The organism is Isoptericola sp. NPDC019693 (genome assembly GCF_044389085.1).
Taxonomy (GTDB): Bacteria; Actinomycetota; Actinomycetes; order Actinomycetales; family Cellulomonadaceae; genus Isoptericola.
This window is the reverse complement of sequence record NZ_JBIRXP010000005.1, coordinates 56,554-113,191: the sequence shown is the minus strand read 5'-3', so window position 1 is coordinate 113,191 and position 56,638 is coordinate 56,554. Positions and strand designations below refer to the sequence as shown.

Genomic DNA, 56,638 nt, shown 5'->3' with positions numbered 1-56,638 from the left:
GCCGTGCGCGAGAACGCCGCGACGAGGCTCTACGGCAACCTCGGTCAGCTCGCCGGGATCAAGGCGGAGCGACCCGGGATGCAGATCGCGGTCGGGGGCTGCCTGGCGCAGAAGGACCGCGGCGAGATCGTCTCCAAGGCGCCGTGGGTCGACGTCGTCTTCGGCACGCACAACCTCGACGCGCTGCCGGTCCTCCTGGAGCGGGCCCGGCACAACGCCGAGGCGCAGGTGGAGATCGCGGAGTCGCTGCAGGTCTTCCCCTCCACGCTGCCCACGCGACGCGAGTCGGTCTACGCCGGCTGGGTGTCGATCTCGGTCGGCTGCAACAACACCTGCACCTTCTGCATCGTGCCGCACCTGCGCGGCAAGGAGCGCGACCGCCGGCCCGGGGAGGTCCTGGCCGAGGTCGAGGCGCTCGTGGCGGCCGGGGCGGTCGAGGTGACCCTGCTGGGCCAGAACGTCAACAGCTACGGCGTCGAGTTCGGCGACCGCGGGGCCTTCGCGAAGCTGCTGCGCGCCTGCGGCACCATCGAGGGGCTCGAGCGGGTGCGCTTCACCTCGCCGCACCCCGCGGCCTTCACCGACGACGTCATCGCGGCGATGGCCGAGACGCCCAACGTCATGCCGAGCCTGCACATGCCCCTGCAGTCCGGCTCGGACCGGGTGCTGCGCGCGATGCGGCGCTCGTACCGGTCGGCGAAGTTCCTCGGCATCCTCGACCGCGTGCGCGCCGCCATGCCGGACGCCGCGATCACGACCGACATCATCGTCGGCTTCCCGGGCGAGACCGAGGAGGACTTCCGCGAGACGCTGCGCGTGGTGGAGGCCTCGCGGTTCAGTTCCGCGTTCATGTTCCAGTACTCGCCGCGCCCCGGCACCCCGGCCGCCACCATGGACGAGCAGCTGCCCAAGGAGGTCGTCCAGGAGCGGTTCGAGCGGCTGATGGCCCTGCAGGAGCGCATCGCCGGCGAGGAGGCCGCCCGCCAGGTCGGCCGGACGCTCGACGTGCTCGTCTCCGAGGGGGCCGGCAAGAAGGACGGCGCCACCCACCGGCTCTCGGGCCGTGCCCCCGACAACCGCCTCGTGCACCTCGCGCTGCCCACCGACCTGCTCGACGACGTCGCCGCCGGTGCCGCGGGACTCGGGGGCGCCCCGGCGTCCCTCGACGACCCGCGCCTCGCCGACATCGCCGCCCTCGACCCGCGCCTGCCGCGCCCGGGCGACGTCGTGACGGTCGGGGTCACGCGCTCGGCACCGCACTTCCTCGTCGCGGACGCCGTGCTCGACGGCGGCGCGTACGCGGTGCGCCGGACCCGCTCGGGCGACGCGTGGGCGCAGCGGGAGACCGCCCGCCTGGGCGGGGGCGAGGACGAGCACGCCCACGGCGGCGCCCCGTCGGCCGGCCCGGTCGTGCTCGGCATGCCGTCGCTGCGGGGCTGACCGCCGGCCCGTCCGCGACGGCTCAGGACGGGTCGTCGAGCCCGGGCCCACCCGGGGTCATCGCGCCCACGGTGCTGAAGAACTGCGACGACGTGACGAGACCGCACGACACGGTGGCGGCGAGCTGCTCGTCCGTCGCGCCGTGCTCGAAGTCCACGGACACCTCGGCGTAGAGCGCGAGCCCGTCGCCCTCCGGCCGGGTGTACACCTTGGGCCACACCCGCTCGCGGTTCCAGTCGTTCACGGCCTGCAGCACCGCCAGCCGGGCCCCCTCGGGCACGGTGCCGGCCCAGCGGCCGCGCACCTGCAGGATCTCGTCGTGGTCGCCGAGCAGCAGGAACCAGAACCGGTTGCCGTCCCAGGTGCCCGTGACGTCGCCGTCGCCGTCGGTGCGGAACCGGTAGCCCCGGCGGGTCAGGTCGTCCGCGACGCGGGCGCGCGACAGCGCCCGCGGCGTGGCGCCCCGTGCGCGCGCGGGCGCCCTTTCCGCGCGGGCGGCGACGCGCGCGCCCGCGTCCTGCACGGCCTCCTGGACGGCGCGGCCGACCGCGTCCGCGGCCCGGCGGACGCCGCCGAGCAGCCGGCGGCCGACGCCGGCGGGCCGGTCCGGAGCGCTCACGACGCGTCCCGCAGGGGGTCGCGGAAGGTGGTGTCGAGGTGCTCGAAGAACATGGACCCCGTGCTGAGGCCGCACTGCAGCAGCTGGTCGAGCTGCGCCTCGCCCACCGCGCCCCCGACGTCCACCGTGACCTCCGCGCAGACGACGACGGAGCCGTCGTCCCGCACGCGCACGTACGTCTTGGGCCAGATCCGCTCGGCGTTCCACTCGTTGCAGACCTCGAGGATCTCGCCGAGGCGGTCGATGCTCAGGTCACGGTGCCACTGGCCGCGGACCTGGAGCACCTCGGACCGTTCACCCAGCACGAGGAAGTAGAACAACCAGCCGTGCCACAGCCCGCCGACGTCGTCGTCCGAGTCGACGAAGTAGGAGAAGCCGGACCTCTCCAGCCAGTCCGTGACCCGGTCGCGCGACAGCGGGGCCAGCGCGTCGTCGGCGCCGACGTGGTCGGCGAGCAGACCCTCGATCCGGTCGTGGAGCTCGTCGTCCCGCAGGTGGTCGCCCACGAGCCCGTCCTCCCGGCCGACGGAGGTCGGCCGGATCTTGCTTGCCCGGCGTGAACCGAAGAACCTCACCCGTCCACGCTACACGCCGGGTCCCCCGCTGGGCTCGGGCGCCCACGACCGGCGGACGGCTCCGCAGGCCACGCCGCGTGTCGGACCGCCGCGCGGGTAGGTTGGTCGCGTGCCAGCCCGTGCCGTCGTCCTGCCCGGATCCGCCCTGCTCGTGCCCGGTGCGGGCGGCGGTGCCGACCGCCTCGGCGACGTACGGCGTGCGGTGGACGCGGCCCTCGACCGCCTGGTGCTCGCGGCCGTCGCCCCGGCCGCGACGGGCCGCGACGGTGACGCACCTCTCGTCGTGCTGGCGCCCGCCCCGCGAGGTTCGGCCGGCGGGTTCGGTCGGCGCCGGCCGTCGCTCGCGGGGGCGGGCGTCGCCGACCGTTGGGTGCCGGCGGTGGCCGCCTGGGCCGGGTCGGGTCCTGACCCGGCGCCGCCCGCGCACGTCCCGGCGTCGGTGGCGCTCGTCGCGCTGGGCGCCGCGCTGCGCCGGGCCGGTGCGGACGGGCGGGCCGACGTCGTCGTGCTCGAGGTGCCCGCAGGCGCCGCCCCGGCGACCGCCGGCGTCACCGCGCTGCGCCGCGCCGCCGGGGTCGTCGTCGCAGGGGGCGCGGCCCCCGGGACCCCCGGCGCGCCGCCCGGCGACCCGGCACCGGGCGACGGGTCGTCCGGCGACGCGGCCCCCGCGGCGGTGCTGCTCGCCCCGGGGGTCGCGGCGGCGCTGGACGCCGCGGTGGCACCCGGCCGGTGGTCCTGGCACGTGACGGCCGTCCCGGGCGGGCACGAGCACCTGCCGGCGTCCTACGAGGTCGCGGAGGGGCGCGCCGGCTGACCTCGACCGGCCCGGGCCGGCACCGTCAGGGCACGAGCGACGCCGCGACGGCGTCCGCCTCCTCGGCCCGGCCCAGGCCCCGCAGGGTGTCGACGAGCTCGTCCGCGACGTTCGTCAGGTCCGCTCGCGCGCCGACCGACGCCAGACCCTCGAGGGCGGCCCGCAGCGGGTCCACCGCCCCGGCGGCGTCCCCGGCGGCCCGCAGCGCGCTGCCCGCGAGCCAGAACGCGTGGGCGGCGTCGAAGGGCAGGCCGGCGCGGCCGAACTCCTCGGCCACCGTCTCGGCCTGACGCGCCGCCTCCACGTGTTGACCGGCGGTCGCCACGAGGCGCGCCCGCACGTCGCGCAGCTGCCGCTCCTCGGCGGCGACGAACGCGGCGCGACGCGCGGCGAGCTCCTCCGCCGGCGCGGGGCCGGGCGCACCGGACCCGCCGTCCGTGGGGCGCGCGAGGTCGTCGAGCACCCGCTCGACGGCGACGAGCGCGGCCTCGGGCTCGCCGGTGCGGGCCCGGACCGCGGCCGCGGCGCGCACGACGGGGCCGACGTACGCGGGGTCGCTCCCCGCGGCCCGGAGCAGGTCGACGGCCCGCGTGAACGCCGGGACGGCGCCTTCGTCGTCACCCAGGCCGGCGGCCACCTGCGCGGCCTCCGCCAGGGCGAAGCCCGCGTCTTCCAGCCGGCCGACCTCCTCGGCCAGGCGGGCGGCCGAGAGGTACGCCGCGGACGCCTGGACGGGGTCCGGCTCGACCTCCGCCCGGGCGAGGGCGGCGGCGACGGGGTCGGCGTCGGGGCGCCCGCCCGTGACGCCGGCGAGGTCGACGCCCGCGGGGGAGCCGGCGTCGGACCCCGCGAGGGTCGTGGGCACGGCGTCGGGCGCGGCGTCCGGCGCGCCCGACGCCGCGGCGGCGGCCGAGGCAGCACGCTCGGCGGCGGCGAGCACGCCGAGCTCGACGGGCAGGCGCCGCGACTGCCGCTCCCACGCGGCGTCGAGCAGGCGGGCGTGCCGGTCCGTGCCGTGCCGGGCATCGAAGGCACGGGCGATCGGCGCGACCTGGTCCCGCGCCCACCGGTCGAGCTCGGCGACCGTGCGCGCCGGGACACCGGCGAGCTCGACGGTCGTGGCGGCGTGCGTCTCGCGCAGCACCCCGGTGGCGACGGCGACGTGGGTGAGCACCGCGAGCTTCTCGCCCGGGGAGTCGGACACCGTGAGGTGGTCCGGGAAGGCGTGGAGGAGACGCAGGGCGCGCTCGGCGTGCCCGGTCCGGGCCAGGAACTCCACGTGCCGCGCCACGGCCACCTCCTTCGAGACCGCGGCCTCGAGGTGGCTCGTCGCGCTGCGGTGCGCGGCCGCGGCGCCCGCGGCGTCCCCCAGGTCCAGCAGGAGCAGCTCCAGCAGGGACTCCATCCCCGCCGGCTCGTCGCCGCACGTCGCACCGGAGGCGACGGCGGAGCGCAGGACGTCGACCGCCTCCTGGACGCGTCCGGTCTCCGCGAGGTACTCGGCCTGGCCGGCGGGCATGCAGGCGGCGCAGTCGGAGAAGGAGTCCCGGGGCGTGGTGATCCAGGTGCGGTACGCCTCCTCGGTGCCGGGGGCGCCCTGGGCCCGCAGCCAGGCGAACCGCTCGCCGGCCACCGCGCTGGTCCCGTTCCCGGCGAGCGCGTACCGGCGCTCCATGTCGTCGAGCGTCGCGTCGAGCTGGGCGGTGGGGACGGAGGGGAAGCGTGCGAGCAGCCCGACCATCCACTTGAACGACCAGAACAGGGAGTGGGTGTCGCTGCCGTCGAACAGCTCGGGGCGCTCGTCCCACCAGCGCACCAGCTGCGTGAAGGGCAGGAAGGCCTTCTCCGCCTCGGGCGTCGACGTGTAGGAGTCCACCAGCGCGAAGAGGGCGTAGGCGCGCGCCTCGTCGGGACCCTCCGCCGTGATGCGGGCGGCCTCCTGCTCCGCGGCGGCGCTGCGGGCGACGCCGTAGGGCATGCTCATGATCGTGGAGACGGCGCGGTTCGCCTCGTCCAGGGTGCGGGTCATCGGGCGTCGTCCTCGGTCTCGGTGTCGGGCGTGGTGTCGGGCGCGGCGTGGGGCGCACCGTCGGGCGCGGGCAGGGCCCGCTCGAGCAGGGTGCGCAGGGCGTCGTCGAGCAGGCCCGCCTCGGCTCCGGCCAGCGGCCGGCCCGAGGCCAGCAGCGCGGTGACGTAGAGCGAGCGGGCACCCGCGGCGCGGACCGGGGCGTCGGCGGCGGCGAGCAGCGCACGGACCGTCGGGTTGGCGTCGTTGAGCACCAGCCGGCGCGCCCGGGCGGGTCCGGCGAGGCCGGCGAGCACCGCGCCCCACACGTCGGTGGCGTCCCCGACCGGCGCCGCGGTCTCGCGGACCTGGCGGGCGTGCTCCCCGTCGCGGTCGGTCAGCAGCATGGCCGGCACCTCGGGCGGCGAGAAGACCCGCAGCTGCACGTCGCAGTCCTGGTCGGCGAGGTCGTGGCCGAGCGCGACCAGGGCGTCGGTCACCTCGAGCTCGCGGAGCGGCTCCACCTCGCCCAGCACGGCCTCCAGGTCGCCCGGGGCCACGGGGGCGAGGCGCCATCGCGGCCGCCGGCGCGCGACGCGGGCCAGCAGGTCGGCGTCGTAGACGTAGCCCGCGTTGAGCACCGGCAGGCCCTGGGCCGCGGCCACGGCGGCGACCCGCCGGTACTCCTCGACGCTCGTCGTCCACAGCACCCCCGCGGGCGGCTCGCCGTCGGCGGGCTCGGCCAGGTCGGCGAGGGTGCGCGTGCCGACCGTCGTCTCGAACGGCAGCACCCGGGCGGCCAGGTCGAGCATCGCGTCGTCCTGCACGGCGAGGGCGCGGACGGCCAGGTGGTGGGTCGACAGGAACGACCGTGCCAGGGGCGACGGCTCGGCCAGCGTGTCGAGGGTCCAGGCGCGGACCTGCTCGCCCAGCGCCTCCCGGGTGGCGAACAGGACGTCGTCCTCGAACAGGCCCTCGCGCGACGCCGTCGGCCGCAGCGCGGACGCGTCGACGACGCAGCGGACGAAGAACGCCCACTCGGGCAGGAGGCTCTCCACGCCCGTCCCGAGGAGCATGCGCTTGAGCGAGACCCGGTGGTGCGCCGCGGTCGTCGGGGCCACGGCGGCCGGCAGCACGAACGCGACGCCGGTGAGGCCAGCGACCGGCAGGTCGAGGTCGACGTGCGCGAGCGGCGTGAAGCCGAGCGTGCGCTCGCAGTAGGCGGCGAGGGCCCGCGCGCGCTCGGCCTCGTCCGCGTAGGCCGTCCGCCACGGCAGCTCGCCGCCGCTGAGGCGGCGGCGTGCCGTGCTGCCGTCCTCCAGCCGCACCTCGACCGACACGTCGACGGGCAGCAGCCCGCCGAAGTCGGCCGCGAGGGCCGCCACCGTGTCCGCCTCGAGCCAGTGCTCGGCGTCGCGCAGCGGGCGCAGCCGCACGACGCTCCCGGGCTCGGCGGGGGCTGCCGGGTCGGCGGGGTCGAGCTCCGTGAGCTCGTACCGGCCGTCGGCGTAGCCGCGCCAGCGCACGGGCGGGGCCTGCGGGTCGCGCGCGGAGCGCGACACGAGGTCGATCTCGTCGGCGACCATGAACGCCGACAGCAGGCCGATCCCGAACTGGCCGAGGAAGTCCCCGCGCCCGCTGCCGAGCACGCCCGCGAGCGGGTCGGCGGTGCCGGGCTCCCGGCCGTCGTCCCGCTTCGAGCTGCGTCCGATGGTGGCGAGCAGGTCGCGGGCCTCGTCGGCGGTGAGGCCCACCCCCGTGTCGTGCACCTCGAGCCCGCCGTCGTCGAGCGGCCGCAGCAGCACCCGCGCGGGCGCGTCGGCCTCCAGCGCGCGGCGCGCCGTGATCGCGTCGACGCCGTTCTGCAGCAGCTCGCGCAGGTAGACGCGGGGGCTGGAGTACAGGTGCCGGCTCAGCAGCTCGACCAGGCCCCGCAGGTCGACCTGGAAGGCGTCGGTGCCGCTGGTCACCGCGCGTCGCCCGACGCCGCCGCGGCCGCGTCCTCGGCCCCCTCGGCGGCGGGGTAGCGCTCGTCCAGCAGCTCGAAGAACGACAGACCGGTGGCGAGCCCGCAGTCGACGATGCGCTCGAGCTGCTCGTCGTTCGCGCCGCTGCGCAGGTCGGTGGCCACCTCGGCGTACACCACGACGGCCGACCCGTCGTCCTCCGGGCGGGCGAAGACCTTGGGCCAGATGCGTCCCACGTTCCACTCGTTGAGGAGCGCGGTGAGCGTCCCCAGCTCGGAGACCGGGAGCGTGCGGCTCCACCGGCCCCGGATCTGCAGGATGCCGCTCGGCTCACCGACGAGCAGGAAGTAGAACGTGTTGTCGTCCCAGACCCCGCCGAGGTCGCCGTCGTCGTCGATCCCGAAGTACCACTCGCGGCGCGTCATCAGCGCCTCGAGCCGGTCCCGGGTGAGCGGGGCGGGGGCGGCGGGCGCCGCGTCGGTGGGCTTGGTGAAGAAGGCCATGGGTCCTCGTCCTGTGCGGGGCCGGGCGCACGCGTACCGGTGCGCCGGGCGTCGTCGGGTGGCGCAGGACACCCTAACCAGGCGGTCCGACAGCCGTGGGCGGCGCGAGGCCGGCGGTCCGGGACGGCGGGCTAGGGTCGTGGGCGTGAGCGCAGCGCACCCGACCTCGGCCGCCCCCGGGAGCACCTCCGGCACCTCGTTCGGCACCCCGTCCGGCACGGCCGTGGTGGTCGCCGTCGTCGGCCCGACGGCGACGGGCAAGTCGGACCTCGCGCTCGAGCTGGCGCAGGCGCTGTCGCCGGACGGCGCCTCCGACGGCAGTGCCCGGCGCGATGCCCGTCAGGAGGGCCGGCGCGGGGCGGCCGCCGCCGAAATCGTCAACGCGGACGCGTTCCAGCTCTACCGGGGCATGGACGTCGGGACGGCGAAGGTGCCGCTCGCCGAGCGGCGTGGGATCGTCCACCACCAGCTCGACGTGCTGGACCCGCGCGAGGACGCCTCGGTGGCGCGCTACCAGCAGGCCGCGCGCGCGGACCTGGACGCGATCGCGGCCCGCGGCGCGCGAGCCGTCGTCGTCGGAGGCTCGGGCCTGTACGTGCGCGCGCTGCTCGACCACATGGACTTCCCCGGCACCGACCCGGACCTCCGGGCCCGCCTGGAGGGGCGCGCCGAGCGGGAGGGGCGGCGGGCGCTGCACGACGAGCTCGCCCGCCTCGACCCCGACGCCGCGGCGTCGATCGGCCCCCACAACACCCGCCGGATCGTGCGCGCGCTGGAGGTCATCGAGCTGACGGGCCGCCCGTACACCGCCAACCTGCCCCGCCAGGAGCACGTCCGCCCGGCCGTGCAGATCGGTCTCGACTGCGACCGCGAGGTGCTCGACGCGCGCGTGGCCGGGCGGGTGGACCGCATGTGGGACGAGGGCCTGGTCGAGGAGGTGCGGTCGCTCGCGTCGCCGGAGCAGGGCGGCACGGGCGCGGGCCTGGGCACGACGGCGGCGCGCGCCGTCGGTTACGCCGAGCTGCTCGCGTGCTGGCGCGGGGACCTCACGATGGACGCCGCGCGCGAGGCGATCGTCGCCAACACCCGACGGCTGGCGCGCAAGCAGATGGGCTGGTTCGGGCGGGACCCCCGCGTGCACTGGCTCGACGCCGGGTCGCCCGACCTGCTCGAGCAGGCGCTCGCGGTGGTCCGCGCCGCCGACGACGGGGGGCTGCCGGAGCCGGGGACGGCGCCCGTGCGCCGTAGTCTGGGCTCATGACGCTGCGCTTCACCAAGGGTCACGGCACCCAGAACGACTTCGTGCTGCTGGCCGACACGCGGGGAGACCTCGAGCTCACCCCGGACCAGGTGCGGCGCCTGGCCGACCGCCGCGCCGGGATCGGCGGCGACGGGGTCATCCGGCTCGCGCCGACGGCGGCCGTCGCGCGCGCCGGCGAGGCGGTCGCCGACCGCGTGCTGGCCGAGGAGCCCGCCGCCATCTGGTTCATGGACTACCGCAACGCCGACGGTTCCGTCGCGCAGATGTGCGGCAACGGCGTGCGCGTCTTCACGGCCTTCGCCGAGCAGCTCGGCCTCGCGGACCTCGACGACGGGCAGGAGCTCGCGCTCGGCACCCGCGCCGGGGTGCGCCGGGTCCGCAAGGAGCCCGGCGGCTGGTACGCGGTCGACATGGGGCCGTGGGCGCTGCCCGGCGGGCAGGAGGCGGCGGCGCGCGGCGCCGACGCCGCCGTGCTGGTGCGCGGCTGGGACGCCCCGCGCCCGGCGCTCGGCGTCGACCTGGGCAACCCCCACACCGTCGTCGCCCTCGCACGGGCGTCCGAGCTCGCCGAGGCCGACCTGACGCGTGCCCCCGAGGTCGACCCGCTTCCCCCCGAGGGGACCAACGTCGAGCTCGTGGTGCCGCTCGCCGAGACGGTGGACCCGGACGGGCGGGCGGTCGGGCACGTGCGGATGCGCGTGCACGAGCGCGGCGTGGGGGAGACCCAGTCCTGCGGCACAGGCGCGTGCGCCGCGGCGCTCGCGGTGCGGACGTGGGCCGCGGCGGGGTCCGACGGCCCGGTGCCGGACGTCTGGGAGGTCGAGGTCCCCGGCGGGCTGGTGCGCGTCCGGCTGCTCGACGGCGGCCACGTGGAGCTCGCCGGTCCGGCCGAGCTGGTGTTCAGCGGCGAGACGGAGCTCGCGGACCTCTGACGGGGTTCGGGGCGACCGTGAGGGGGCGGCGTCAGCCGACCCGCAGCACCCGGAAGCCCTTGGACGAGGACGCGCGCTCGACGTCGCGGCCGAGCTCGGCCTCGATCCAGCGGGCGAGCGAGTCCGAGCCCAGGTTCTTCTGCACCACGAGCCACGCCCGTGCGCCCGGCGCGAGCCGGGGGAGCCAGGTGCCCAGCAGGTCGTGCAGCACGGCCTTGCCGACCCGGATCGGCGGGTTCGACCAGATCGCCGCGAACCGGACGTCGTCCGGCACGTCCTCGGCGCGCACCGCTCGCACGTTCTCCAGGCCGAGGCGTGCCGCCGTGGTGCGCAGGAGATCGAGCGCACGCTCGTTGACGTCCACGGCCCACACGGTGGCTCCCGGGGAGGCGATCGCCATCGAGAGCGCGATCGGGCCCCAGCCGCAGCCCAGGTCGAGCAGGTCGCCGGTGGCGGGCGGAGCGGGCACCTCGCCCAGGAGCACCCGGGTGCCCTTGTCGACGCCGCCGGGCGAGAAGACGCCGGAGGCGACGTCCACCTCGACCTCTCGTCCGGCGAGCTCGACGACGGCGCGACGGCGCTCGGCGGCCGAGGCCGGCTGCGCGGTGAAGTAGTGGTCGGGCTGCTCGCTCACCCGGCGATCCTAGGTCGCGCCCGTCGCACCGTCGTCCGCCGTCGTGCGCGGGCCGTCCGCCCAGGGAAAAACTCTCCGCCGGGACGTTCTCGCGTGGGACCCTTGTTGTACCGATGCGGCGGCCGGACCGCCGACCCCGACCCGAGAGGCACACCTTGACCCACACCCCGACCAACCCCGACACCCCGCAGGCCGACGAGACCGCCGGGGCTCCCGGCGCCGACGCCTCGGTGGACGCGCGCCGCGAGGCCGAGCGCGACGCCCAGGCGATCGCGCAGGACGTCGTCGCACGGGTGCTCGCGCGGGCCGGGACGGCGCGGTCCGAGGGCGCCACGGTGCACACCACCCACGACGGCGACCAGCTCGACCTCGAGGAGCGCATCTCGCTGCGCCGCGTCGCCGGGTTGTCCACCGAGCTCGAGGACGTCACCGAGGTCGAGTACCGCCAGCTCCGCCTGGAGCGGGTGGTGCTCGTCGGCCTGTACTCCGGCGGCGAGGCCGCGGCCCGCGAGGCGGAGGTCTCGCTGCGCGAGCTCGCCGCGCTCGCCGAGACCGCCGGCTCGCAGGTCCTCGACGGGCTGCTGCAGCGTCGCCAGAAGCCCGACCCCGGCACCTACCTCGGGTCCGGCAAGGCGGCCGAGCTGGCGGAGGTCGTCGCGTCCGTCGGCGCGGACACCGTCGTCGCGGACACCGAGCTGGCGCCCTCCCAGCGCCGTGCGCTGGAGGACATCGTCAAGGTCAAGGTGGTCGACCGCACCGCGCTGATCCTCGACATCTTCGCCCAGCACGCCAAGTCGCGGGAGGGCAAGGCCCAGGTCGAGCTGGCGCAGCTCGAGTACCTGCTGCCGCGCCTGCGCGGCTGGGGCGACTCGATGTCCCGCCAGGCCGGCGGCCAGGTGGGCGGCCAGGGCGCGGGCATGGGTTCGCGCGGCCCCGGTGAGACGAAGATCGAGCTGGACCGCCGCCGGATCCGCAACCGGATGGCCAAGCTCCGTCGCGAGATCGCCGCGATGGCGCCGGGCCGCGAGACCAAGCGCCTCGACCGCAAGCGGCACGGCGTGCCCAACGTGGCGATCGCCGGCTACACCAACGCCGGGAAGTCGTCGCTCCTCAACGCGCTCACCGACGCCGGCGTCCTCGTCGAGAACGCGCTGTTCGCGACCCTGGACCCGACCGTCCGCAAGGCCCGCACCGAAGACGGCCGCCCCTACACGTTCACGGACACCGTCGGGTTCGTCCGGCACCTGCCGCACCAGCTCGTCGAGGCGTTCCGGTCCACGCTCGAGGAGGTGGGGGACGCCGCGCTGCTGCTGCACGTGGTCGACGCCTCCCACCCGGACCCCGAGGGTCAGATCGCCGCGGTGCGCGAGGTGCTCGCCGAGATCCCCGGGATCGCCGACGTGCCCGAGGTCGTCGTCCTCAACAAGGCCGACGTCGCGGACCCGGCGGTCGTCGGCCGGGTGCAGCGCCGCGAGCGGCGCAGCGTCGTGGTGTCCGCGCACTCGGGCGAGGGCATGGCCGAGCTGCGGGAGCTGATCGCGGCCGAGCTGCCCCAGCCGCACGTGGAGATCGACCTGGTCGTCCCGTACTCCCGCGGTGACCTGGTGCACCGCGTGCACGAGGCGGGAGGCGCGGTCGCCGAGGAGCACCTCGCCGAGGGCACTCGCCTGCGGGGTCGCGTCGACGAGGCGCTCGCGGCCGAGCTCCGGCTCGCCGCCGTCGCGGGCTGACCGCCGCTCCGTCCCTGCCGAGGTCGCGCGCCACCGGCTCGCCGTGATCCCTCGGAGCTGCGTGCGGCTTCATGTGGCTTCATGTGGCTCCGCGTGGCTCGACCTCGCGGAGCTGTGGGCGAGGCCCGGGGCGGTCGGCGGGTCGCCCTAGGATCGTCGGGTGACCTCCGCCGACGCTCCCGACGCCCCGCAGCTTCTCGACCTGGCGGTGGGGGCCCTCGGCGGCGGACGCCGGGAGGGTCAGCGCCGCATGGCGGAGGCGGTGGCGGAGGCCGTCGACGACGGCCGGCACCTCCTGGTCCAGGCCGGCACGGGCACCGGCAAGTCGCTCGCCTACCTCGTCCCGGCCGTGCGGCACGCGGTCGTCGACGGCAAGCGGGTCATCGTCTCCACGGCCACGCTCGCCCTGCAGCGCCAGGTGGTGACGCGCGACCTGCCGCTGGTCGCCGAGACCGTGGGGCCGAAGCTGCCCCGCGCGCCCAAGGTGGCCCTCCTCAAGGGGTGGCACAACTACCTGTGCAAGCACAAGGTGACCGGCGGCTACCCGGTCGAGGGCGCGACGCTCTTCGACCTGCCCGCCGACCCCGGCCCCGGCGAGGGAGCCGGGGCCGAGCAGCACCCGGCGCCTCCTGGCCCGCGCGGGCGGGGCGGGCGGCCCGACGACGCCGCCACGCTCGCCGACCACGTGCGCCGGCTGCACTCCTGGGCCGACGAGACCGACACCGGTGACCGGGACGACCTGGTGCCCGGCGTGCCCGACAAGGCCTGGCGCCAGGTCTCCGTCACCGCGCTGGAGTGCCTCGGCCAGCGGTGCCCGCTCCTCGCGGAGTGCTTCCCCGAGCGGGCCCGCGCCGCGGCGCGCGAGGCCGACGTCGTCGTCACCAACCACGCGATGCTCGGCATCGCCGTGTCCGGGAACCCCGGCGTGCTCCCGGAGCACGACGCCGTCGTCGTCGACGAGGCGCACGAGCTTGCCGAGCGTGTGACGGCCGCCGCCACCGTGGACCTGTCGCTGACCGTGGTGGACCACGCCGCGCGGCTCGCGCGGCGGCACGGCGGCACCGAGACCGAGGCGCTCGACGCCGCCGCCCAGCGCCTGGGCGGCCTGCTCGCCACCGCGCCCGCGGAACGGTTCCCCCTCGGCCTGCCCGACGACCTGCGTGCCGCGGTGGGCGGCGTGCGCGACGCGGCGCGCGAGCTCCTCACCCGTCTCAAGCCCCAGGGCGGGGCCAAGGGGCAGGAGGCCCCGGACGCGGGCATGAAGATGGCGCAGTCCGCGGTCCTGCAGCTCTTCGAGGTCGCGGAGCGGATGGCGGCCGAGGACACGACGGCGGACGTGCTGTGGTGCTCGCGCCCGCCGGAGAACGCGCCGTGGGCCGGGGACGGGGTCACGCGGCTGCACGCCGCGCCGCTCGCGGTGGCCGGGCTCATCCGCACCCACCTGCTCGGCGAGGCGACCGGCGTGTTCACGTCGGCCACCCTCACGCTCGGCGGCACGTTCGACCCGGTGGCGCGCTCGCTGGGCCTCGCGGGGTCGGGGGGCTCCGACGAGACGGCGGACTGGTCGGGTCTCGACGTCGGCAGCCCGTTCGACTACCCGCGCCAGGGCATCCTCTACGTCGCGCGGCACCTGCCCGCCCCCGGCCGCGAGCCGACGACGGACGCGCAGCTCGACGAGATCGCCGGCCTGATCGAGGCGGCCGGAGGGCGGACCCTCGGGCTGTTCTCGTCGCGGCGGGCGGCGTCGGCCGCCGCGGAGGCGATGCGCGAGCGCCTGGACGTGCCCGTGCTGTGCCAGGGGGACGACCAGCTGCCCACCCTGGTGAAGGCGTTCGCGGACGACCCGGCGACCTGCCTGTTCGGCACGCTCTCGCTGTGGCAGGGCGTGGACGTCCCCGGGCCGAGCTGCCAGCTGGTCCTCGTGGACCGCATCCCGTTCCCGCGCCCGGACGACCCGGTGAAGGCGGCGCGGGCCCGGTCGGTGGAGCAGGCGGGCGGCAACGGGTTCATGCAGGTCTCGGCGACGCACGCCGCGCTGCTCCTGGCCCAGGGGGCCGGCCGGCTCGTGCGCACGGGGGACGACCGCGGCGTCGTGGCCGTCCTCGACCCGCGCCTCGCGACCGCTCGTTACGGGACCTTCCTCACCCGCTCGATGCCGGACTTCTGGCCGACCACGGACGGGGAGCTCGTCCGTGCTGCGCTCCGGCGCCTCGACACCTAGCGTGGGGCCGTGAACGAGACACGCAGGACGACCAAGCTCGCGATCGTCGGCGCGGGCGCCGTGGGTTCCACCCTCGCGTACGCGGCGCTGGCCAGGGGTGCGGCGCGGTCCGTCGCCCTCCTGGACGTCAACCGCGCGAAGGTGGAGGCCGAGGTGCTCGACCTGCGGCACGGGGGCATGTTCATCCCCCAGGCCGAGATCGACGGCTCCGACGACGTCGAGGTCTGCCGGGGCGCCGACATCGTCGCGGTGACGGCCGGGGCCAAGCAGAAGCCCGGCCAGAGCCGCCTCGACCTGGCCGAGGCCACGGTCGGCCTCACCCGGTCCATCCTGCCGGGCCTCCTCGAGGTCGCCCCGGACGCGGTGTTCCTCATGGTGACCAACCCCGTCGACGTGGTCACCTATGCCGCCCAGGAGATCAGCGGACTGCCGCGGGGGCGGGTGTTCGGCAGCGGGACCGTCCTGGACTCGTCGCGTCTGCGCGACGCGCTGGCCCGCCACTGCGGGGTCGCGGTCGGCAACGTGCACGCGAACATCGCCGGTGAGCACGGCGACTCGGAGATCGTGCTGTGGAGCTCCGCCACGATCGCCGGGGTACCCCTGCTCGACTGGCGGCCCTTCCGGGGGCGCCCGCCGCTCGACGAGCCGGCCCGGCAGAGCATCGCGACCGACGTGGTCGAGTCGGCCTACCGCGTCATCGCCGGCAAGGGGGCGACCAACTATGCCGTCGGCCTGGCGGCGACCCGGATCATCGAGGCGGTCCTCAACGACGAGCACCGCGTGATGAACGTGTCCTCACGCCTCGACGACTTCTACGGCATCAGCGACGTCTGCCTGTCGGTGCCGTCGCTCGTCGACCGACGGGGTGTGGCGGAGACGATCGACACACCCCTGTCGGACGAGGAGATCGCCGGGCTGCGGACCTCGGCCGACAGCATGCGGGCCGTGCAGCGCCGGCTGGGCTTCTGACCGTGACGCGACCGCAGCCTGCCGTGCCCCGGGCACGGCAGGCTGCCGACGGGGTCGGCGCGGCTCAGAGGCTGCGCAGCACCGCCACGACCCGACCGAGCACCTGTGCCTCGTCGCCCTGGATGGGGGAGTAGGCCGCGTTCTGCGGCAGCAGCCAGGTGTGCCCGTCGGCCTGCTTGAACGTCTTGACCGTGGCCTCGCCGTCGATCATCGCGGCCACGACCTCGCCGTTCTCCGCCACCGGCTGGCTGCGCACGACGACCCAGTCGCCGTCGCAGATCGCGGCGTCGACCATCGAGTCGCCCGCGACCTTGAGCAGGAAGAGGTCGCCGTCGCCGACGACCTGTCGCGGGAGCGGGAAGACGTCCTCGACGACCTGCTCGGCGAGGATCGGGCCGCCCGCGGCGATGCGCCCGACCAGCGGGACGTAGGACGGCGCCTGCGCCGGCTGCGCGTCGGACGCGGCGACGGAGCCCGCGACGAAGCCGGGCGCGTCGCCGGCGTCCGAGGCGGCACCGTCGGTCGCGGAGGTCTCCGGGTCGACGACCTCGATCGCGCGCGGACGGTTCGGGTCGCGACGCAGGTAGCCCTTGCGCTCGAGCGTGGTGAGCTGGTGCTTGACGGAGGAGGGGCTCGCGAGGCCGACGGCCTCGCCGATCTCCCGCATGGTGGGCGGGTAGCCGCGCGCCTCCACCGAGCTGCGGATGGTCTCGAGGACCCGCCGCTGGCGCGGCGTCAGCCGGTCGGCGGCCGGCGAGAGCTCGCTCACCGAGGCCAGCGCCGTCGAGGAGGACCCCGCCGTCGTGGCCGCGTCCTCGGGGGTCTCGTCCTGGCCGACCCACGACGTCGCCGCCCTCGTGGACGCCGGCGCCTGGTCCCGTCCGCTCGTCATCGCGTTCTCCGTCCTCCAGGGGCGCGGCCCGCGGGCGGGCCGATGAAATCCGACAAACCTTCCATCGCGCTGCCGCCACTCTAGGCCAGTTCGCGCCCGACATCAAACATCTGTTCGATCGGGGCTCGACCGTGTCGCCTCGTCGTGGTACACCTAGTACAGCAGTTCGACGTACAGGTGTTCGACGAACGGATGTTCGACGGACCGGATGCTCGACGGGCCCGCCGCCAGGCGCGGCACCCACGTGGACCGACCGGAGGCAGGACGATGCAGAACGTGCGCAGCACCAGCGACGCTCACGGGTTCCTCGGGCTCGGAGGGCTCCGGCTGACCGGGCGGGGGCGGGTGGTTGTCGCCGCGCTCGTGCTCCTGGTGCTCGTCGGGGCGGGGCTGTTCGGCCAGCGCGCCATGGCCGGGTCCCCGGGGGCCGGCGTCGAGGTGCGGCTCCAGACGGTGGCCCCCGGCGACACGCTCTGGCAGTACGCGCAGCAGGTGCGCGACTCGGGCGAGGACCTGCGGGACGTCGTCGCCCAGCTCCGCGACCTCAACGGCCTGACCACGGCGGAGCTCCAGGCGGGCCAGGTCGTGGTGCTCCCGCTGGACTGACGTGCGCCGGGGCGGCGGAGCCCTGCTTGCGCGGACGGTCGCCCGCCGCTTACCTTGTCGGGCAGCCGGGCGCCGGTCCGGAGCCGAGCGCAGGAGACCAGCGATGCACTGCCCGTTCTGCCGCCACGCGGACTCGCGAGTCGTGGACTCGCGCACCTCCGACGACGGCGCCTCCATCCGACGTCGTCGCCAGTGCCCCGCCTGCCAGCGCCGGTTCACCACCATCGAGACCGCCAGCCTGTCCGTGGCGAAGCGCTCCGGGGTGACCGAGCCCTTCAGCCGGGACAAGGTCGTGGCGGGGGTCCGCAAGGCGTGCCAGGGCCGGCCCGTGAGCTCCGACGACCTGGCCGTGCTCGCCCAGAAGGTCGAGGAGACGCTGCGAGCATCCGGTCGCCCCGAGATCGAGGCGAACGAGGTGGGGCTGGCGATCCTCGGCCCCCTGCGGGAGCTGGACGAGGTCGCCTACCTGAGGTTCGCCAGCGTGTACCAGTCCTTCGAGTCCCTGGAGGACTTCGAGACCGCGATCACCTCCCTGCGCGCGGAGCACGAGGCCCGGGCGGCGGCGTCCGCCTCCGGCCCGGACGACCCCGGCGAGAGCCCGGCGGGCGAGCCCGCGGCAGCGGGACGCGGCACGGCGACGGACTGAGGCCGCCCCGCGCCCGGTCCTCGTGAAATGCCCTGGCGCCCGGGAGGCCGTCGCGGCATCCTGGACGGCACCAGGTGCTGCGCGGTCCGCCGTGCGAGCACGTCCACCCCGACCGACGAGGTGACCGTGATGACGACGGACGACGCCAAGGCTGCGGACGACTCCAGGGCGAGGCCCAGCGAGGACACGAAGGCGCGCTTCAGGGCGGCGCTGGAGAAGAAGAACGCCGCCAGCCACCCGACCGCCGGCAAGGACGGCAACACCGGTCAGGTGCACGGCTCGGAGACCTCCGGGCCCGTGCAGAAGATGTTCCGCCGCAAGTCGGGCTGAGCCGCCCGCGGACGGACGAAGGGCGGCCCCGGGGAGATCCGGGGCCGCCCTTCGCATGTCGCGGCGCCCGCGCCGGTGGCGGGCGTGGTCCCTCAGCCGGCGGCGGGGCCGGGCGGGAACTCGGGCCGCTCGAACGCGTCGCGGATGCGCAGGCGGATCGTCGAGTCCATGGCCTGCAGCTTCGCCGACGCGCCGCGCTGCGTGACGTCGGAGATGTCGGTCACCACGTAGCCGATCTCCCCGCGCGTGGCCAGCATCTGCGCCTCGATGTTCGCGCCGTGGTCGGCGAAGACCTGGTTCACGCGGGCGAGGACGCCGGGCACGTTGCGGTGCAGCAGCATGATGCGGCCCACGCCCGTGTGCGCGAGCTGGAGGTTCGGGAGGTTCACCGACAGCGTCGTCGACCCGGTCGCCACGAAGTCCCGCAGCTTCTTGGACACGAACTCGCCGATCGCCTCCTGCGCCTCCTCCGTCGAGCCGCCGACGTGCGGCGTGAGGATGACGTTCGGCAGCCCGCGCAGGGGTGACGTGAAGTCGTCGCCGCGCTTCTTGGGCTCCGTCGGGAAGACGTCGACGGCGGCGCCGCCGAGGTGGCCGGAGAGGATGTGCTCCCGCAGGGCCTCGACGTCCACGACGAAGCCGCGCGACAGGTTGAGGAAGATCGCGCCGGGCTTCATGCCGGCGAACAGGTCGGCCCCGAAGAGGCCGGCGTTGCCCGGCCGCCCGTCCACGTGGATCGTCACCGCGTCGGCCTCGGCGAGCAGCTCCTCGATCGTCTCGACCCGGTGCGCGTTGCCGAGCGCGAGCTTCTCGGCCGTGTCGTAGAACACGACCCGCATGCCGAGGTTCTCGGCGAGCACCGAGAGCTGGGAGCCGATGTTCCCGTAGCCGATGATGCCCAGCGTCCGGCCGCGCACCTCGTGCGAACCGTCGGCCGTCTTGTCCCAGACGCCGTCGTGCAGCGCCTTGTCGCGCACCGTGAGGCGGCGGGTCAGGGCGATGATCTCCGCGATCGCGAGCTCGACGACGGAGCGCGTGTTCGAGTACGGCGCGTTGAACACGGCCACGCCGTGGGCGGCGGCGGCGTCGAGGTCGATCTGGTTGGTGCCGATGGAGAAGGTGCCCACGGCCTGCAGGCCCGGGACGCTCTCCAGGACCTTGCGGGTCACGGTGGTCTTGGACCGGATGCCGAGGATCTGGAAGTCCGCGAGGGACTCGATCAGCTCGGACTCGTCGAGCGCGCCGGGGCGCGTGACGACCTCGATGCCCGCATCACGAAGATTCTGGGCAGCGACGGGGTGGACGTTCTCGAGAAGGAGGGCTCGCAGCACGAGGCCATGGTGCGCCGTGCGGGCCCGCGCCGACAAACGCGTCTCACGCCGCGGCGAGCTCCACGATGCCCGCGGGCAGGGGGTGCTCGTGGACGACGACGAGCCGCTGCGTGGGCCGGGTCATCGCGACGTAGAGGTCCGACGCGCCGCCCGGGCCCTCCGCGACGGCCACCGGCTCGACGAGCACGACGGCGTCGAACTCCAGCCCCTTGGCCGCGCGCGGGTCGAGCACGCTCACCTGGGCGTCCTCCGGGCGCTGGGCGAGCAGCCGGGCGGCCTCGTCGGCCCCCAGGGCGCCGGGCAGCACGGACTCCACGGCCTCGCGCAGCGCGTCGACCTGGTCGGCGGCCGCGATCACAGCCACCCGGCCCGCCCCGTCGGCGCCGACGAACTCGCCCGCGAGGGACGCCAGCTGGTCCGCCACCTCCTGGACGAGGACCGGGCGCGCGGGACCCGACGGCGTGACCCGGGCGAGCTCCAGCGCACCGTCGACCTGCCGGGCGGCGGTGAGCGGCGAGACGGGGAGCTCGGCGCCGGCGGCCATCCGCTGCGCGGCGTCGGCGACCGCGGCCGGGGTGCGGTACGACACGGTGAGCTCCTCGAGGCGCCAGGAGTCGCCGAGCACCGGGTCCAGCGCGCGGGCCCACGACCGGGCGCCCGCGGGGGAGGACGTCTGCGCGACGTCCCCGACGATCGTCATCGAGCGGGTGGGCACACGGCGCACCAGCATCCGCCAGGCCATGGGGGAGAGCTCCTGCGCCTCGTCGACGACCACGTGCCCGTACGTCCACGTGCGGTCCTCCGCGGCGCGCTCCGCCGTCGTCAGTCGCGGCCCGGTGGACTCGAACCGGGAGGCCAGCGTCTCGGCGTCGACCAGGCCGCCGCCCGCGCCGGTGGACTCGAGCACGGACCGGGCGTACTCCAGCTCGGCGGCGCGCTCGGCGGCTCGCGCCCGCGCCTCGGCCTTGGCGATCGAGCCGTCCTCGCCGAGCAGCTCGGCGGCCTCGTCGAGCAGGGGCACGTCGGCCTCCGTCCAGGGCGCGTCGGGCTCGCGCCGCAGGGCGGCCCGCTCGCTCGCGGACAGCTCGGGCGCGGCCTCCGCGAGCCGGTGCGGCTTGGCGAAGAGGTCGGACACGAGCTTCTCGGGCGTGATCGGGAACCAGGCGAGGTTGAGGGCGACCCGCACGTCCCGGTGGGAGCGCAGGTCCTCGGTGACCATCGCGACGTCCTCGGGGGCGAGCTCGGTGTCGGCCGCGGCGCGGTACTGGTCCACGAGGCGCGCGAGCATGTCGCGGACGAAGGCGGCGCGGGCCTCGTTGTGCGGCTTGTGGGTGCGGCGGGCGCGCGCGATCGCGTCGCGCACATCCCTGCGGCGCACCACGAGGTCGTACCCCTCGAGGCGGAACCGGACGTCACGGGCCGGGACGCGCTCGCGGGCGCGCACGGCGCGCCGCACCACGTCGCGCCACAGCAGCCGACCCTTGATCTCGGTGGCGGCGGGGGAGTCGGCGAGGTCCGCCCGGACGCCGGGCAGCAGCTCGCCCACCGTCGTGGCCACGACACCGGTCTCGCCGAGCGACGGCAGCACCTGGTCGATGTACCGCAGGAACGCGCGGCTCGGCCCCACGAGGAGGACGCCGCTGCGCTCGAGCACGCGCCGGTGGGCGTAGAGGAGGTAGGCGGCGCGGTGCAGGGCCACGGCGGTCTTGCCGGTGCCCGGCCCGCCCTGCACGACGAGCGCGCCGGCGAGGTCGGCGCGGATGATCCGGTCCTGCTCCGACTGGATCGTCGCGACGATGTCGGTCATGCGGCCCGTGCGGCGCGCGGCCAGCGAGGCGAGGAGGGCGCCCTCCCCCGAGAGGGTCGACGCGGCGAGGGAGCCGCCGTCGCCCTCGACCCCGTCCGCCAGGGCGTCGAGGTCGAGCACCTCGTCCTCGAGCCCGGTGACCGTGCGTCCCGTCGTCACGAGGTGCCGGCGGCGGCGGACGCCGGCCGGGTGGAGGGCCGTGGCCCGGTAGAACGGTGTCGCGGCGGGCGCCCGCCAGTCCGTGAGCAGCGAGCGGTGCTCGGCGTCGGCGAGGCCGAGGCGGCCCACGTACCGGGTGTCGCCGTCGTCCAGGTCGAGGCGCCCGAACGCGAGCCGGTCCTCGACGGCGTCCAGCTGGGCCACCCGGTCCTCGTAGAGGGTGGCGAAGGCGTCCCGCTCGCTCCGGTTCTGCGGCGACCCCGACGGCCCTGAGCGTCGCACCTCCGCGAGCCGGTCGCGCGTCGCGCGCCGCAGCTCGTCCAGTCGGGCGTAGAGGCCGTCGACGACCCCCTGCTCGCGTGCCAGCTCGTCCTGCCTGCCTGCCACGCATCCTCCCCAGCGTCCTTCGGGCCGCGCGCTCACGACGGCGCGGCCCCGGCGGCGGACCATCATTGCAGATGCGAGCCGGGCCCGTGGCACCGTCCGGCGCGGGACGGCGACGCGCCGGGCCCCCTGCACCGGCCCGCGGGGGAGGGTCGGGGCTAGGATCTAGGCCCATGAGCAGCGGCGACGTCCTGCGAGCCGGGTCCGACGGGCCGGCCGAGGACGCGACCGCCACCGTCCTCCTCGTCGAGGACGACGACGGGGACGCGCTGCTCGTCACCGAGCTGCTCGAGGACGCCGAGGTCACGGTCGTGCTGCGGCGCGCCCGGTCCGTGGCGGAGGCGGTGGACGCCCTGTCGATCCCCGGGGGCTCGCCGGGGATCGACTGCGTGCTGCTCGACCTCGGGCTGCCCGACGCCGTGGGGCTGACCGCCGTGTCGCGGCTGCGCGAGATCGCCGAGCGCGTGCACGACGTCCCCGCCCTCGTGGTGCTCACGGGCCTGACCGGCGGCGACCAGGGGGTGCAGGCGGTGGCCGCGGGGGCGGACGACTACCTCGTCAAGGGCGAGACGGACTCCGGCCTGCTCGGCCGCTCGCTGCGCTACGCGCTCCAGCGGCGCAGGTCCGCGGCCCAGCAGCGAGCGCTGTACCGCAGCGCGGTGCGGGCCGAGGAGACTGCGCGGCTCGAGCGCGCCCTGCTGCCCAAGCCCCTGGTCGGCGACGAGCGCGTCTCGGTGATGGTCGGCTACCTGCCGGGCGGCGGCGGCCTGCTCGGGGGCGACTTCTTCGACACCGTCGAGCGGCCCGACGGCTCCGTGCTGTCCGTCGTGGGCGACGTCGCCGGCCACGGCCCCGACGAGGCGGCGCTCGGTGCGACCCTCCGCACCGCCTGGCGCACCCTCGTCCTCACGGGGACGCCGCCGGAGCGCATCCTCGAGCACCTGGAGCGCGTGCTGCTGACGGAGCGCGCGCGGCCGGAGGTCTTCGTCACCCTGTGCCAGGTGGTGGTCGACCCGGACCGCACGCGCGTCGACCTCTACCTCGCCGGTCACCTGCCCCCGCTGCTCATCACCGGGCCGGTGGGCGACCTGCGCTGCGAGCAGCTGCCGCCCACCGGCCGGGGGCGGGCACTGGGCGTCCCCGTCGACGGCGGGTGGCAGCCGCGGCGCATCGACCTCGAGGGCCCCTTCGCGCTCATGCTCTACACCGACGGGCTGGTGGAGGCCGAGGTGCGCGGGGTCCCGCCCGTCGTCGGGCCGGGGGCGGACCCCGCGCTCGACGGGCTGGGCCGGGACGCCCTCGGCCTCGTCGCCCTGCACGGGGAGCGGCCCGCACGGGTGGGGCCGCTGCGACGCCGGGTGCCGCGCCTCGGGCAGTCCGGGCTGCACGACCTCGTCCGCGAGGACCTGGAGCGGCACGGGATCGTCGGCGTGGTCGAGCGGGTGCTGCGCCGCGTGCGCGCGCTGCACGGGGGCCCGCTCACCGACGACGCGGCGCTGCTCGTCGTCGGGTGGACGGGGCACGACACCCCGTACCTGGGCGAGCGGTCCTCGACGCTCGCGGACTCGGCCGAGTGGGCGCGCCCATGAGACGCGAACGTCCGCTGCACGACGTCGTCCTGCGCCTGCTGCAGATCGTCGGCGCGGTGCTGCTCCTGGCGCTGGGCGTCGCGCTGGTCGCGGTCCAGCGGTCGCTGGTGCTGCTGCGGGTGGACGCGGGCGACGAGGCCATGGACGCGGCCCACGGGTGGAACCTCACGCTGCTGGTCGTGGTGATCGTGCTCGTCCTGCTCGTGGTGGGCATGGGCCTGTTCATGTGGCGCGCCCTGCAGCGCGGCGTCACCAGGCCGCTGGCGCGCCTCGCCGACTCGGTGCGCGCCGCCAGCACGGGGGAGCACGAGCACGAGATCCGGGTCGAGGGCACGGGCGAGGTCGCGGCGCTCGCGGCCGACGTCGAGCACATGCGTCGCGAGCTGGTGCAGCAGGTCGCGGAGGTCCGCGCGTCGCACGCCGAGACCGAGCGCACCCGTGCCCGGCTGGCCGAGCAGGCGCGGGAGCTGGCCCGGTCCAACCAGGAGCTGGAGCGCTCGAACCGCGACCTCGAGCAGTTCGCGTACGTCGCCTCGCACGACCTGCAGGAGCCGCTGCGCAAGGTGGCGAGCTTCACGCAGCTGCTCCAGAAGCGCTACGGCGACCAGCTGGACGAGCGGGCCGACCAGTACATCGCCTTCGCCGTCGACGGCGCCCGGCGGATGCAGCGGCTCATCCAGGACCTGCTGAGCTTCTCGCGGGTCGGCCGTTCGGGCAGCGAGCCCGAGGACGTCGACCTCGAGCGGGCGCTCGAGCAGGTGCGGCACGACCAGGAGGGTCGGATCGTCGAGGCGGGGGCGGAGATCACGCACGACCCGCTGCCGGTGGTGCGCGGCGAGAGAGCGCTGCTGACCATGCTGCTGGCGAACCTCGTGGGCAACGCGGTGAAGTTCCGCGACCCCGCCCGCCCCCCGCGCGTGCACCTGTCGGCGCGCCGGGTCGGCGGCCCGGAGCCCGGGTGGGAGCTGTCCTGCACCGACAACGGGATCGGCATCGACCCGCAGTACGCCGAGCGCGTCTTCGTCATCTTCCAGCGGCTCCACCCCAAGGACGTCTACTCCGGCACGGGCATCGGCCTCGCGCTGGTCAAGCGGGTCGTCGAGCATCACGGCGGACGGGTCTGGCTCGAGCCCGCCCCGACCGGCGGGACGTCGGTGCGCTGGACCCTGCCGGACCGTGACGAGGCGTCCGACGGCATCGTCGGCTAGGCTCGGTGCACGTCGCTGACCTGCGACGATGCTGCAGGAGGCCTGTGGCGAGCATGGCAGGGTGCGCCCGGACCGGGCGTGGGACCACGGGGGAGCGGGCATGACGGACCAGCAGGCGGGTATCGAGGTCCTTCTCGTCGAGGACGACCCGGGTGACGTGCTCATGACGCGCGAGGCGTTCGACGAGCACAAGGTCGCCAACCGGCTGTCGGTCGTGGCGGACGGCGTGAGCGCGATGGCCTTCCTGCGCAAGGAGGGCGAGCACGCCGAGGCGCCGACGCCCGACCTCATCCTGCTCGACCTCAACCTGCCGCGCATGGACGGCCGCGAGGTGCTCGCGGCGGTCAAGGCCGACGAGCGGCTCAAGCACATCCCGGTGGTCGTGCTCACCACCTCCGAGGCCGAGGAGGACGTGCTGCGCTCCTACTCGCTGCACGCGAACGCCTACGTGACCAAGCCCGTGGACTTCGACCGGTTCATCCAGGTGGTCCGCCAGATCGACGACTTCTTCGTCACCGTGGTGCGACTGCCGCACCGCTGAGCCGGGCTGCTTCGCTCCGTCGTGGCCCCGGGAAGGATCCGGGGCGCGGCACGGTTGTCACTCGTGCGGGCGCGAGCCCGTCGGCACGAGCCGGAGAACCGAGGAGGAAGACCCTTGCTGGACCCGCAGAGCATCTACGAGGTCGACGAGGCCGCCGTCGAGCGCGTCCTGCCCCACCAGGGGCCAGACGCGCCGTCGACCGGCACCGGGCCCGTGCTGCTGCACGCCCTCGACGGGTTCGTGGACGCGGGGTCCGCGGGGGAGGTCGCCGTCGAGCACGTCACCGAGGAGCTCACCACCACCCGGCTGGTGACCTTCGACGTCGACCAGCTCCTCGACTACCGCTCGAAGCGGGTCGGGATGACGTTCGACGCCGACCGGTGGTCCTCCTACGACGAGCCCTACCTCGCGATCGACCACGTCGCCGACCGCGAGGGCACCGGCTTCCTGCTGCTCCACGGCTCGGAGCCCGACCTGCAGTGGGAGCGGGTCGTGGCGGCCGTCAAGGGCCTGGTCGAACGCTTCGACGTCTCCCTCACCGTCGGCTTCCACGGGATCCCCATGGGCGTGCCCCACACGCGGCCGCTGTCGCTCACGGCGCACGGCACCCGCCCCGGCCTGGTCGAGGACTACACGTCGTTCTTCGGCACGGTGCGCGTCCCCGGCTCGCTCGCCGCGCTCCTGGAGTACCGGCTCGGTGAGGCGGGGCACGACGCGATCGGCTTCACGGTGCACGTGCCCCACTACCTCGCGCAGTCCCGCTACGCGCCGGCCGCGGTCGTCGCGCTGCGGCACGTCGAGCGCGCCACGGGGCTGGACCTCGCGACCGGCATGCTCGCGGAGGCCGCCGCCGACGCGACCATCGAGGTGGAGAAGCAGGTGGGGGAGTCGAGCGAGGTGAAGGCGGTCGTCAAGGCGCTCGAGGAGCAGTACGACGCGTTCACCAGGTCGGTCGGGCGTCCGAGCCTCCTGGCCGAGCAGGCGCCCCTGCCCACCGCCGACGAGCTCGGCGCGGAGTTCGAGCGGTTCCTGGCCCAGCAGGACGACGACTGACGGCGCGGTCGCGCCCGTCCCGCGGCGTCCGGGCCCCGTCCGGAAACAGCCGATGCGCGCCTTCCGCGGCATATCCGTGGCACGGCAGTGTGGTCCGTGCCACACTGACCGCGTTGCAGAGGCGCTCCTTCGCACGAACCGGCGACGGCGCCCCGCAGCGACGGGTGGCCGCCCGGCCCGCCCGTGCCGTTGTGACGGAAGGTCGAAGGATCAGCATGGCGCAAGGTTCTGTGAAGTGGTTCAACTCGGAGAAGGGCTACGGCTTCATCGCGCAGGACGACGGCGGGGCCGACGTCTTCGTGCACTACTCCGCGATCCAGACGCAGGGATACCGCACCCTCGACGAGGCCCAGCGGGTCGAGTTCGAGATCACCCAGGGCCCCAAGGGTCCGCAGGCGGAGCAGGTCGTGCCGCTCTGAGCCCACGGCTCGCCTGACGACGGCCGCGTCCCCCACGGGGGCGCGGCCGTCGTCGTGCCAGGGGCGTCCCGAGCCGCTCGGGCGGGTCACGTCCCGGCGAACCTCACCAGCTCGTCCCCGACGAGGAGGCGCGCGGGGACGGGCAGGGTGCGCAGCCGGCGGGCGAGGCCGGCGTCGTGCAGGTCGAGCCCGCCCGCGCGGCGGTCGCCCGAGGGCTCCGGGTCGTGGCCGACGTCGGCGCGGCCCTCGGCAGGCGCCTTCCGGCCGGCGTCGTGCATGGCGTCGGGCGCGTCGTCGTGCAGGGCGTCGTCCCGGGCGTCGACCTCCGGTGGGGTGGCCGGCCCGTCGGGCGCGGCCCGCACGGCGACGAGCACCACGTTGCCGTAGCGGCGGCCCTTGAGGACGGCGTGCTCGGCGATCACCCCGAGCCGGCCGTCCGCGGCCGCCTCCGGCCCGAACGCGGCCGCGAGCGTCGCGGTCTCCCGCCGGGCCAGGGACAGCGGCGGCCGGTCCGCGCAGTTGGCGAGCAGCACGCCGCCCGGCCGCAGCACCCGGTGCGCGGCCGCCGCGAATGCGGCGTCGGCCAGGTGGTCGGGCGTGCGGTCGCCGGCGAAGACGTCGCGCACGACGACGTCGAACGAGCCGGGGGCCAGCGACGCGAGGGCGTGGCCGGCGTCGTCGGCCCGCAGCCGTAGCCGCGGCGACCGCGGCAGCGCGAACCACGTCCGGACGAGCTCCAGGAGGCGGGCGTCGACGTCGACGCCGAGCTGGCGCGAGTCGGGACGCTCGTGCTCCACGTGCCGGGCCAGCGCGCACCCCGCCGCCCCGAGGTGCAGCACGCGCAGCGGGCCGTCGGGCAGCCCCGCCAGCACGGCGGCCATCTGCTGCATGTACTCGAACGCGAGGAACCCGGGGTCGGCGAGGTCGAGCGCGGAGCTCGGCACGCCGTTGACGTGCAGGGTCACGCGGTCGGGGTGGTCCGGGTCGCGATCGACGCGCGCCGTGCCCGTGTCGATCGGCACCTCCTCGTCCGGGAGTGTCGGTGCGTCGGAGGATGCTGGGGTGCGTCGACCGGACCGGCGCTCGGGGCGCGATCCGCCTCGGGAGGAGCGGGACATGCGACCAGTGTCCCCGTTCCGGCGGGAGCGGCGTGACGGCGGCGGTTGACAGGTTCGAACAGGTGTTCGACACTGGACGGGCGCGGGGGACCGCGGAGCACGGGAGGTGCAGGATGTCGGCTCGCACGAGATCTGCCGGAGCGTCGGGTGGTCGTGGCCAGGTCGGCCGTGCCGGTCACGCCGGGCACGCCGCCACGGGCCCGGCGCTGCCCCCGAGCCCGGAGGTGACCCGGCTGCTGGACAGGTCCGACGCGGAGCTCGCGGCGGCCTCGACCTCGACGGACCCCGCGGAGCGTTTCGTGCACGCCCACCTGGCGGCGCTGCGTGCGGCCGCCGCCGTCGTCGCGCTGCGTGGCCGCCCGTCGGCACGGACGCGGGCCCGCTCGGTCTGGGACATGCTGGCGCTCGTGGAGCCCGACCTTGCGGCATGGTCGGGATACTTCGCGTCCGGCGCCCGCGTCCGGGCGGCGGTCGAGGCAGGGCTGGAGCCCGACGTCGACGCCCGCCGGGCGGCCGAGCTCGTGGCGTGCGCGGAGGACTTCCGGGACGAGGTCGGCCTCCTGGTGGATCCGCGGGCCGGGTTCGCGCGACCGCTCGCCGTCGCGCCGGCGGCGTCGTGAGCCGGGGGCCTCGCTCGGCCGAGGCCTTCCGTGACTGGGGCGCCGACGAGTCCGGCACGTCGGTGCTGCACGTCGACATGGACGCCTTCTTCGCGTCGTGCGAGCTGGCCCGCCGCCCCGAGCTGCGGGGCCGCCCGGTGATCGTCGGCGGGAGGGAGCGGGGCGTCGTGCTCGCGGCGACGTACGAGGCCCGCGCCTTCGGCGTGCGCTCCGCGATGTCGATGGCCGCCGGCCTGCGCCTGTGCCCGCAGGCCGTGGTGGTACGGCCGGACCATGGGCTCTACCACGAGGTGTCCGAGTCGGTCATGGCCATCCTGGCGACGATCACGCCGCTGGTGGAGCGCATCTCCGTGGACGAGGCCTTCCTCGACGTCAGCGGGGCCCGGCGGCGGCTCGGCGCGCCGACGGTGATCGGGGCCCGGCTGCGCGAGCAGGTCCGGGCCGAGCACGGGATCACGTGCTCCGTCGGCATCGCGCGGAACAAGTTCGTGGCCAAGCTGGCCTCCACCCACGCGAAGCCGGACGGGATGATGCTCGTGCCGGCCGACGCGACCGTGCCGTTCCTGCGGACGCTTCCCGTCGGGGCGCTCTGGGGCGTCGGCGAGAAGACGGAGGCCGCCCTGGCGCGCTGGGGCATCACGACCGTGGCACAGCTCGCGGACACCGACGTGCCGACGCTGCAGGCGGCGGTCGGCTCGGTCTCCGGCGCCCACCTGCACGACCTCGCGTGGGGCCGGGACCCGCGGCCCGTCGTCCCGGGGCACGAGGAGCGCAGCGTCGGCGCCGAGACGACGTTCGAGCGCGACCTGTGGGACCTGGGCGCGGTCGAGCAGCGGGTCCTGGAGCTGGCGGACCGCGTCGCGGCCCGGCTCCGGCACCAGGGCGTCGTCGCGCGCACGGTGTCGATCAAGGTCCGCACGAGCGACTTCCGGACCCTGACCCGGTCCCGCACGCTCGACGGGCCCACCGATGTGGCGCGTGCCATCTTTCTCGTCGCACGCGACCTGCTGGGCGCGGCGGACCTGCGAGGGCTCCCCGTCCGGCTGGTCGGCGTCCGCGGCGAGAACCTGCAGGTCAGGTCCGGTCTGGCCGAGCAGGTGACGCTCGACGAGGCCGTCGATCCGCGCCAGGAGGCCCGTCGCGAGGCCGAGCTCGCGCTGGACGCGGTGCGTGAACGGTTCGGCCGATCGGCGATCACCCTCGGCGCGGCATCCGCCCGGCGCCGAGGTTCACCCCCGCCGACTACCGTGCCGGGCGGCGCGGGCATATCCTGAGGGCGTTACCGTTCCACCTCGATCCCCGGGGGGACTCGATGCCACTGTCCGAGTACGAGCAGCGAGTGCTGGAGCAGATGGAGCGCGCGCTGAGCAGCGACGATCCCCGTCTGGCCAACACCCTGCAGCAGGCGCGCCGCCGGTCGCCCCTGCGGTATGTCCTGGCCGGCGTCGGAGTTGTCGCCGGGCTGCTGCTGCTCGTGGTCGGTGCTGCGACGTCGCAGGCCTGGGTCGGCGTCGTCGGCTTCGTCCTGATGTTCGCCGGCGTCGCCTTCGCGTTCGCGGCACCGCGGCGCTCCGGGCCCACCGGCGTGGTCCGTCCCGACGGCACCGTCGACCCGGCCACCAACCCCGACCGTGCGCGACCGGGTCGTGCCGCGCCGCGGCCGGCCCCGGCGGCGAAGAAGGAGGGCTTCCTGGCCCGCCTCGAGGAACGCTGGGAGCGCCGACGCGACCAGGGGCGCTGATCGTCACGGGGTCATCCCCGTCGTGACGTCCGTGCCCGCGCGGTTCTCGAGCCCGCCCGTCCGTCAAGGACCGGGCGGGCTCGTCGTCTCGCCCGGCGGTCGCTGAGACCGCCGCGGGCGCGCGGTCACCCCCGCCTGTTCAGCGGTGCTCGACCCGCGCGGCGTCGCTCGGGCCCGTCGACACCGGGCCTGTCGTCACCGCGCCCGTCGTCACCGCGCCCGTCGTCACCGGGCCGACAGCGTCTCGTCGAGCCCTGTGGTCACGGCCGCCGTGAGCCGTTCGAGCTCGTCGGCCTCGGGCGGCTCGGGCTCGCGCGCGTACCGGCTCGCCTCGGCCGCGCGCGCGAGGGCGACCAGGTCGTGTCGGACCTCGGGGGCGAGCTCGCGACCCGAGCGCGCGCTCACCGCCGACGCGATGGCGTCGGGAGCGCGCCGCAGCGTGGTGGCCGGCGGCAGCCGGACCCCCTCGGCGGCGAGGGAGGCGAGCACCTGCTGCCAGGCGAGCTCGGGATCGAGCTCCTCGGACTCGCGCCGCCGTCGGGCGAGCATCAGCACCAGGCCGCCCACCAGGACCACGACGAGGCTGCCCGCGGTGATCCACACCCACGCGGGGAGGCCGGTGTCGACGACCGGTGTGACGGACACCGCGGTGGAGGCCGACGGGGTGGCTTCGTCGTCGGTCGCGTCGCTCCCGGCGGTGGGTCGGCGCTCGCGGAGGTCGTCGGCCGTGGGAACCGCCGTCGGATCGCCCTGCACCCGCGGCATCGTGTACGCGGGCGGGCTCCCGGTCTGCTGCGCGGGGGTCGGCTCGAAGCGCACCCACCCGGTGCCCCGGAAGTAGATCTCGGGCCAGGCGTGCGAGTCCTGCCCGGTGATCTCCCAGGAGGTCTCGCCCGCGCGGTCGCCGGGCAGGTACCCGACCGCGAGCCGCGCGGGGATGCCGAGGGACCTGGCCATCACCACCATGGTCGTCGCGAACTGGATGCAGTAGCCGGTGCGGTGCTGCAGGAAGTCCCAGACCGGGTCGCCGGTGCCCCCGCGGGGGATCGTCGTGGAGTAGGTGAAGCGCGTGGGGTCGCGGAGCCAGCGCTGGAGCGCGACCGCCTGGTCGTACACGGTGTCGGCGTCGCCCACGGCCTCCCGTGCGGCGGCCTCGACGTCCCCGGCGTGGGCGGTGTCCGGCACCTCGGTGTACACCGGGTCGAGGTCCGCGGCCGGCGCCTCCCGGAGGGTGGCGGGCTCGAGGTCCCGTTCGTGCACGGTCAGGGTGTAGGCGTCGCCCGCGCTCGTGAGGCCACCGACGACCTCGTCCCGGACGGGGTCGTAGCCCCACGCCCCGTCGTCCGCGGCGACCTGGCGCGGGTCGATGCTGATGGGCAGCTTGTCGTCGCGCAGCTCGCCGACGTCGAGGGCCACCCGGCGGACCGCGAGCTCGCCCGACGGCGGGTCGTCCGGCCACAGCACGTCGCGGTCGGCGAACTCCCGGCCGCCGCGCTCCTCGCCGCGCTGCCACCGGCGCCCGTCGAAGGCGGTGGCGGTGTAGCTGCGCAGCGGGCCCACGTCGGCGTCGGAGCCGGTGTCGTAGGTCAGGACGACGGAGCTGGACCGCTCGGTCAGGCTCCGCAGGATGTCGAGGTCCTCGGCGAGGCGGATGGTGTCGCCGGTCGTGGTGAAGGTCCGGTACCAGCCGGCGGGCCCGCCGGGGAGCGCGGCGGAGGCGGTCCCGACCAGCCCGGCGGCGACGGCGAGCACGACGGCCCCGGCGGTGGTCGCGACGGCGCGGGACCGTTCGGCGCGCCGCACGGGGGCGGGCGTGCGCTCGGCCCGCCGGCTGCGTGCCACGAGCGGCCCGTCCAGGGTGAGCAGGAGCAGCAGCGCGGTGACGGTGACGACGAAGACGCCCCACGGCACCCGCCCCGTGAGCACGAGCGGAGGGGCCCACAGCGCGAGCAGGGGCAGCCCGACCGCGGCCGGACGGCGCAGGGCCCCCGCGAGCGCGTCGGCGAGCAGCAGCACCAGCAGCGTGCCGCCCACGGTGAGGAGGCCCATCGGGACGCTGCCGGTCACGGGTGCGACCTCGGACCGGGCGATCTCGCCGGCCTCGCCCAGGCGGGCCACGACCCGCGACACGTGCTCCGGGGTGACGACGAAGGTCGGGTCGGCGGTGGGCCCGCCGTACCGGGCGACGACGAACCAGGCGGCGACGACGGCGCCCAGCACGCTGGGCCACGCGGAGCCGGACTCCTTGGTGCGCAGCCCCCGGGCGCGGGCCCGTCGCTCGACCACCACGCGAGAGGTGACCGTCGTCGCGCTGACGAGGAGGATGCCCAGGAGGCCGGCGCGCGTCCACCCTCCGGGCAGCACGATGCTCGTGAGGGAGAGCATCGACGCCGCGACCGCCACGGCCACCAGGACCCCAGAGGCGACGGTGCGGGCCGTCGGACCTGCGTGGGCGGGGATCATGCGGCTCCCTCCGCCAGGAGCGCCCAGGCGTGGTCGGGCGCCGTGCCGGGGCGGCAGGTCGCCACGCGCCAGCCCGCGGCGCGCAGGGCGGCGACCGTGTCGCCTCCCGGCGTCGGGCCGGTGCCGGGGGCGTCGGCAGGGGCGACGACGAGCGCCCAGCAGGTGCCCTCGACGCCGAGCTCGGCCATCTCGCGCAGCGCCGTCTCCGGCTGGGGGCCGAGCACTGCGACGACGATCTCCTCCTGCGAGCGCGAGGCGCGCAGGGCGCGGACCGTCTGCAGGAGGGCGCGCTCGGCGTCGGCGCCCCCGCGGTGGCCGCGCAGGTCGACCGTCCGGTCCAGGACGGTCGCGCGGCCGGTCCGTGCCCCCGAGGCGAAGGGCACGGGAGCGGGGCCGGACCCGGACGGCACGAGGCGCGCGGGGTGGCCCGCGTCGAGGAACGAGGTGGCGACCGACGCCGCGAGCTCCACGGCGAGCTCGCCCTCGGCGTGCGTGCGCGTGCCCCGGGTGGACGGCCAGACGCCCGTGCGCGGGTCGACGGGCGGCGGGAGCAGCGACCGGTCGAACAGCACGGTCACCGGGCGCACGCCGGCGCTCTCGTCCGCCCGGACCATGAGCCGGCCCTGGCGCGCCGAGCCCGCCCAGTGCACCCGCCGAGGGTCGTCGCCGGAGACGTACTCGCGCAGGACGGAGTCGTCCGTGGACGCGAGCCGTGCTCCCGTGGCCGCGCGCTCGACGTCGCCGAGGACCCGCGTGCGCGTGGGCAGGCCGACCGTGCGCGGCCACACGGCGACGCGGGTCGCGGCGCCGAGCGGCTGGGTCGTGCGGACCAGCCCGAAGACGTCGGTGCGCGTGGTGAGCAGCGGACCGAGGGCCCACCGGCCACGGCGCGACGGGGTGAGCGCGTAGGACACCGCGATGCGGTCGGCGTGCGCGGTCACCCGGGCGCGGATCCCGTGCGGCCCGGCCAGCTCGTGCGCCGCCTGCTCGGAGAGCCGCAGCCGGGCCAGCCGTTCGTAGGCCGCGCCGGTCCGTGCCCGGGCGCCGACGACCAGGCGCACCGCGGCGGTCTGGTCGCGCACCACGGGGTTGGGCGTGAGCTCGCGCGTCACGACGAGGGCGCCGCGTCCGGCGTCGAGGCGCTGCATCCCCATGAGCGCCCACGCGAGGAGGACCGCGAGCACGGCGGCGGCGCCGAGCCCCACGACGTCGGGCAGATCGAGCAGCACGCCCGCGGTGGCGAGCACCAGGCCCGCGACGAGCAGGGCGAGACCGCGGCGGGTGGGGCGCACGCGCACGAGCCGCCGCAGCGCGGGGTGCCGGTTCTCCGCGGTGTCGCGCCCGGTCCCGCGCTCGGTCCCGCGCTCGGTGGCGGCAGGGACCGGGCCGGGCGCGTCGTCGCCGGACATCGCCGGCCTACCGGCCGCGTTCGTGGGCGGGCCGCGCGAACGATCCGGCGGGCGGGGCGACGGCCGCCCGCCCAGCCGGAACGGCCGTGCGCTGGACGATCTCGGAGACCACGGCCTCGGGCGCCACGCCGCCGAGCCGCGCCTCCGTGCTGAGGATCAGCCGGTGGGCCAGGACCGGGACGGCGAGGGACTGCACGTCGTCGGGCAGCACGTGCTCGCGCCCCGCCATGGCGGCCGCGGCCTTGGCGGCACGCAGCAGCTGGAGCGAGGCCCGCGGCGACGCGCCGAGCCGGACCCCCTCGTGCTGTCGTGTCGCACCCACGAGGTCGAGCACGTACTGCTTGACGGGGCCCGCCGCGAACACGGCGCGCACCGCCTGGGCGTACCGCACCATGTCGGCGCCCGTGGTGACGGGGGACAGGTGGGCCAGGGGGTCGGCGGACTCCTGCCGGTCGAGCATCTGCAGCTCGGCCTCGGTGTCCGGGTACCCGACCGTGAGACGTGCCATGAACCGGTCGCGCTGCGCCTCGGGCAGCGGGTAGGTGCCCTCCATCTCCACCGGGTTCTGCGTCGCGACGACGAGGAAGGGCCGCGGCAGCGTGTGGGTGGTGCCGTCGATCGTCGTCTGGCCCTCCTCCATGCACTCGAGGAGCGCCGACTGCGTCTTCGGCGAGGCGCGGTTGATCTCGTCCCCGATCACGACGTTGTTGAACACGGGGCCGGGCCGGAACTCGAAGTCGTGCGTGGCCGTGCGGAAGATGTTGACGCCGGTGAGGTCGCTGGGGAGCAGGTCCGGCGTGAACTGGATGCGGCCGACGCGACAGTCGATGCTCCGCGCGAGGGCCTTCGCCAGCGTCGTCTTGCCCACCCCGGGGACGTCCTCGATCAGCAGGTGCCCCTCGGCGAGCAGGACGGCGACGGTCACGTCGGCGAGCCCCGGGCGCCCCGAGACCACGGACTCGATCGCGTCCCGGACCCTGCCGGTGGCGGTGACGAGCTCGTCGAGGTCCCGTGCCAGCGCGTCGGTGCCGGTGGCGGGGCCGGCGGAGGGGTCGGCTCCGTCCCTGCGTTCCTCCGTCTCCGTGCGCGCGCCGGACAGCGTGGGGGAGACGGGTTCTGGGTGCACGGGTGACCTCCGGTTCACGTGCTCGTGACGTTCTCGCAGCCTAGTGGAACCCGGCCCGGACGTGACGACGATCACCCGCTCCACATCGCTCCACGCCGCGCCCCGCGGGTGCCGCTGCACGCCGCGAGGGCCTCTCGGCCCCGCGTGCGGGCCTCCTGCGACACGCGCGTGCCGGCTTTCCCTCCACCGTCCTCCACCCGGTGTCGGGCCCGGTCCCGATGCCCTGACCTGCGGCGATGTGGGGGGACTGTGTGAGGAGCGGGTGAGATGGGGAGTGGTGCCCATCGTTGGCCGCGCCCGGTGGAGGAAAGTGGAGTAGTTTGGAGGCCGCGGGAGCGCGAGGGGAGGTGCGAGCCGTGGCAGGTCTGGAGGACACGTTTCCGGGGTCCGGGCTGCTGCTCGGCACCTACACCCCCAAGCTCGACGAGAAGGGCCGGCTCATCCTCCCCGCGAAGTTCCGTGCCCGACTCGCTCCCGGCCTCGTCATGACGAGGGGACAGGAGCGCTGCCTCTTCCTCCTCCCGATGGACGAGTTCGGCCGTATGTACGAGCAGGTGCGGCAGGCCCCCGTGACCAGCCGGCAGGCGCGCGACTACCTGCGCGTGTTCCTGTCGGGTGCCAGCGACGAGCTGCCGGACAAGCAGGGGCGGGTGGTCGTCCCGGCCGCCCTGCGCGCGTACGCCGGCCTCGACCGGGACGTCGCCGTGATCGGCGCCGGCACCCGCGTGGAGGTCTGGGACCGGACCACCTGGGAGACCTACCTGGCCGAGCAGGAGTCGTCGTACTCCGAGACGTCCGAGCAGATCTTCCCCGACCTGCAGTTCTGAACCACGCACCACCCACAACCGCACAGCAGCCCAGCAGCAACGGCCCCGCACGACGAGGCCTCCTCCCGCGAGGGTCTGGCGCACTTCCCCGGCGCCAGAACGGCGCGGAGGGAGACCTGGCCGGGCGGGGCCCCACCACCCCGGCACGAGACCACCAGCGAGAGGAGGACCACGATGAGCACACCGGACGACGCGCGACCCACGGGAGACCGCCACCTGCCCGTGCTGCTCCAGCGGTGCGTCGACCTCCTCGCCCCGGCGCTCGAGGCGCCCGGCAGCGTGCTGGTCGACTGCACGCTGGGCATGGGCGGCCACACGGAGGCGGTGCTCGAGCAGGTCCCGACCGCTCGGGTCGTCGGGATCGACCGGGACACCGAGGCGCTGCGCCTCGCCGGCGCCCGGCTCGAACGCTTCGGCGAGCGCTTCACGCCGGTGCACGCGGTGTACGACGAGATCGGTGACGTGGTCGCGGACCTCGGCCTGGCCGGCGTCCAGGGGGTCCTCATGGACCTCGGCGTGTCGTCGCTGCAGCTCGACGAGGCCGACCGCGGCTTCGCCTACGCCCAGGACGCCCCGCTCGACATGCGCATGGACCAGACGCGCGGCGCCACCGCCGCGGACGTCCTCAACTCCTACGACGAGCGTGCGCTCGCCCGGGTGCTGCGCGAGTACGGCGAGGAGCGGTTCGCGCCGCGCATCGCCCGCGCGATCGTGCGCCGTCGCGACGAACGGCCGTGGGAGCGCACCGGCGAGCTCGCCGACCTGGTGCGGGCGTCCATCCCCGCCGCGGCGCGGCGCACCGGCGGCAACCCGTCCAAGCGGACGTTCCAGGCGCTGCGGATCGAGGTGAACGGCGAGCTCGAGGTCCTCGAGCGCGCCGTGCCCGCCGCGATCGAGGCGCTGGCCGTCGGCGGGCGGATCGTCGTCGAGTCCTACCAGTCGCTGGAGGACCGGATCGTCAAGCGGGCCATCGCGCGCGGGACGACGTCGAGCGCGCCGGCCGGCCTGCCGGTCGAGCCGGAGACGCACAAGCCCTACCTCGAGGCCCTCACGCGGGGCGCCGAGGAGGCGGACGAGGCGGAGCTGGAGCGCAACCCCCGGGCCGCGTCCGTCCGCCTGCGGGCCGCCCGTCGCGTCCGCCCCACCCCCGACCACATGCGCCCCGCGACCGGTCGTCAGGCCACGCGTCCGCACACCGCCTCGCGCACCGCCCCGCACATCAAGGAGGACCGCCGATGAGCGCCCTGCGTGCCCCCGCCAGCCCCGGGACCCGCCGCCCCGCCGCGGCCCCCCGCCGCGCTCCGCTGACGTCGCTGCCCGGCGGCGCCGCCGATCGCGGTCGTCGGCTGGACGCGGTCCGTGCGCCCCTCCAGGCGACGTCGGGCGTCCCGTTCCTCGTCCTGTGCGCGGTCATCCTGGCCGCCGCGCTGCTCGCCGCCCTGCTCCTCAACACGTCGATGGCGCGCGGGTCGTACGAGGCGTCCCGGCTGCAGGCCGAGGTCGGTCAGGTGGCGCAGGACGTCCAGACGCAGCAGGAGCAGCTCCGGGCCGCGGAGGCGTCGCTGGCCGAGCGTGCCACGAAGCTCGGCATGGTCCCCGCCGAGGACCCGACGATGATCAGCGTCGAGAAGCGCGCGAAGGTCGGGATCGGCGACACGGAGACGCCGTGACGGGGCGGACGTCCGCCGGGCGCGGCTCGGGCTCGGGCCGCCCCGCGCCCGGGCGTGCGACACGCCCGGGCCCGGCGCGCACGACCCGGGCCCCGGCCCCGCAGACTCGGGGGGTGAGCTCCTCCCGCACCGCGAACGGTTCGGCCTCGCGCTCGACCCCTCGGTCGGGCGGTGGCCGGTCGGGCGCGGCGCGGCCGGCGGCAGGCCGGCGCACCGATCCGTCCTCGACCCGCGCGTCGGGCGGCGGGCGGCGGCGTGCCCCGTCGACGGCGGTCCGCGCTCCCGGGCGCGCGCCGGCGCGCAGCGGGGGCGCCCCGCCGCGCCCGCGGGCCGGCTCCGCGGTCCGCGGCCGGCCCGGCGACCCCGGACGCCGCCAGCGGTGGATCATGGTCGTCGCGGCGCTCGTGCTCACGGTCTTCGTCGGGCGGCTGGTCCAGGTGCAGATCTTCCAGGGGCCGGCGCTCGCCGCGAAGGCCCAGGAGGCGCGCACGACGCACTCGGTGGAGCTGGCGCACCGCGGCGACATCGTCGACACGAACGGACGCGTGCTCGCGACGTCGGTGGACCGGTACACGATCTCGGCCGACACGCTCGCCATCCAGGGTTTCCAGGGCGGCCAGCGCGTGGACACGGACACGGGCCGGGCCGTGCAGGACGGCGCGCTCGGCATCGCGCAGCTCCTCGCGCCGATCCTCGACGAGGACCCCGCGGAGCTCGCCGCGAAGCTCAACGGCGACGACCGGTACGTGATCCTCCAGCGCAACGCGGTGCCCGAGGTGCAGCGGGCGATCGCCAAGCTCGACCTCCAGGCCTACATCCGCACCGAGCTGACCTCGCGCCGCACCTACCCGGCGGGCGTGGTCGCCGGCACGCTCGTCGGCTTCGTCGACCGCGACCAGGTGGGGCAGGGCGGGCTCGAGCGCGCCTACGAGGACGTGCTCGCCGGCACCGACGGCAAGGTCACCTACGAGCGCGGCCGCGACGGCGTCCCGATCCCGGGATCCGAGCGCGACGCCACCGAGGCCGTGCCCGGCAGCGACGTGCAGCTCACCATCGACTCCGACGTCCAGTGGAAGGCGGAGGAGCTGCTCGACGACGCCGTCTCGAAGACCGGCGCCCAGTACGCCATGGCCGTCGTGGAGGACGTGCGCACGGGTCAGGTGCTGGCGGTGGCGGACTCGGGCGACGTCGACCCCAACGACCGGTCGACGTCCGCCGTCGCCAACGGCTCGCGCGCCGTGAAGGACGTCTTCGAGCCGGGGTCGACGGGCAAGGTCATCACGATGGCGGCGGCCCTCGAGGAGGGCTACTGGTCACCGGACAGCCAGTTCCGGGTGCCCTACCGGTACACGACCCCCAACGGCGAGTCCTTCAAGGACTCGCACGAGCACCCGGAGCAGCGGCTGACGCTCGCCGGCGTGCTCGCGCACTCGTCGAACACGGGCACGGTGCAGATCGGCGAGAAGATCCCGCTGGACGTCCGCTACGACTACCTGGGCAAGTTCGGGTTCGGGAACCCGACCGGCCTCGGGCTGCCGGGCGAGTCGGCGGGCATCCTGCCCTCGGAGCAGACGCTGGCGCACGACGCCCGCACCCCGTACGCGATCCTGTTCGGACAGGGCGTGGCCGTGAACGCCATGCAGGCGACGCAGGTCTTCTCCACGATCGCGAACGGCGGCGTCCGGGTGGAGCCCAGCCTGGTGGCCGGCACGCGGGCGCCGGACGGCACGTTCACGCCCGCCGAGGCCCCGGGTGAGGACCGGGTGGTCTCCGAGAAGACGGCGGCGTCCGTGATGCGGATGATGGAGTCCGTCGTGGGGGAGGAGGGCACGGCCGCCAACGCGCGGGTGCCCGGCTACCGGGTGGCGGGCAAGACCGGTACCGCCCAGATGTGGACCGGGTCCGGCACCACCTACATGGCGTCGTTCATCGGCGTCGCGCCCGCCGACGACCCGCGCTACACGGTGTCCGTCTTCCTGCGCAGCCCGCAGTCGTCGATCTTCGGCGGCGTGGTGGCCGCACCGGTCTTCAGCGACCTCATGGGGTACACGCTGCAGAAGATGGACGTGCCGCCGAGCGCGACCCCGTTCAAGCCCTACCCCCTCACGTGGTGAGCGACCCGGTGATCGCCCCTGTGAGCGGCGCGGCGAGCCGCCCGACGAGCGGCGCCGTGCGGTCCGTGACGGTTCTCATTCCCGGCACACCGGGTGCCGGGCCCCTGGCACGCAGACGGTAGGTTCTTCTCCGTGACATCCCCGCTTCCCCGTATCCGGCCCGCGGGCACGACGCCCCGGCGGGTGCGGGACCTCGCCCTGACCTTCGGGCTCGAGGTGACGACTCCGGCGGCGCCCGACGAGGCCGGCTCCCGGCCCCAGGTCCCCGCCGACACCGTCGTCACCTCGGTCGCGTCCGACAACCGTGCGGTCTCCGGTGGCGACCTGTTCGTCGCCCTTCCCGGTGCGCACGCCCACGGCGCACGGTTCGCGGCCGACGCCGTGGCCCGGGGGGCGCGCGCCGTGCTGACCGACGCGGCCGGCGCGGCCACCCTCGCCGCCGGGCCGGACGCCCTCGACCCGGCGGTGCCGGTCCTCGTCGCCGCGGACCCGCGCGCGGTGCTCGGGCCCGTCGCCGCCTGGGTCTACGGCGAGCCCGCCGAGCACCTCATGACCTTCGGCGTCACCGGCACGAACGGCAAGACGACGACGACCTACCAGGTGGACCACCTGCTGCGGGCCCTCGGCTGGACCGGCGGCCTGATCGGCACGGTCGAGATGCGCGCGGGCGACACGGTGCTGCCCAGCCGGCTCACCACGCCGGAGGCCGCGGACCTCCAGGCGCTGCTCGCCGCGATGTGCGAGGCCGAGGTGCGCACGCTCGCGATGGAGGTCTCCTCCCACTCGCTGTCGATGCACCGCGTGGACGGCATCGAGTTCGGGGTGGTCGGCTTCACCAACCTCAGCCAGGACCACCTGGACTTCCACGGCGACCTGCAGTCGTACTTCGACGCGAAGGCCCTGCTGTTCACCCCGGAGCACGCGCGCCGCGGCGTCGTGGTCGTGGACGACGTGTGGGGCGAGCGCATGGCGGCCGCCGCACAGGTCCCCGTGGCGACGCTGCGCACCCGCGAGCCGCGCGACGGCGAGGCGCGGGCCGACTGGACCGTCACCGACGTCGCGCAGCACGGCACCGGTTCCGCGTTCACGCTGTCGCACACCGACGGCCGCTCGCTGCGCACGTCGACGTCCCTGCCCGGGGGGTTCAACGTGGCGAACGCCGCGCTGGCCGTCGCGATGGTGCTCGAGGGCGGCGCGCACGTCGAGGACGTGGCCGAGGCCCTGGACACCGTGGGCGGACTGTCGGCCGTCGTCCCGGGACGCATGGAGGTCGTCGGGGCGGGCGGCGACGGGCACCCGCGCGTCATCGTGGACTTCGCGCACAACACCGAGGCCCTCGAGCTGGCGCTCGCCGCCCTGCGCCCGACGACGGCCGGCCGGCTCGTCGTCGTCTTCGGCGCCACGGGCGACCGGGACAAGGGCAAGCGCCCGGCCATGGGCGCCGCCGCCGTCGAGGGGGCGGACGTCGTCGTCGTCACCGACGACGACCCCCACGGCGAGGACGCGGCGGTCGTGCGGGCCGCCGTCCTCGACGGGGCCCGCGCGGCCCGCGAGGCGGCCCGGGAGTCGGGTCGCGACGTCGTCGTGACCGAGGCCGCGCCGCGTGCGGCCGCCATCGAGGCCGCCGTGCTCGACGCGGGGGCCGACGACACCGTCCTCGTGGCGGGCCGGGGCCACGAGACCATCCAGGAGGTCGCGGGCGTCGACCTCGAGCTCGACGACCGTGAAGAGGCCCGCCGCGCGCTGCAGCGGCGGCACGAGAGGACCACCGCATGATCGCGCTGACCGCCGCCGACGTCGCCGAGGCGACCGGGGGACGGCTGCACGCCGACGCCGCCACACCGGTGACCGGGCCCGTCGTCGTCGACTCCCGCCGCGTGGAGGCGGGCGGGCTGTTCGTCGCGCTGCCCGGCGAGCACGTCGACGGGCACGACTTCGCCCGCGCCGCCGTCGCCTCGGGGGCCGCGCTGGTCCTCGCCGCCCGCGAGCTCGAGGGCGTGCCGAGCGTCGTCGTCGACGACGTGCAGGCCGCGCTCGGCGAGCTGGCCCGCGTCGTGCTCGCCCGGGTGCGGGCCGGCGGCGACCTGCGGGTCGTCGCCGTCACCGGCTCGGTGGGCAAGACGACCACCAAGGACCTGCTCGGACAGCTGCTCGCGGACCTGCTGCCCGAGGGCGTGGCGCCCGAGGACGGCCTGGTGGTGCCCAGCGGGTCGTTCAACAACGAGGTCGGCCTGCCGCTGACCGTGCTGCGGGTCACCGACGCCACGCGGTTCCTCGTGCTCGAGATGGGCGCGGACGGCCCCGGCAACATCGCCTACCTCACGCGGATCGCCCCGCCCGACGTGGGCATCGTGCTCGCGGTGGGCGTCGCGCACGTGGGCAAGTTCGGCTCGGTCGAGGCGATCGCGCGCACCAAGGCCGAGATGGTCTCGGGCGTCGTGGCCGGTGGCACGGTGGTGCTCAACGCCGACGACCAGCGGGTCGCGGCGATGGCGTCGCTCGCGGCCCCCGAGCACACCGTCACCACGTTCGGCACCATCACCTCGGCCGACGTGCGCGCCGCGGACGTCCGGGTGGACGCGTCCGGCCGTGCCTCGTTCGGGCTCGCCGTGGCGCACGCCCCGGGCGCGGCGGAGCCGGCGCCCGTGGACCTGCGGCTCGTGGGCGCGCACCACGTGAGCAACGCGCTCGCCGCGGCGACGGCGGTCCTCGCGCTGGGCGGCACCACCGCCGCCGGGATCGCCGGGGTGGCCGACGGGCTGTCCCGTGCGACGCCCGTGAGCCCGCACCGGATGGCGGTCACCGAGCGCCCGGACGGCGTCACCGTGATCGACGACGCGTACAACGCCAACCCGGACTCCATGCGCGCCGCGCTGCGGGCCCTCGCCGTCATGGCGGGCCGCACGCGCCGCTCGGTCGCCGTGCTCGGCGAGATGCTCGAGCTCGGGGACGGCTCGCGCGCCGCGCACGACGAGATCGGCCGCCTCGTGGTGCGATTGAACGTCAAGCTGCTCGTCGTCGTCGGCGACGGGGCGTACCACATCCACGAGGGTGCCCTGCAGGAGGGGTCCTGGGGAGAGGAGTCGGTCTTCGTGCCTGACCTCGACGCCGCGCGCGCGGTGCTCGCCGAGGCGCTCGAGCCGGGCGACGTCGTGCTCGTGAAGTCGTCCCTCGGGTCGGGCCTGTGGCGCCTCGGCGACGAGCTCGCCGCGGGCGGGCCGGCCGTGCCCGGCACCCACGGCACCCACGACACCGCGTCGGAGGTCGCCCCGTGATCGCGATCCTGGTCTCGGCCGGGGTGTCCGGCCTCGTCGCGCTCTTCGGGACGCCGCTGTTCATCCGGTTCCTCATCCACCGCAACTACGGCCAGTTCGTGCGCCAGGACGGGCCGACGGCGCACTTCACGAAGCGCGGCACGCCGACCATGGGTGGCGTCGTCATCATCGCGGCGGCCCTGGTGGGCGTCGCGGTGTCGATGCTGATCGCCGGCCGGCCGCCGAGCGCGTCGGCCCTGCTGTGCCTCTACCTCATGACGGGCCTCGGGCTGGTCGGCTTCCTCGACGACTTCACGAAGATCCGCAAGCAGCGGTCCCTGGGGCTCACGCCGAAGGCGAAGATCATCGGCCAGGGCTTCGTGGGGATCAGCTTCGCTGTGCTCGCGCTGCAGTTCCCCAACGCCAACGCGCGGACGCCCGCGTCGACGCGGATCTCCTTCCTGCGCGACACCAACCTCGACCTGGCGTTCGCCGGGGTCACGGTCGGCCTCATCCTCTTCGTGATCTGGGCGAACTTCCTCATCACCGCCTGGTCGAACGCCGTGAACCTCACGGACGGCCTCGACGGGCTCGCGACCGGCGTCTCGATCATCGTGTTCGGCGCATACGTCCTCGTCTGCATCTGGCAGCTCAACCAGTCGTGCCAGCGCCTCGCCGCCGCCGGGCCGCGCTGCTACGAGGTGCGCGACCCGCAGGACCTCGCGATCGTCGCCGCCGCCATCGCGGGCGCGTGCATCGGTTTCCTGTGGTGGAACGCCAGCCCCGCGAAGATCTTCATGGGCGACACCGGCTCCCTCGCCCTCGGCGGCGCCCTGGCCGGCATCTCGATCCTGTCGCGCACCGAGATCCTCGCCGCGATCATCGGCGGCCTCTTCGTCGTCATCGTCATGTCGGACGTGATCCAGATCGGCTTCTTCAAACTGACGGGCAAGCGTGTGTTCAAGATGGCGCCGCTGCACCACCACTTCGAGCTGTCGGGGTGGGGCGAGGTCACGATCGTCATCCGGTTCTGGCTCATCGCCGGCCTGTTCGCGGCCCTCGGCATGGGGGTCTTCTACGCCGAGTGGGTGGCCACGTGACCGAGCCCGCCGCCCGGGCGCTGCCCGACGGCGCCCGCGTCGTCGTGGCCGGGCTCGGCGTGACCGGGCGCGCGGTCGTCGCAGCGCTGGCGGGTCGCGAGGCCGGTCGGCCGACCTCGGTGGTCACGGTCGACGGCCGCGCGCACGACGCCGACGTGCGCGACGCCGACGACCCGGCGGTCGCGCAGCGCGTCGTCGCCGACGCGGACCTCGTGGTGGCCTCCCCGGGGTGGGCGCCGAGCACACCGCTGCTGGCGGCGGCCCGTGCCGCGGGCGTCCCCGTGTGGAGCGAGATCGAGCTGGCCTGGCGGCTCCGGGTCGACCGGACCTCCGGACCGGACGGCGCGCGCGGTCCCGCCCCGTGGCTCGCGGTCACCGGCACCAACGGCAAGACGACGACGGTCGAGATGCTCGCGTCGATCCTCACCGCGGCCGGGCTGCGCGCCGCCGCGGTCGGGAACGTCGGGACGCCGGTCGTGGAGGCCGCCCAGGACCCGTCGCTGGACGTCCTCGCGGTGGAGCTGTCCAGCTTCCAGCTGCACCACACGCTCACGACGTCCTTCGAGGCGGCGGCCGTGCTCAACGTGGCCGCCGACCACCTGGACTGGCACGGCTCCCTCGAGGCGTACGCCGGGGACAAGGGCCGGATCTACGCGCGGGCGCAGGTGGCGTGCGTGTACAACGCGGCGGACGCGCGCACCGAGCAGCTCGTGCGCGACGCCGACGTGACCGAGGGGGCCGTCGCCGTCGGGTTCACCCTCGGCGCGCCGGGACCCGGGCAGCTGGGCGTGGTCGATGGCGTCCTCGTCGACCGCGCGTTCCACGCCGAGGCCGGCGCGCGGGACCGGCAGCGCACGGCCGCCGAGCTGGGCACGCTCGCCGACCTGGCGCACCTCGCGCCCGGGGGCGGCGACGGTGCGCCGGGCGTGCCGCCGCACGTGGTCGCGAACGCGCTGGCGGCGGCCGCGCTCGCCCGCGCGCACGGCGTGCCTGCGACCGCCGTGCGCGACGGGCTGCGCGCGTTCCGGCCCGGTGCGCACCGCATCGCCCGCGTGCGCGAGCTCGACGGCGTCGCGTGGGTGGACGACTCCAAGGCCACCAACGCGCACGCGGCCGCGGCCTCGCTCGCGGCCTACGCGCCCGGCACCGTCGTGTGGGTGGCCGGCGGGCTCGCCAAGGGGGCGTCGTTCGACGCGCTCGTCGCCGACCGCGCGGACCGCCTGCACGCGGCCGTGCTCATCGGCGTCGACCCGGAGCCGATCCGCGGGGCGCTGGCCCGACACGCGCCCGAGATCCCCGTGGTCGTGGTCGATCCCGGCGACACTGGGTCCGTGATGCGGCGCGCGGTCGCCGCGGCACGGGACCTGGCTCGCCCCGGGGACACCGTGCTGCTGGCACCCGCGGGGGCGTCGATGGACCAGTTCGCCTCCTACGCCCAGCGGGGGGAGGCGTTCGCCACGGCCGTGGCGGAGCTGTAGGCGCCCGCGGCGCCGCGAGGACGAACGAGGGGTGTCGGATGGCGGTCACGACGGGCACCCGACGCGGGCCACGCGCCGCCGGCCGGCCGGCGGGCGCCGCGACGGCGAAGGGCCGGGGCGCGAAGACGTCGAAGGCACCGACGCGACCGTCGTCGAAGCGGGCCGAGCGGCCCTGGCTCGGCCAGTGGAACAGCACCGTCACGAGCTACTACCTGCTGGTCGGGGCCACCGGGCTGCTGCTGGTCATCGGCCTCGTCATGGTGCTGTCCAGCTCGACGGTGACGTCCATCGCCGCGGGGGACTCGCCGTTCGCCGCCTTCCTGGTGCAGGCGCGGTTCGCCCTCATCGGCCTGCCCCTCATGCTGGTCGCCGCGCGCCTGCCCGTGCGCTGGTACAAGCGGCTGGCGTGGCCGGCGATGATCGTCGCCCTCGGGCTGCTGGTGGCCGTGCCGTTCGTCGGCAAGCTCGTCAACGGCAACCGGAACTGGCTGGTCCTGGGGCCGATCCAGTTCCAGCCGTCGGAGCTGGCCAAGCTCGCGCTCGCGATCTGGCTGGGCGCGGTGCTCGGTCGCAAGCAGCACCTGCTGGGCAGCTGGGGCCAGGCTCTCGTGCCGGGGGCGCTGGGCCTCGGCGCGGTCCTCGGCCTCGTCATGGCCGGGCACGACCTGGGGACGGCGCTGATCCTCGCCGTGCTCGGCCTGGGCGCCTACTGGGTCTCGGGCGCACCCGCCGCCATGCTGGGGGTCGGTGCGGTCGGCGCGGCGTTGTTCGTCGGGTGGACGTTCATCGTCAACCAGGGCAGCTCCGACCGGCTCACCCGCATCCTCGCGACCTACGGGTCCACCTGCGACGAGGCGAGCGAGTGCTACCAGTCGATCCACGGGCTGTACGGGCTCGGTACCGGCGGTCTGTTCGGCGTGGGGCTGGGCGCCAGCCGCGAGAAGTGGAAGTACCTGCCGGAGGCGCACAACGACTTCATCTACTCCGTGATCGGCGAGGAGCTCGGCCTGCTCGGCACCCTGCTGGTGCTCGCGCTGTTCGTCGTCCTCGGGGTCGCGATGGCGCGGGTGGTCCGCCGCCACCCGGACCCGTTCGTGAAGATCACCACGGCCGCGATCGGCTGCTGGGTCGTGGGCCAGGCGTTCGTGAACATCGGCGTGGTGATCGGCGTCCTGCCGGTGATCGGTGTCCCGCTGCCGCTGGTTTCGGCGGGCGGGTCGGCCCTCGTCACGACGATGGTGGCGCTGGGCGTGGTGATCAGCTTCGCGCGCAGCGAGCCGGGTGCCGCGGAGGCCCTCGCAGCGCGCCGGAGCGTCGTCAAGCGGTCGGTCGCGGTCCTCTCGCGGCGCGGCCGGCAGGGTGCCACCGGGGGGACGGGACGGCGCCGCGGGGGCGACGGCGGCCGATAGGGTCCTGCCTGTGAAGAGCTCTGCAGTCACGTCCGTCGTCCTCGCCGGAGGCGGCACCGCCGGCCACGTCAACCCCCTGCTCGCCGTCGCGGACGAGCTCCGCGCCCGCGAGCCGGAGGCCAGGATCCTCGCCCTCGGCACCACGTCGGGGCTGGAGGCCGACCTCGTCCCGGAGCGCGGCTACCGGCTCTGGCCGATCCCGCGCGTGCCGCTGCCGCGGCGCCCCAGCGTCGACCTGCTGCGCCTGCCCGGTCGGCTGAGCTCGGCGGTGAAGGCGGCCGAGGCGGCGATCGACGAGATCGGGGCGCAGGCGGTCGTCGGCTTCGGCGGGTACGTCTCGACCCCGGCCTACCTCGCCGCCCGGCGCAAGGGCGTCCCCGTGGTGATCCACGAGCAGAACGCCCGCGCCGGCCTGGCCAACAAGCTCGGCGCCCGCTGGGCCGCCCGCGTCGGGGCGACGTTCCCCGGCACGCCGCTGCCGGGCGCCCAGGTGGTGGGGCTGCCGCTGCGCGCCGAGATCGCGGAGCTCGTCTCGGCCCGCGAGGCCGACGCCCTCGCCGCGCGCGTTCAGGCCGCCGACGCCCTCGGGCTGGACGCGGGGCTGCCGACGCTCGTCGTCACGGGCGGCTCCTCGGGCGCCGCGTCGGTGAACGCCGCGCTGGCCGGCTCGGTGGAGGCGCTGCTGCGCGCCGGGGTCCAGGTGTTGCACCTCACCGGCAAGGGGAAGGACGGCCCGGTGCGGGCCGCCGTCGACGCCGCCACGGCGGCGGGCGGGCACGAGGCCGCGCGCTACCAGGTGCGCGAGTACCTGTCCGAGATGCAGCTCGCCCTCGCCGTCGCGGACCTCGTGGTCGCCCGCTCGGGCGCGGGCACGGTCTGCGAGCTCGCCGCCCTCGGGGTGCCCGCGGTCTACGTGCCGCTGCCCATCGGCAACGGCGAGCAGCGGCTCAACGCCGCGCCGCTGGTCGAGGCGGGCGGTGGCCTGCTCGTCGACGACGCCGACCTCACGCCCGCCTGGGTGGCCGAGCACGTGCCGGCGCTGCTCGCCGACAGGCCGCGCCTCGGCCGGATGGCGTCCGCCGCCCGGGCGACGGGGGTGCGCGACGGCGCGGCACGGGTGGCCGACCTCGTCGCCGAGGCGGTCGCGCAGGGGACCCGCGGGGCGGGCTCGGACGCGGGGCGGCAGGCATGAGCGCCTCCCCGTCGGCGCGGCCCGCGGCGCTGCCCGTCGACGACCTCGGGCGCGTGCACCTGGTGGGCGTCGGCGGCGCGGGCGTCTCCGTCGTCGCACGGCTGCTGGCGGCCCGCGGGGCCGACGTCCAGGGCTCCGACGCGGCGGGCGGCCCCGCCCTCGAGGCGCTGCGGGCCGACGGCGTGCGGGTCTGGGTCGGGCACGACGCGGCGCACGTCGTCGGGCCGGACGGCGACCCGCTGGTCGACACGGTCGTCGTGTCCTCCGCGGTGCGGGAGACGAACCCCGAGCTGGCCGCCGCCCGCGCCGTCGGGATCCGGGTGCTCCACCGCTCCCAGGCGCTCGCGTCCCTCATGCTGGGCCGCCGCGCGGTGGCGGTCGCCGGTGCGCACGGCAAGACCACGACCTCGGCGATGGTCGCGACCGTGCTGCGCGCCTGCGGCGTCGACGCGTCGTTCGCGATCGGGGGCACCGTGCGGGTCCGGGACGCGGAGGGCCGCGAGAGCGCGGTGCCCGGCGGCCACCTCGGTGCGTCCGACGTGCTCGTGGCCGAGGCGGATGAGTCGGACGGCTCGTTCCTCAACTACGCCCCGACGGTGGCGGTCGTGACCAACGTCGAGCCGGACCACCTCGACCACTACGGCTCGCAGGAGGCCTTCGAGCGGGCGTTCGAGGAGTTCGCCGGCCGCATCGCCGAGGGCGGCACGCTCGTCGCCTGCGCGGACGACGCCGGGTCGGCGGCGCTCGCGCAGGCGCACCGGGCCGCGGGCCGGGCCGTGGTGACGTACGGCGAGGCCGCGGCGGCCGACGTGCGGGTGCGCGACGTCGTCGTCGGACCTGGAACGGTGGAGGCCGTCGTCTCCGGGGGCCCGCTCGGCGACGAGCCGCGCGCGCTGCGCCTCGCGGTCCCCGGCGCGCACAACGCGCTCAACGCGACCGCGGCCGTCGTGACCGCGACGCTGCTCGGCGTCGAGCCCGGTGCGGCCGTCCGTGGCGCGGGCACGTTCGTCGGGACGGGTCGGCGCTTCGAGCCCAAGGGCGAGGCCGACGGCGTCCGGGTGTTCGACAGCTACGACCACCACCCGACCGAGGTGGAGGCGCTGCTGCGGGCGGCGCGGCCGGTCGCGGGTGACGGCCGCATCGTCGTGCTCTTCCAGCCGCACCTGTACTCGCGCACGCGGATCTTCGCGGGGCGGTTCGCCGCGGCGCTGGCGCTCGCGGACGAGGTGGTCGTCACGGGCGTGTACCGGGCGCGGGAGGACGTCGACCCGGCGGTGGGCCCGCGCACGATCACCGACCTGCTGGAGCGGACCACGTCCGGCGGCGGGGTCCGCGCCGTCGAGGACCGGCTCGAGGCCGCCCACGCGGCGGCCGCGCTGGCCCGGCCGGGCGACCTGGTGCTCACCGTGGGCGCGGGCGACGTGACCGAGCTCGGCCCGGTGGTCCTGGCCGACCTCGCCGCGCGCACGCCCGGCGTGGCGTCGCCCGGGGTCGCGGCACCCGACGAGACCATGGGGTGATGCGACCGCCAGCCCGCCCGCGCCCGGCCCCCCGCACGTCGTCGGGCCCGACGACGCCCGACCGGTCCGGGGCCGGCGCACGTGGCGCCCGGGGGAGCGGCCCGGGGACGAGGACGGGCGCGACGAGGACGGTTCCGACCCCGGCGTCGAAGCCGGCCTCGAAGCCGGTCGCGGCATCGGCATCGAAGCAGACCCCGGCCGCGAAGGGCGCACCCCCGGCGCGGCGGCCTCGCACCGCCGCGACGGCGGTGGTCCCGGCCGGGCAGGTGGTCCCGCCCCGGGTGTCGACGGCGATGGCGGACCGGCTCGCCGAGCGCACGGCGATGCGCCGGCACCGGACGTGGCGGCGCGTGCTCGCGTGGGTCCTCTCGTTGGCGCTGGTCGGGGGCCTCGCGTGGGTGGCGCTCTGGTCGCCGGTGCTCGCGCTGGAGAAGGCGGACGTCACGGTCTCCGGCGCGGGGCGGTACGTGGACGAGGCCGCGGTGCGGGAGATCGCCCAGGCGCCGGACGGCACCCCGCTGCCGCGCCTGGACACCGTGGCGATGCGGGAGCAGATGCTCGGGCTGCGCGGGGTGAAGGACGTGCGGATCGCGCGCGCCTGGCCCCACGGGCTGACGGTCGAGCTCACCCCGCGCGTCCCGGTCGCGGCCGTGCCGGACGGCGACCGGCTCGCGCTGCTCGACCCGTCCGGCGTGCGCGTGGCGACGCGCGACTCGGCGCCGAAGGGGCTGCCGCAGGTGGACGTGCCGCTGGACGACGCGCTGGCGCTGCAGGCGGCGCTCCACGTGCTGGCGGCCCTGCCGGCCAAGCTCTCCGGTCAGGTGGAGCACGTGAGCGCCGACACGCAGGACGCGGTCGAGACGGTCCTGGAGGACGGCACGACCGTCCGGTGGGGCGGCAGCTCCGACCTGCCGCTCAAGGTCGAGACGGTGCGCACGCTGCGCAAGCTCGCCGACGGAGCGCGCACGATCGACGTGTCGTCGCCCGAGCTCCCGGTGACCCGATGAGGTGCTTGAGGGCGGCGCGGCACGCGCGGGCGGGCGAGGCAAGCACCGGGCGCGCGCGACACGCCGGAGCACGTCCGTCCTTGCGCCCGCCGCGCCGCCTACCGTCGATCGCAGCAGCAACCTGACATAACTCTAACCCTCAACTCGAACCTTAAGGTTAGCCCTCAGGGGCCGGGGCGACGGGGGAGCGAGGACCGGACGTCGGGACAAGGAACGACCCGAGAGGCAACGACGTGGCAACTCCGCAGAACTACCTGGCAGTGATCAAGGTGGTCGGTATCGGCGGTGGCGGCGTGAACGCCGTGAACCGCATGATCGAGGTCGGGCTCAAGGGTGTCGAGTTCATCGCCATCAACACCGACGCGCAGGCGCTGCTGATGTCGGACGCCGACGTCAAGCTCGACGTCGGCCGTGAGCTCACCCGTGGCCTGGGCGCCGGCGCCGACCCCGAGGTCGGCAAGAAGGCGGCCGAGGACCACGCCGAGGAGATCGAGGACGTCCTGCGGGGCGCCGACATGGTCTTCGTGACGGCGGGCGAGGGCGGCGGCACCGGCACCGGCGGCGCGCCCGTGGTGGCCCGGATCGCGCGCTCGCTCGGGGCCCTGACGGTGGGCGTCGTGACGCGCCCCTTCACCTTCGAGGGCCGCCGCCGCTCGGTGCAGGCCGAGCAGGGGATCGACACCCTCCGCGAGGAGGTCGACACCCTGATCGTGATCCCGAACGACCGCCTCCTGTCCATGTCGGACAAGAGCGTGTCGGCGATCGCGGCGTTCCACTCGGCGGACCAGGTGCTGCACTCCGGCGTCCAGGGCATCACCGACCTCATCACGACCCCGGGCCTCATCAACCTCGACTTCGCGGACGTGAAGTCCGTGATGCAGGGGGCGGGCTCGGCGCTCATGGGCATCGGCTCGGCCCGGGGCGAGGACCGCGCCGTGCAGGCGGCCGAGCTCGCGATCTCCTCCCCGCTGCTCGAGGCGTCCATCGACGGCGCGCACGGCGTCCTGCTGTCGATCCAGGGCGGCAGCGACATCGGCCTCTTCGAGGTGCACGAGGCCGCCCGCCTGGTCCAGGAGGCGGCGCACTCCGAGGCGAACATCATCTTCGGCACGGTCATCGACGACGCGCTCGGCGACGAGGTGCGGGTCACCGTCATCGCCGCCGGCTTCGACGGCGGCGTGCCGCAGGCGCGCAAGGACGGCCGTGGCCTCGGGCAGATCTCCGGCGCCTCGGCCAAGCCGGCCGTCGCCCCCGGCGACGCGGGCGCGACCGCGACGCCCGTGCCGCAGCCCGGGGTGCAGACCGCCCCGCCGCGCCCGCCGCAGCCCGCCACCGCGCAGGTGCCCGCCGCCGCGCAGCCGCGACCGATCCCGGCGGAGCCGGACGACGTGCCCGTGAGCCTCGACGCACCCCCGGCCCCGCCGGCCGGGGCGCGGCCGGCGGAGCAGCGCCGTCCGTTCACGGTGGTCGAGGACGCCGAGGGCGAGGGCGTCACGGTCGAGCGGCCGGTCGAGGTGCCGCGCCTGTTCGACGAGCCGCGTCGCCCGGCCGAGGAGCTCGACGTGCCCGACTTCCTCAAGTGAGCGCCGGGTGAGCGGAACTCACGGCGCGGTCGGCTGGGCCCAGGAGGCGCTGTTGCCGGACCAGTTCGGTGCGGGGCTGTTGCGGGTGGACCTCGGCGAGGGCGTCGTCGCGGGCTTCACGACGCGCCACGGCGGGGTGTCGCCCGCGCCCTGGTCGTCCCTGGACCTGGGGACGTCGACGGGCGACGACCCGGTGCGGGTGCGCGAGAACCGCGCCCGCCTCGGGGAGTGGGTCGGCGCGCCTGTGGCGTTCTCCGCTCAGGTGCACGGGGACCGGGTCCTCGACCTGGGGGCGGCCGAGCTCGCCGAGTGGTCGTCGACGGAGCCGCCGGCCGCCGCGGGCGAGGCCGACGCGATGGTCACCGCCGAGCCCGGTCTCGCCCTCGGCGTCCTGGTCGCGGACTGCGTCCCGGTCGTCCTCGCGGACCCGGTGGCCCGGGTCGTGGCGGTCGCGCACGCCGGGCGCAACGGGGTCGCGCTCGGGGTGGTGCACCGCGTCGTCGAGCAGCTGCTCGCCCGCGGTGCGCGAGCCGAGAGCCTGCGGGCCGCGGTCGGCCCCGCCGTGTGCGGGTCCTGCTACGAGGTGCCCGCCGCGATGCGCGACGAGGTCGCCGCCGTCGTCCCCGAGACGTGGGCGACGACCGCGGCCGGCACCCCCGCGCTCGACCTCCCGGCCGGGGTGCTCGCGCAGCTGGCGGCGCACGGCGTCGCCGCAACCCGCGTGGACCGCTGCACGCTCACGGACACGGACCTCTACTCCCACCGGCGCGCCACCGCCCAGGGCACGACGACGGGACGGCAGGCGGGCGTCGTCGTCCTGACCTGAGCCGGCGTGACCTGACACGCGGACGCCCGGACGCGCCCGCGACGCGCGACACACCGGCGTGTCGTGCGTCGATGCCGGCGCAGGCGTGGTTAACGTCGTGACACCGTCCGGGACGGAGGGCGGGACGTGGCGACGAACGGAGCAAGGCGATGGGCGGAGCGCTTCGCAAGACGATGCTGTACCTGGGGCTCGCCGACGACCAGGGTGAGTCGGAGGAGTACCTCGACGAGTACGAGGAGCTGGAGGCACCGGTGCGCGACCGTGACGACTACCAGGCGCAGGTCACCCCGCTGCACCGTGGCGGAGGGAGCGAGTCGGTGATCGCCTCCGACCTGCGACGCATCACGACCATCCACCCGCGCTCGTACAACGACGCCCGCACCATCGGCGAGGCCTTCCGTGGCGGCACGCCGGTGATCATGAACCTGTCCGACATGGACGACGCCGACGCGAAGCGCCTGGTCGACTTCTCGGCCGGCCTGATCTTCGGGCTGCGCGGGTCGATCGAGCGCGTGACGAACAAGGTCTTCCTGCTCTCGCCGGAGCACGTGGAGATCGCGGGCGAGGAGCCGCCGGCGGAGAAGGCCCCCGGGCGCGGGGCGTTCTACAACCAGAGCTGACCGCGCGCCCGAGCGCGCCGCTCGCACCGTCCGGCACGGGCCGGGGCAGTCCTGCCCCGGCCCTGCGCCGTGCTCGGGTAGGTTCGACCCGTGAGTCTCGTCTTCAACCTGGTCTACCTCGTCCTGTGGCTGTTCCTGCTGTGCCTCATCATCCGGCTGGTCTTCGACTGGGTGCAGTTCTTCGCGCGCGACTGGCGGCCGAAGGGCGTGCTGCTGGTGTTGGCCGAGGCCATCTACACGGTCACGGACCCGCCGCTGCGCTTCCTGCGGGGGCTGATCCCGCCGTTGACCCTGGGGCAGATCCGCCTGGACCTCGCCTTCCTCGTCCTCTTCATCGGCACGGGCATCCTCATGCGCGTGGCCTCGTTCCTCGCGGCCGCGTGACCGGTGCGCCGGCGGCCGTCCCGGACGGCCCGGGTGTGACCTGGGTCGGGGTTCGCGGCGTCCGGTGAGGGGCGCCCCGGTGCTGACCTGTGAAGACGTCGTGTGGGCGGGACGACCCGCCCTCCCCGGGCAGGTCGCCCGCGAGGACGTCCGCTACCGTGGTCATCCAGACGGCCCGGGAACCGGGTCCCACCGACCCTGCAAGAACGATGAGGTGAGACGATGGCGCTGCTGACGGCAGAGGACATCCTGAACAAGAAGTTCGCCGCGACCAAGTTCCGCGAGGGCTACGACGTCGAAGAGGTCGACGACTTCCTCGACGAGGTCGTGCGGACCCTCACGGCGGTCCAGGAGGAGAACGACGACCTCCGGTCCAAGCTCACCGCCGCCGAGCACCGGGTCGCCGAGCTGAGCCGCTCGGACGCCGCCCAGCAGGCGCAGCCCGCGCCGACCCCGGCGCCCGCCCCGACCCCCGCCCCCGCCCCGGCCGCCGCGAAGCAGCAGCCCGCGGAGCCGGAGTCCGCCACGGGGATGCTCCAGCTGGCCCAGAAGCTGCACGACGACTACGTGCGGTCGGGCCAGGAGGAGGGCGACCGCCTCATCTCGGAGGCCAAGTCCGAGGGCTCGCGCATCGTGCGCGAGGCCGAGGAGACCAGCCACCGCACCCTGTCGCAGCTCGAGCAGGAGCGGTCGCTCCTCGAGCGCAAGATCGACGAGCTCCGCCTCTTCGAGCGCGACTACCGCACGCGTCTCAAGAGCTTCCTGCAGAACCTGCTGGGCGACCTCGACGCCCGCGGCTCGGCCCTGCCGCCGCAGCGGCAGAACGCCGGTGCCTCTCGCGGCTCGGAGCTCTGAGCGGGGGGCCGTCACCCCGCGCACCCCGCTCCTTCGTCACGCCTCACGCCGAGCGGCCCGCACGACACGCACGCCTTCACCGCGCGTGCTGTTGTGCGGGCCGCTCGGCGCACTTACGCTGCGGTGACTCGTCGTCGACGCACCAACGAAAGGGCACCGATGGCCAAGCTCTCGACCACCACCCGCGCGGCACTGCGCGAGCACTTCCCGCACCTCGCGCGGGACGTGAAGTCGTTCCCGGTCCGCGACGGCGAGGAGCCCTGGACCCTGCACGAGGTGGAGGAGCTGGCGGCCTTCCTGCTCGAGGAGAAGGACCGCCTCGAGCGTGAGCTCGCGGCCGCCGACCAGGAGCTGTCGGACCTGCTGCGCAACTCCGGCGACGGTGCGGGCGACGACCAGGCCGACTACGGCTCGAGCGCGCTCGAGCGCGAGCAGGAGCTCACGCTGGTCAACAACATGCGCGACCTGCTCGCCCAGACGGCGCACGCCGTCGACCGCATCCGCAAGGGCACCTACGCCACCTGTGAGATCACCGGGCTGCCGATCGGCAAGGCCCGCCTCCAGGCGTTCCCCCGCGCCACGCTCTCCGTCGAGGCGAAGGCGCGCGAAGAGCGGCGCTGAGCGGGGGAGGATGCCGTTCGCCGGGCACCCGGCGGCCCCGCCGCCGCCGAGGCACCCCGCCCGGCGGGTCCTGCGCGCGCAGGCGTCCGCCTAGACTGGCGCACGATGTCGACCACGCCCGCCGGCTCCGCCCCGGCCCCCGAGCCCGCGCCGCGCGACGGCGCACCCGAGACGTCCGGGTCGGGCGTGTCGCCCGACGTCGTCCCTGAGGAAGCGCGGCCCGCGCCCGTGGCCCAGGACCCGGGCGACGACGCACCGGTGTCGGCCGAGCGCCGGCGCCGCCTGATCACCTGGACCTTCGTCCTGGCGGCGGTCGTGCTGCTCGTCGACCAGCTCACCAAGTGGTGGGCGGAGTCGGCGCTCGTCTGGGGCGACGACCCGAAGCCCCTGATCGGCGAGCTGCTGCAGCTCCGGCTCATCTACAACCCGGGCGCGGCCCTGTCGATCGCCACCGGCATGACGTGGATCCTCACGATCGTCGTGGTGGTCGTGGTGGTCGTCATCGTGCGCGCGATCCGCCGCATCGGCTCCACCGGCTGGGCCGTGGCCCTCGGCCTGCTGCTCGGCGGGGCGCTGGGCAACCTCGGCGACCGCTTCTTCCGCGAGCCGGGCTTCGCGCGCGGTCACGTCGTCGACTTCATCGACTACGGCGTCTTCGTGGGGAACGTCGCCGACATCGCCATCGTCGCCGCGGCGGTACTCATCGTCATCCTGTCCTTCCGCGGGATCGGGCTGGACGGCCGTCGGCACGTCGACGACGAGGACGCCCCGGCCGAGCCGTCAGAACCGAGCGAGCCGACAGAACCGACAGGGGGGCGTTGACCGTGACGTCCGGATCCACCCGCACCCTGCCGGTGCCCGACGGCCTCGCGGGGGAGCGCGTCGACGCCGGCCTGGCGCGCATGCTCGGCTTCTCGCGCACCCAGGCGGCGGAGCTCGCCGCCTCCGGGGCGGTGCTGCTGGACGGGCGCGAGGTCGGCAAGTCCGACCGGCTCGTCGCCGGCGGCTGGCTCGAGGTCACGGTGCCGGACGCGCGGCCGGCGGCGCCGGTCGTCGCGGAGCCCGT

51 protein-coding genes (2 of these 51 running past the window's edge) are annotated in these 56,638 nt (G+C 75.7%); 38 read left to right on the top strand and 13 right to left on the bottom strand.

Annotated features, from left to right (window positions below; all coding sequences use genetic code 11):
• Positions 1-1,440 carry the 3' portion of a tRNA (N6-isopentenyl adenosine(37)-C2)-methylthiotransferase MiaB gene (miaB, locus tag ACH436_RS15660; protein ID WP_430561127.1) on the top strand. 213 nt of this gene lie to the left of the window's left edge, so only the last 1,440 of its 1,653 coding nucleotides appear in the window; the start codon falls outside the window, past its left edge; its stop codon occupies positions 1,438-1,440.
• Positions 1,441-1,462: 22 nt separating this feature from the next.
• Here the strand turns inward: miaB and ACH436_RS15655 are convergent, their stop codons facing one another.
• Together ACH436_RS15655 and ACH436_RS15650 are read right to left on the bottom strand one after the other, a co-directional pair.
• Positions 1,463-2,059 (bottom strand): YbjN domain-containing protein, encoded by a 597-nt coding sequence (locus ACH436_RS15655; RefSeq protein ID WP_430561126.1) that lies wholly within the window; start codon positions 2,057-2,059, stop codon positions 1,463-1,465.
• Positions 2,056-2,634, bottom strand: a complete 579-nt coding sequence (locus tag ACH436_RS15650; RefSeq protein ID WP_430561125.1) for a YbjN domain-containing protein — start codon at positions 2,632-2,634, stop codon at positions 2,056-2,058. The genes ACH436_RS15655 and ACH436_RS15650 overlap by 4 nt, the downstream gene beginning before the upstream one ends.
• A 109-nt stretch (positions 2,635-2,743) precedes the next feature.
• Between ACH436_RS15650 and ACH436_RS15645 the strand changes: the two genes are divergently transcribed.
• On the top strand, positions 2,744-3,448 hold the full coding sequence (locus ACH436_RS15645) for a hypothetical protein (RefSeq protein WP_430561124.1): 705 nt from the start codon (positions 2,744-2,746) through the stop codon (positions 3,446-3,448).
• Positions 3,449-3,473: 25 nt separating this feature from the next.
• On the opposite strand, the gene ACH436_RS15640 is transcribed toward ACH436_RS15645, so the two are convergent.
• The 3 genes from ACH436_RS15640 to ACH436_RS15630 are packed head-to-tail and all read right to left on the bottom strand — an operon-like array spanning position 3,474 to position 7,923.
• The gene (locus tag ACH436_RS15640; protein ID WP_430561123.1) at positions 3,474-5,477 is read right to left on the bottom strand and encodes a hypothetical protein; all 2,004 of its coding nucleotides are present in this window, start codon (positions 5,475-5,477) and stop codon (positions 3,474-3,476) included.
• Positions 5,474-7,423, bottom strand: a complete 1,950-nt coding sequence (locus tag ACH436_RS15635) for an HSP90 family protein (RefSeq protein WP_430561122.1) — start codon at positions 7,421-7,423, stop codon at positions 5,474-5,476. Before ACH436_RS15635 ends, ACH436_RS15640 begins: the two co-directional genes overlap by 4 nt.
• Entirely contained in the window at positions 7,420-7,923 is a 504-nt protein-coding gene (locus ACH436_RS15630; RefSeq protein WP_430561121.1) for a YbjN domain-containing protein, read from the bottom strand. Before ACH436_RS15630 ends, ACH436_RS15635 begins: the two co-directional genes overlap by 4 nt.
• 223 nt (positions 7,924-8,146) lie before the next feature.
• Between ACH436_RS15630 and miaA the strand changes: the two genes are divergently transcribed.
• On the top strand, positions 8,147-9,184 hold the full coding sequence (gene miaA / locus ACH436_RS15625; RefSeq protein ID WP_430561338.1) for a tRNA (adenosine(37)-N6)-dimethylallyltransferase MiaA: 1,038 nt from the start codon (positions 8,147-8,149) through the stop codon (positions 9,182-9,184).
• On the top strand, positions 9,181-10,116 hold the full coding sequence (gene dapF / locus ACH436_RS15620; RefSeq protein WP_430561120.1) for a diaminopimelate epimerase: 936 nt from the start codon (positions 9,181-9,183) through the stop codon (positions 10,114-10,116). Before miaA ends, dapF begins: the two co-directional genes overlap by 4 nt.
• A gap of 31 nt (positions 10,117-10,147) precedes the next feature.
• On the opposite strand, the gene ACH436_RS15615 is transcribed toward dapF, so the two are convergent.
• Positions 10,148-10,750, bottom strand: coding sequence for a class I SAM-dependent methyltransferase (locus ACH436_RS15615; RefSeq protein WP_430561119.1), 603 nt, complete (start codon positions 10,748-10,750; stop codon positions 10,148-10,150).
• Positions 10,751-10,905: 155 nt separating this feature from the next.
• On the opposite strand from ACH436_RS15615, the gene hflX reads away from it, so the two are divergent.
• The 3 genes from hflX to ACH436_RS15600 all read left to right on the top strand — a co-directional run bounded on the left by hflX (position 10,906) and on the right by ACH436_RS15600 (position 15,670).
• Complete coding sequence (hflX, locus tag ACH436_RS15610; protein WP_430561118.1) at positions 10,906-12,480, top strand: GTPase HflX; 1,575 nt, start codon at positions 10,906-10,908, stop codon at positions 12,478-12,480.
• Positions 12,481-12,640: 160 nt separating this feature from the next.
• Positions 12,641-14,701, top strand: coding sequence for an ATP-dependent DNA helicase (locus ACH436_RS15605; RefSeq protein ID WP_430561117.1), 2,061 nt, complete (start codon positions 12,641-12,643; stop codon positions 14,699-14,701).
• A 9-nt stretch (positions 14,702-14,710) separates the two neighbouring features.
• The gene (locus ACH436_RS15600; RefSeq protein ID WP_430561116.1) at positions 14,711-15,670 is read left to right on the top strand and encodes an L-lactate dehydrogenase; all 960 of its coding nucleotides are present in this window, start codon (positions 14,711-14,713) and stop codon (positions 15,668-15,670) included.
• A gap of 64 nt (positions 15,671-15,734) precedes the next feature.
• Here the strand turns inward: ACH436_RS15600 and lexA are convergent, their stop codons facing one another.
• Positions 15,735-16,562: a transcriptional repressor LexA gene (gene lexA / locus ACH436_RS15595; RefSeq protein ID WP_430561115.1), complete on the bottom strand. Its 828-nt coding sequence runs from the start codon at positions 16,560-16,562 to the stop codon at positions 15,735-15,737.
• Positions 16,563-16,838: 276 nt separating this feature from the next.
• On the opposite strand from lexA, the gene ACH436_RS15590 reads away from it, so the two are divergent.
• The 3 genes from ACH436_RS15590 (at position 16,839) to ACH436_RS15580 (ending at position 18,144) form a co-directional block, all read left to right on the top strand.
• A complete protein-coding gene (locus ACH436_RS15590) occupies positions 16,839-17,168 on the top strand; it encodes a LysM peptidoglycan-binding domain-containing protein (RefSeq protein ID WP_430561114.1) in 330 nt (109 codons plus the stop codon).
• Positions 17,169-17,271: 103 nt separating this feature from the next.
• Entirely contained in the window at positions 17,272-17,814 is a 543-nt protein-coding gene (nrdR, locus tag ACH436_RS15585) for a transcriptional regulator NrdR (protein ID WP_430561113.1), read from the top strand.
• Between the two features lie 129 nt (positions 17,815-17,943).
• Positions 17,944-18,144: a DUF5302 domain-containing protein gene (locus ACH436_RS15580; RefSeq protein ID WP_430561112.1), complete on the top strand. Its 201-nt coding sequence runs from the start codon at positions 17,944-17,946 to the stop codon at positions 18,142-18,144.
• Positions 18,145-18,236: 92 nt separating this feature from the next.
• On the opposite strand, the gene serA is transcribed toward ACH436_RS15580, so the two are convergent.
• The gene (gene serA, locus ACH436_RS15575) at positions 18,237-19,475 is read right to left on the bottom strand and encodes a phosphoglycerate dehydrogenase (protein WP_430561111.1); all 1,239 of its coding nucleotides are present in this window, start codon (positions 19,473-19,475) and stop codon (positions 18,237-18,239) included.
• Between the two features lie 43 nt (positions 19,476-19,518).
• Positions 19,519-21,828, bottom strand: a complete 2,310-nt coding sequence (locus ACH436_RS15570; RefSeq protein ID WP_430561110.1) for a HelD family protein — start codon at positions 21,826-21,828, stop codon at positions 19,519-19,521.
• 170 nt (positions 21,829-21,998) lie between these two features.
• Between ACH436_RS15570 and ACH436_RS15565 the strand changes: the two genes are divergently transcribed.
• The 5 genes from ACH436_RS15565 (at position 21,999) to ACH436_RS15545 (ending at position 26,635) form a co-directional block, all read left to right on the top strand.
• Complete coding sequence (locus ACH436_RS15565) at positions 21,999-23,414, top strand: PP2C family protein-serine/threonine phosphatase (protein WP_430561109.1); 1,416 nt, start codon at positions 21,999-22,001, stop codon at positions 23,412-23,414.
• Positions 23,411-24,622 (top strand): ATP-binding protein, encoded by a 1,212-nt coding sequence (locus ACH436_RS15560; protein WP_430561108.1) that lies wholly within the window; start codon positions 23,411-23,413, stop codon positions 24,620-24,622. The genes ACH436_RS15565 and ACH436_RS15560 overlap by 4 nt, the downstream gene beginning before the upstream one ends.
• 100 nt (positions 24,623-24,722) lie before the next feature.
• Complete coding sequence (locus tag ACH436_RS15555; RefSeq protein ID WP_430561107.1) at positions 24,723-25,163, top strand: response regulator; 441 nt, start codon at positions 24,723-24,725, stop codon at positions 25,161-25,163.
• Positions 25,164-25,277: 114 nt separating this feature from the next.
• Complete coding sequence (locus ACH436_RS15550; RefSeq protein ID WP_430561106.1) at positions 25,278-26,216, top strand: proteasome assembly chaperone family protein; 939 nt, start codon at positions 25,278-25,280, stop codon at positions 26,214-26,216.
• Positions 26,217-26,431: 215 nt separating this feature from the next.
• On the top strand, positions 26,432-26,635 hold the full coding sequence (locus tag ACH436_RS15545) for a cold-shock protein (RefSeq protein WP_429728529.1): 204 nt from the start codon (positions 26,432-26,434) through the stop codon (positions 26,633-26,635).
• Between the two features lie 86 nt (positions 26,636-26,721).
• Here the strand turns inward: ACH436_RS15545 and ACH436_RS15540 are convergent, their stop codons facing one another.
• Positions 26,722-27,657 carry a spermidine synthase gene (locus tag ACH436_RS15540; protein WP_430561105.1) on the bottom strand — a complete coding sequence of 312 codons (936 nt, stop codon included), beginning with the start codon at positions 27,655-27,657 and terminating at the stop codon, positions 26,722-26,724.
• 209 nt (positions 27,658-27,866) lie between these two features.
• On the opposite strand from ACH436_RS15540, the gene ACH436_RS15535 reads away from it, so the two are divergent.
• Genes ACH436_RS15535 through ACH436_RS15525 form a run of 3 tightly spaced genes read left to right on the top strand, consistent with a single transcriptional unit; the run spans position 27,867 to position 30,114 of the window.
• Positions 27,867-28,373 carry an SAV_6107 family HEPN domain-containing protein gene (locus tag ACH436_RS15535; protein WP_430561104.1) on the top strand — a complete coding sequence of 169 codons (507 nt, stop codon included), beginning with the start codon at positions 27,867-27,869 and terminating at the stop codon, positions 28,371-28,373.
• On the top strand, positions 28,370-29,647 hold the full coding sequence (locus ACH436_RS15530; RefSeq protein ID WP_430561103.1) for a DNA polymerase IV: 1,278 nt from the start codon (positions 28,370-28,372) through the stop codon (positions 29,645-29,647). The genes ACH436_RS15535 and ACH436_RS15530 overlap by 4 nt, the downstream gene beginning before the upstream one ends.
• Positions 29,648-29,685: 38 nt before the next feature.
• Positions 29,686-30,114, top strand: coding sequence for a DUF3040 domain-containing protein (locus tag ACH436_RS15525; RefSeq protein ID WP_430561102.1), 429 nt, complete (start codon positions 29,686-29,688; stop codon positions 30,112-30,114).
• Positions 30,115-30,339: 225 nt separating this feature from the next.
• Here the strand turns inward: ACH436_RS15525 and ACH436_RS15520 are convergent, their stop codons facing one another.
• Genes ACH436_RS15520 through ACH436_RS15510 form a run of 3 tightly spaced genes read right to left on the bottom strand, consistent with a single transcriptional unit; the run spans position 30,340 to position 35,112 of the window.
• On the bottom strand, positions 30,340-32,577 hold the full coding sequence (locus ACH436_RS15520; protein ID WP_430561101.1) for a transglutaminaseTgpA domain-containing protein: 2,238 nt from the start codon (positions 32,575-32,577) through the stop codon (positions 30,340-30,342).
• Positions 32,574-33,986: a DUF58 domain-containing protein gene (locus ACH436_RS15515; protein WP_430561100.1), complete on the bottom strand. Its 1,413-nt coding sequence runs from the start codon at positions 33,984-33,986 to the stop codon at positions 32,574-32,576. The genes ACH436_RS15520 and ACH436_RS15515 overlap by 4 nt, the downstream gene beginning before the upstream one ends.
• A 7-nt stretch (positions 33,987-33,993) precedes the next feature.
• Positions 33,994-35,112: an AAA family ATPase gene (locus tag ACH436_RS15510; RefSeq protein ID WP_430561099.1), complete on the bottom strand. Its 1,119-nt coding sequence runs from the start codon at positions 35,110-35,112 to the stop codon at positions 33,994-33,996.
• 392 nt (positions 35,113-35,504) lie between these two features.
• Between ACH436_RS15510 and mraZ the strand changes: the two genes are divergently transcribed.
• The 20 genes from mraZ to ACH436_RS15410 form a co-directional block, all read left to right on the top strand.
• Positions 35,505-35,939: a division/cell wall cluster transcriptional repressor MraZ gene (gene mraZ, locus ACH436_RS15505; protein WP_416345614.1), complete on the top strand. Its 435-nt coding sequence runs from the start codon at positions 35,505-35,507 to the stop codon at positions 35,937-35,939.
• Between the two features lie 174 nt (positions 35,940-36,113).
• The gene (gene rsmH / locus ACH436_RS15500; RefSeq protein WP_430561098.1) at positions 36,114-37,178 is read left to right on the top strand and encodes a 16S rRNA (cytosine(1402)-N(4))-methyltransferase RsmH; all 1,065 of its coding nucleotides are present in this window, start codon (positions 36,114-36,116) and stop codon (positions 37,176-37,178) included.
• A complete protein-coding gene (locus ACH436_RS15495; protein WP_430561097.1) occupies positions 37,175-37,609 on the top strand; it encodes a hypothetical protein in 435 nt (144 codons plus the stop codon). The genes rsmH and ACH436_RS15495 overlap by 4 nt, the downstream gene beginning before the upstream one ends.
• Positions 37,610-37,722: 113 nt before the next feature.
• On the top strand, positions 37,723-39,723 hold the full coding sequence (locus ACH436_RS15490; RefSeq protein WP_430561096.1) for a penicillin-binding transpeptidase domain-containing protein: 2,001 nt from the start codon (positions 37,723-37,725) through the stop codon (positions 39,721-39,723).
• Between the two features lie 132 nt (positions 39,724-39,855).
• Complete coding sequence (locus ACH436_RS15485; RefSeq protein ID WP_430561095.1) at positions 39,856-41,499, top strand: UDP-N-acetylmuramoyl-L-alanyl-D-glutamate--2,6-diaminopimelate ligase; 1,644 nt, start codon at positions 39,856-39,858, stop codon at positions 41,497-41,499.
• Positions 41,496-42,998, top strand: coding sequence for a UDP-N-acetylmuramoyl-tripeptide--D-alanyl-D-alanine ligase (gene murF, locus ACH436_RS15480; RefSeq protein ID WP_430561094.1), 1,503 nt, complete (start codon positions 41,496-41,498; stop codon positions 42,996-42,998). The genes ACH436_RS15485 and murF overlap by 4 nt, the downstream gene beginning before the upstream one ends.
• The gene (gene mraY / locus ACH436_RS15475) at positions 42,995-44,077 is read left to right on the top strand and encodes a phospho-N-acetylmuramoyl-pentapeptide-transferase (protein ID WP_430561093.1); all 1,083 of its coding nucleotides are present in this window, start codon (positions 42,995-42,997) and stop codon (positions 44,075-44,077) included. The genes murF and mraY overlap by 4 nt, the downstream gene beginning before the upstream one ends.
• A complete protein-coding gene (gene murD, locus ACH436_RS15470; RefSeq protein ID WP_430561092.1) occupies positions 44,074-45,555 on the top strand; it encodes a UDP-N-acetylmuramoyl-L-alanine--D-glutamate ligase in 1,482 nt (493 codons plus the stop codon). The genes mraY and murD overlap by 4 nt, the downstream gene beginning before the upstream one ends.
• Before the next feature lie 38 nt (positions 45,556-45,593).
• Complete coding sequence (gene ftsW / locus ACH436_RS15465) at positions 45,594-46,964, top strand: putative lipid II flippase FtsW (RefSeq protein ID WP_430561091.1); 1,371 nt, start codon at positions 45,594-45,596, stop codon at positions 46,962-46,964.
• 10 nt (positions 46,965-46,974) lie between these two features.
• Positions 46,975-48,156 carry an undecaprenyldiphospho-muramoylpentapeptide beta-N-acetylglucosaminyltransferase gene (gene murG / locus ACH436_RS15460; protein WP_430561090.1) on the top strand — a complete coding sequence of 394 codons (1,182 nt, stop codon included), beginning with the start codon at positions 46,975-46,977 and terminating at the stop codon, positions 48,154-48,156.
• Complete coding sequence (murC, locus tag ACH436_RS15455; RefSeq protein WP_430561089.1) at positions 48,153-49,676, top strand: UDP-N-acetylmuramate--L-alanine ligase; 1,524 nt, start codon at positions 48,153-48,155, stop codon at positions 49,674-49,676. The genes murG and murC overlap by 4 nt, the downstream gene beginning before the upstream one ends.
• 281 nt (positions 49,677-49,957) lie before the next feature.
• Positions 49,958-50,683, top strand: a complete 726-nt coding sequence (locus ACH436_RS15450) for a cell division protein FtsQ/DivIB (protein WP_430561088.1) — start codon at positions 49,958-49,960, stop codon at positions 50,681-50,683.
• A 233-nt stretch (positions 50,684-50,916) separates the two neighbouring features.
• Positions 50,917-52,266 carry a cell division protein FtsZ gene (ftsZ, locus tag ACH436_RS15445; RefSeq protein WP_430561087.1) on the top strand — a complete coding sequence of 450 codons (1,350 nt, stop codon included), beginning with the start codon at positions 50,917-50,919 and terminating at the stop codon, positions 52,264-52,266.
• Positions 52,267-52,273: 7 nt separating this feature from the next.
• Positions 52,274-53,092: a peptidoglycan editing factor PgeF gene (gene pgeF / locus ACH436_RS15440; protein ID WP_430561086.1), complete on the top strand. Its 819-nt coding sequence runs from the start codon at positions 52,274-52,276 to the stop codon at positions 53,090-53,092.
• Positions 53,093-53,241: 149 nt separating this feature from the next.
• A complete protein-coding gene (locus tag ACH436_RS15435) occupies positions 53,242-53,712 on the top strand; it encodes a cell division protein SepF (RefSeq protein WP_429762174.1) in 471 nt (156 codons plus the stop codon).
• A gap of 90 nt (positions 53,713-53,802) precedes the next feature.
• On the top strand, positions 53,803-54,096 hold the full coding sequence (locus ACH436_RS15430) for a YggT family protein (protein WP_430561085.1): 294 nt from the start codon (positions 53,803-53,805) through the stop codon (positions 54,094-54,096).
• Positions 54,097-54,318: 222 nt separating this feature from the next.
• The gene (locus tag ACH436_RS15425; protein WP_430561084.1) at positions 54,319-54,951 is read left to right on the top strand and encodes a DivIVA domain-containing protein; all 633 of its coding nucleotides are present in this window, start codon (positions 54,319-54,321) and stop codon (positions 54,949-54,951) included.
• Between the two features lie 159 nt (positions 54,952-55,110).
• Positions 55,111-55,572: a TraR/DksA family transcriptional regulator gene (locus tag ACH436_RS15420; RefSeq protein WP_430561083.1), complete on the top strand. Its 462-nt coding sequence runs from the start codon at positions 55,111-55,113 to the stop codon at positions 55,570-55,572.
• A 105-nt stretch (positions 55,573-55,677) separates the two neighbouring features.
• A complete protein-coding gene (locus ACH436_RS15415; protein ID WP_430561082.1) occupies positions 55,678-56,394 on the top strand; it encodes a signal peptidase II in 717 nt (238 codons plus the stop codon).
• A gap of 2 nt (positions 56,395-56,396) precedes the next feature.
• On the top strand, positions 56,397-56,638 hold the start of the coding sequence (locus ACH436_RS15410) for an RluA family pseudouridine synthase (protein WP_430561081.1). 697 nt of this gene lie beyond the right edge of the window; the window shows 242 of its 939 coding nt (coding positions 1-242); its start codon is at positions 56,397-56,399; its stop codon lies beyond the right edge, outside the window.

What these genes read in the sequence shown, in the direction of transcription:
- ACH436_RS15640 (WP_430561123.1), bottom strand. Translation starts at nt 5,477, where the DNA reads ATGACCCGCACCCTGGACGAGGCGAACCGCGCCGTCTCCACGATCATG.
- ACH436_RS15630 (WP_430561121.1), bottom strand. Translation starts at nt 7,923, where the DNA reads ATGGCCTTCTTCACCAAGCCCACCGACGCGGCGCCCGCCGCCCCCGCC.
- dapF (WP_430561120.1), top strand. Translation starts at nt 9,181, where the DNA reads ATGACGCTGCGCTTCACCAAGGGTCACGGCACCCAGAACGACTTCGTG.
- lexA (WP_430561115.1), bottom strand. Translation starts at nt 16,562, where the DNA reads ATGACGAGCGGACGGGACCAGGCGCCGGCGTCCACGAGGGCGGCGACG.
- nrdR (WP_430561113.1), top strand. Translation starts at nt 17,272, where the DNA reads ATGCACTGCCCGTTCTGCCGCCACGCGGACTCGCGAGTCGTGGACTCG.
- ACH436_RS15580 (WP_430561112.1), top strand. Translation starts at nt 17,944, where the DNA reads ATGACGACGGACGACGCCAAGGCTGCGGACGACTCCAGGGCGAGGCCC.
- ACH436_RS15565 (WP_430561109.1), top strand. Translation starts at nt 21,999, where the DNA reads ATGAGCAGCGGCGACGTCCTGCGAGCCGGGTCCGACGGGCCGGCCGAG.
- ACH436_RS15560 (WP_430561108.1), top strand. Translation starts at nt 23,411, where the DNA reads ATGAGACGCGAACGTCCGCTGCACGACGTCGTCCTGCGCCTGCTGCAG.
- ACH436_RS15555 (WP_430561107.1), top strand. Translation starts at nt 24,723, where the DNA reads ATGACGGACCAGCAGGCGGGTATCGAGGTCCTTCTCGTCGAGGACGAC.
- ACH436_RS15545 (WP_429728529.1), top strand. Translation starts at nt 26,432, where the DNA reads ATGGCGCAAGGTTCTGTGAAGTGGTTCAACTCGGAGAAGGGCTACGGC.
- ACH436_RS15535 (WP_430561104.1), top strand. Translation starts at nt 27,867, where the DNA reads ATGTCGGCTCGCACGAGATCTGCCGGAGCGTCGGGTGGTCGTGGCCAG.
- ACH436_RS15525 (WP_430561102.1), top strand. Translation starts at nt 29,686, where the DNA reads ATGCCACTGTCCGAGTACGAGCAGCGAGTGCTGGAGCAGATGGAGCGC.
- ACH436_RS15520 (WP_430561101.1), bottom strand. Translation starts at nt 32,577, where the DNA reads ATGATCCCCGCCCACGCAGGTCCGACGGCCCGCACCGTCGCCTCTGGG.
- ACH436_RS15515 (WP_430561100.1), bottom strand. Translation starts at nt 33,986, where the DNA reads ATGTCCGGCGACGACGCGCCCGGCCCGGTCCCTGCCGCCACCGAGCGC.
- rsmH (WP_430561098.1), top strand. Translation starts at nt 36,114, where the DNA reads ATGAGCACACCGGACGACGCGCGACCCACGGGAGACCGCCACCTGCCC.
- ACH436_RS15495 (WP_430561097.1), top strand. Translation starts at nt 37,175, where the DNA reads ATGAGCGCCCTGCGTGCCCCCGCCAGCCCCGGGACCCGCCGCCCCGCC.
- murF (WP_430561094.1), top strand. Translation starts at nt 41,496, where the DNA reads ATGATCGCGCTGACCGCCGCCGACGTCGCCGAGGCGACCGGGGGACGG.
- ftsW (WP_430561091.1), top strand. Translation starts at nt 45,594, where the DNA reads ATGGCGGTCACGACGGGCACCCGACGCGGGCCACGCGCCGCCGGCCGG.
- murC (WP_430561089.1), top strand. Translation starts at nt 48,153, where the DNA reads ATGAGCGCCTCCCCGTCGGCGCGGCCCGCGGCGCTGCCCGTCGACGAC.
- ACH436_RS15435 (WP_429762174.1), top strand. Translation starts at nt 53,242, where the DNA reads ATGGGCGGAGCGCTTCGCAAGACGATGCTGTACCTGGGGCTCGCCGAC.
- ACH436_RS15425 (WP_430561084.1), top strand. Translation starts at nt 54,319, where the DNA reads ATGGCGCTGCTGACGGCAGAGGACATCCTGAACAAGAAGTTCGCCGCG.
- ACH436_RS15420 (WP_430561083.1), top strand. Translation starts at nt 55,111, where the DNA reads ATGGCCAAGCTCTCGACCACCACCCGCGCGGCACTGCGCGAGCACTTC.
- ACH436_RS15415 (WP_430561082.1), top strand. Translation starts at nt 55,678, where the DNA reads ATGTCGACCACGCCCGCCGGCTCCGCCCCGGCCCCCGAGCCCGCGCCG.